At 74.6% G+C, this 57,671-nt stretch carries 44 protein-coding genes and 1 tRNA gene (1 of these 45 running past the window's edge); 23 read left to right on the forward strand and 22 right to left on the reverse strand.

The features are described from left to right. The first annotated feature begins 212 nt into the window (after nucleotides 1-212). Both gltB and pyk read left to right on the forward strand, forming a co-directional pair. Nucleotides 213-4,772 (forward strand): glutamate synthase large subunit, encoded by a 4,560-nt coding sequence (gltB, locus tag WAA21_RS02185; RefSeq protein WP_336921106.1) that lies wholly within the window; start codon nucleotides 213-215, stop codon nucleotides 4,770-4,772. 95 nt (nucleotides 4,773-4,867) lie between these two features. Then, nucleotides 4,868-6,310 carry a pyruvate kinase gene (pyk, locus tag WAA21_RS02190; RefSeq protein ID WP_336921107.1) on the forward strand — a complete coding sequence of 481 codons (1,443 nt, stop codon included), beginning with the start codon at nucleotides 4,868-4,870 and terminating at the stop codon, nucleotides 6,308-6,310. Between the two features lie 16 nt (nucleotides 6,311-6,326). On the opposite strand, the gene WAA21_RS02195 is transcribed toward pyk, so the two are convergent. Then, nucleotides 6,327-6,408, reverse strand: a tRNA-Leu gene (locus WAA21_RS02195). 177 nt (nucleotides 6,409-6,585) lie between these two features. Here WAA21_RS02195 and WAA21_RS02200 point away from each other — a divergent pair. Continuing rightward, the gene (locus WAA21_RS02200) at nucleotides 6,586-7,164 is read left to right on the forward strand and encodes an ANTAR domain-containing response regulator (RefSeq protein WP_336921267.1); all 579 of its coding nucleotides are present in this window, start codon (nucleotides 6,586-6,588) and stop codon (nucleotides 7,162-7,164) included. A gap of 195 nt (nucleotides 7,165-7,359) precedes the next feature. Then, complete coding sequence (locus tag WAA21_RS02205) at nucleotides 7,360-8,712, forward strand: ABC transporter substrate-binding protein (protein ID WP_336921108.1); 1,353 nt, start codon at nucleotides 7,360-7,362, stop codon at nucleotides 8,710-8,712. Between the two features lie 572 nt (nucleotides 8,713-9,284). On the opposite strand, the gene WAA21_RS02210 is transcribed toward WAA21_RS02205, so the two are convergent. The 6 genes from WAA21_RS02210 to WAA21_RS02235 form a co-directional block, all read right to left on the reverse strand. Beyond that, on the reverse strand, nucleotides 9,285-9,998 hold the full coding sequence (locus WAA21_RS02210) for an ABC transporter ATP-binding protein (RefSeq protein ID WP_336921268.1): 714 nt from the start codon (nucleotides 9,996-9,998) through the stop codon (nucleotides 9,285-9,287). Between the two features lie 101 nt (nucleotides 9,999-10,099). Then, nucleotides 10,100-11,107, reverse strand: a complete 1,008-nt coding sequence (locus WAA21_RS02215; RefSeq protein ID WP_336921109.1) for an ABC transporter ATP-binding protein — start codon at nucleotides 11,105-11,107, stop codon at nucleotides 10,100-10,102. Continuing rightward, nucleotides 11,097-12,089, reverse strand: coding sequence for a branched-chain amino acid ABC transporter permease (locus WAA21_RS02220; RefSeq protein ID WP_336921110.1), 993 nt, complete (start codon nucleotides 12,087-12,089; stop codon nucleotides 11,097-11,099). The genes WAA21_RS02215 and WAA21_RS02220 overlap by 11 nt, the downstream gene beginning before the upstream one ends. Before the next feature lie 13 nt (nucleotides 12,090-12,102). Beyond that, nucleotides 12,103-13,458, reverse strand: coding sequence for a branched-chain amino acid ABC transporter permease (locus WAA21_RS02225; RefSeq protein ID WP_336921111.1), 1,356 nt, complete (start codon nucleotides 13,456-13,458; stop codon nucleotides 12,103-12,105). A 164-nt stretch (nucleotides 13,459-13,622) separates the two neighbouring features. Then, nucleotides 13,623-14,399: a DUF554 family protein gene (locus tag WAA21_RS02230; RefSeq protein ID WP_336921112.1), complete on the reverse strand. Its 777-nt coding sequence runs from the start codon at nucleotides 14,397-14,399 to the stop codon at nucleotides 13,623-13,625. Then, nucleotides 14,396-14,848, reverse strand: a complete 453-nt coding sequence (locus tag WAA21_RS02235; RefSeq protein ID WP_336921113.1) for a hotdog fold thioesterase — start codon at nucleotides 14,846-14,848, stop codon at nucleotides 14,396-14,398. The genes WAA21_RS02230 and WAA21_RS02235 overlap by 4 nt, the downstream gene beginning before the upstream one ends. A gap of 23 nt (nucleotides 14,849-14,871) precedes the next feature. On the opposite strand from WAA21_RS02235, the gene polA reads away from it, so the two are divergent. Continuing rightward, complete coding sequence (gene polA / locus WAA21_RS02240; protein WP_336921114.1) at nucleotides 14,872-17,622, forward strand: DNA polymerase I; 2,751 nt, start codon at nucleotides 14,872-14,874, stop codon at nucleotides 17,620-17,622. A 36-nt stretch (nucleotides 17,623-17,658) separates the two neighbouring features. Here polA and WAA21_RS02245 read toward each other — a convergent pair whose 3' ends face one another. From WAA21_RS02245 to WAA21_RS02255, 3 genes are all read right to left on the reverse strand, one after another. Next, a complete protein-coding gene (locus WAA21_RS02245; RefSeq protein ID WP_336921115.1) occupies nucleotides 17,659-18,687 on the reverse strand; it encodes an Atu2307/SP_0267 family LLM class monooxygenase in 1,029 nt (342 codons plus the stop codon). Nucleotides 18,688-18,767: 80 nt separating this feature from the next. Continuing rightward, entirely contained in the window at nucleotides 18,768-18,980 is a 213-nt protein-coding gene (locus WAA21_RS02250) for a hypothetical protein (RefSeq protein ID WP_336921116.1), read from the reverse strand. Between the two features lie 325 nt (nucleotides 18,981-19,305). Continuing rightward, on the reverse strand, nucleotides 19,306-20,148 hold the full coding sequence (locus WAA21_RS02255; protein ID WP_442893213.1) for a class I SAM-dependent methyltransferase: 843 nt from the start codon (nucleotides 20,146-20,148) through the stop codon (nucleotides 19,306-19,308). Between the two features lie 141 nt (nucleotides 20,149-20,289). Here WAA21_RS02255 and rpsA point away from each other — a divergent pair, with 141 nt between their 5' ends. The 7 genes from rpsA (at nucleotide 20,290) to uvrB (ending at nucleotide 28,112) form a co-directional block, all read left to right on the forward strand. Beyond that, nucleotides 20,290-21,777: a 30S ribosomal protein S1 gene (rpsA, locus tag WAA21_RS02260; protein ID WP_336921117.1), complete on the forward strand. Its 1,488-nt coding sequence runs from the start codon at nucleotides 20,290-20,292 to the stop codon at nucleotides 21,775-21,777. 157 nt (nucleotides 21,778-21,934) lie between these two features. Next, on the forward strand, nucleotides 21,935-23,140 hold the full coding sequence (gene coaE, locus WAA21_RS02265; RefSeq protein ID WP_336921118.1) for a dephospho-CoA kinase: 1,206 nt from the start codon (nucleotides 21,935-21,937) through the stop codon (nucleotides 23,138-23,140). Between the two features lie 32 nt (nucleotides 23,141-23,172). Further along, nucleotides 23,173-23,610, forward strand: coding sequence for an alternative ribosome rescue aminoacyl-tRNA hydrolase ArfB (gene arfB / locus WAA21_RS02270; RefSeq protein WP_336921119.1), 438 nt, complete (start codon nucleotides 23,173-23,175; stop codon nucleotides 23,608-23,610). A gap of 55 nt (nucleotides 23,611-23,665) precedes the next feature. Then, nucleotides 23,666-24,037 carry a membrane protein insertion efficiency factor YidD gene (yidD, locus tag WAA21_RS02275; RefSeq protein WP_336921120.1) on the forward strand — a complete coding sequence of 124 codons (372 nt, stop codon included), beginning with the start codon at nucleotides 23,666-23,668 and terminating at the stop codon, nucleotides 24,035-24,037. Nucleotides 24,038-24,139: 102 nt separating this feature from the next. After that, complete coding sequence (gene pgaC, locus WAA21_RS02280) at nucleotides 24,140-25,426, forward strand: poly-beta-1,6-N-acetyl-D-glucosamine synthase (protein WP_336921121.1); 1,287 nt, start codon at nucleotides 24,140-24,142, stop codon at nucleotides 25,424-25,426. Then, nucleotides 25,423-25,956, forward strand: a complete 534-nt coding sequence (gene pgaD, locus WAA21_RS02285) for a poly-beta-1,6-N-acetyl-D-glucosamine biosynthesis protein PgaD (RefSeq protein ID WP_336921122.1) — start codon at nucleotides 25,423-25,425, stop codon at nucleotides 25,954-25,956. Before pgaC ends, pgaD begins: the two co-directional genes overlap by 4 nt. Before the next feature lie 62 nt (nucleotides 25,957-26,018). Continuing rightward, nucleotides 26,019-28,112: an excinuclease ABC subunit UvrB gene (gene uvrB / locus WAA21_RS02290; RefSeq protein ID WP_336921123.1), complete on the forward strand. Its 2,094-nt coding sequence runs from the start codon at nucleotides 26,019-26,021 to the stop codon at nucleotides 28,110-28,112. A gap of 7 nt (nucleotides 28,113-28,119) precedes the next feature. On the opposite strand, the gene WAA21_RS02295 is transcribed toward uvrB, so the two are convergent. The 4 genes from WAA21_RS02295 to WAA21_RS02310 are packed head-to-tail and all read right to left on the reverse strand — an operon-like array spanning nucleotide 28,120 to nucleotide 34,070. Continuing rightward, a complete protein-coding gene (locus WAA21_RS02295) occupies nucleotides 28,120-29,520 on the reverse strand; it encodes a pyridoxal phosphate-dependent decarboxylase family protein (protein ID WP_336921124.1) in 1,401 nt (466 codons plus the stop codon). 6 nt (nucleotides 29,521-29,526) lie between these two features. Further along, entirely contained in the window at nucleotides 29,527-30,243 is a 717-nt protein-coding gene (locus WAA21_RS02300) for an MBL fold metallo-hydrolase (protein ID WP_336921125.1), read from the reverse strand. Nucleotides 30,244-30,260: 17 nt separating this feature from the next. Next, the gene (locus WAA21_RS02305) at nucleotides 30,261-32,204 is read right to left on the reverse strand and encodes a glycoside hydrolase family 15 protein (protein WP_336921126.1); all 1,944 of its coding nucleotides are present in this window, start codon (nucleotides 32,202-32,204) and stop codon (nucleotides 30,261-30,263) included. Nucleotides 32,205-32,264: 60 nt separating this feature from the next. Beyond that, entirely contained in the window at nucleotides 32,265-34,070 is a 1,806-nt protein-coding gene (locus WAA21_RS02310) for an HD-GYP domain-containing protein (RefSeq protein WP_336921127.1), read from the reverse strand. Between the two features lie 175 nt (nucleotides 34,071-34,245). Between WAA21_RS02310 and uvrA the strand changes: the two genes are divergently transcribed. The 11 genes from uvrA (at nucleotide 34,246) to WAA21_RS02365 (ending at nucleotide 47,036) form a co-directional block, all read left to right on the forward strand. Beyond that, the gene (uvrA, locus tag WAA21_RS02315) at nucleotides 34,246-37,155 is read left to right on the forward strand and encodes an excinuclease ABC subunit UvrA (RefSeq protein ID WP_336921128.1); all 2,910 of its coding nucleotides are present in this window, start codon (nucleotides 34,246-34,248) and stop codon (nucleotides 37,153-37,155) included. Nucleotides 37,156-37,231: 76 nt separating this feature from the next. After that, nucleotides 37,232-37,780: a QcrA and Rieske domain-containing protein gene (locus WAA21_RS02320; RefSeq protein ID WP_336921129.1), complete on the forward strand. Its 549-nt coding sequence runs from the start codon at nucleotides 37,232-37,234 to the stop codon at nucleotides 37,778-37,780. A 71-nt stretch (nucleotides 37,781-37,851) separates the two neighbouring features. Then, the gene (gene uvrC, locus WAA21_RS02325; protein WP_336921130.1) at nucleotides 37,852-39,888 is read left to right on the forward strand and encodes an excinuclease ABC subunit UvrC; all 2,037 of its coding nucleotides are present in this window, start codon (nucleotides 37,852-37,854) and stop codon (nucleotides 39,886-39,888) included. Between the two features lie 62 nt (nucleotides 39,889-39,950). Further along, complete coding sequence (gene rapZ / locus WAA21_RS02330) at nucleotides 39,951-40,790, forward strand: RNase adapter RapZ (RefSeq protein WP_442893219.1); 840 nt, start codon at nucleotides 39,951-39,953, stop codon at nucleotides 40,788-40,790. A gap of 47 nt (nucleotides 40,791-40,837) precedes the next feature. Then, on the forward strand, nucleotides 40,838-41,827 hold the full coding sequence (locus tag WAA21_RS02335; protein ID WP_336921132.1) for a gluconeogenesis factor YvcK family protein: 990 nt from the start codon (nucleotides 40,838-40,840) through the stop codon (nucleotides 41,825-41,827). A 99-nt stretch (nucleotides 41,828-41,926) separates the two neighbouring features. After that, a complete protein-coding gene (gene whiA, locus WAA21_RS02340) occupies nucleotides 41,927-42,907 on the forward strand; it encodes a DNA-binding protein WhiA (RefSeq protein ID WP_336921133.1) in 981 nt (326 codons plus the stop codon). A gap of 255 nt (nucleotides 42,908-43,162) precedes the next feature. Further along, the gene (gene gap, locus WAA21_RS02345) at nucleotides 43,163-44,158 is read left to right on the forward strand and encodes a type I glyceraldehyde-3-phosphate dehydrogenase (RefSeq protein WP_336921134.1); all 996 of its coding nucleotides are present in this window, start codon (nucleotides 43,163-43,165) and stop codon (nucleotides 44,156-44,158) included. Between the two features lie 14 nt (nucleotides 44,159-44,172). Next, on the forward strand, nucleotides 44,173-45,396 hold the full coding sequence (locus tag WAA21_RS02350) for a phosphoglycerate kinase (RefSeq protein ID WP_336921135.1): 1,224 nt from the start codon (nucleotides 44,173-44,175) through the stop codon (nucleotides 45,394-45,396). A 4-nt stretch (nucleotides 45,397-45,400) separates the two neighbouring features. Next, nucleotides 45,401-46,204 carry a triose-phosphate isomerase gene (tpiA, locus tag WAA21_RS02355; protein WP_336921136.1) on the forward strand — a complete coding sequence of 268 codons (804 nt, stop codon included), beginning with the start codon at nucleotides 45,401-45,403 and terminating at the stop codon, nucleotides 46,202-46,204. A 135-nt stretch (nucleotides 46,205-46,339) separates the two neighbouring features. After that, the gene (gene secG, locus WAA21_RS02360) at nucleotides 46,340-46,588 is read left to right on the forward strand and encodes a preprotein translocase subunit SecG (RefSeq protein WP_336921137.1); all 249 of its coding nucleotides are present in this window, start codon (nucleotides 46,340-46,342) and stop codon (nucleotides 46,586-46,588) included. Between the two features lie 97 nt (nucleotides 46,589-46,685). Beyond that, nucleotides 46,686-47,036, forward strand: coding sequence for an RNA polymerase-binding protein RbpA (locus tag WAA21_RS02365; protein ID WP_336921138.1), 351 nt, complete (start codon nucleotides 46,686-46,688; stop codon nucleotides 47,034-47,036). Nucleotides 47,037-47,234: 198 nt separating this feature from the next. Here WAA21_RS02365 and pgl read toward each other — a convergent pair whose 3' ends face one another. From pgl to WAA21_RS02405, 8 genes are all read right to left on the reverse strand, one after another. Beyond that, entirely contained in the window at nucleotides 47,235-48,014 is a 780-nt protein-coding gene (gene pgl, locus WAA21_RS02370) for a 6-phosphogluconolactonase (protein ID WP_336921139.1), read from the reverse strand. Continuing rightward, complete coding sequence (gene opcA, locus WAA21_RS02375; protein WP_336921140.1) at nucleotides 48,011-48,952, reverse strand: glucose-6-phosphate dehydrogenase assembly protein OpcA; 942 nt, start codon at nucleotides 48,950-48,952, stop codon at nucleotides 48,011-48,013. Before opcA ends, pgl begins: the two co-directional genes overlap by 4 nt. Further along, nucleotides 48,949-50,466, reverse strand: a complete 1,518-nt coding sequence (gene zwf, locus WAA21_RS02380) for a glucose-6-phosphate dehydrogenase (RefSeq protein ID WP_336921141.1) — start codon at nucleotides 50,464-50,466, stop codon at nucleotides 48,949-48,951. The genes opcA and zwf overlap by 4 nt, the downstream gene beginning before the upstream one ends. Nucleotides 50,467-50,480: 14 nt before the next feature. Continuing rightward, nucleotides 50,481-52,142, reverse strand: a complete 1,662-nt coding sequence (locus WAA21_RS02385; RefSeq protein WP_336921142.1) for a glucose-6-phosphate isomerase — start codon at nucleotides 52,140-52,142, stop codon at nucleotides 50,481-50,483. Continuing rightward, nucleotides 52,139-53,290, reverse strand: coding sequence for a transaldolase (gene tal, locus WAA21_RS02390; protein WP_336921143.1), 1,152 nt, complete (start codon nucleotides 53,288-53,290; stop codon nucleotides 52,139-52,141). Before tal ends, WAA21_RS02385 begins: the two co-directional genes overlap by 4 nt. 78 nt (nucleotides 53,291-53,368) lie before the next feature. Beyond that, nucleotides 53,369-55,525, reverse strand: a complete 2,157-nt coding sequence (gene tkt / locus WAA21_RS02395; protein WP_442893214.1) for a transketolase — start codon at nucleotides 55,523-55,525, stop codon at nucleotides 53,369-53,371. A gap of 253 nt (nucleotides 55,526-55,778) precedes the next feature. Beyond that, entirely contained in the window at nucleotides 55,779-56,705 is a 927-nt protein-coding gene (locus WAA21_RS02400; RefSeq protein ID WP_336921271.1) for a heme o synthase, read from the reverse strand. Nucleotides 56,706-56,773: 68 nt separating this feature from the next. Beyond that, nucleotides 56,774-57,671, reverse strand: partial view of a COX15/CtaA family protein gene (locus WAA21_RS02405; RefSeq protein ID WP_336921144.1) — the 3' portion only. Its footprint extends 47 nt past the window's final position; the window shows 898 of its 945 coding nt (coding positions 48-945); its start codon lies off the right edge, out of view — the gene reads right to left on this strand; its stop codon occupies nucleotides 56,774-56,776.

Here is a 57,671-nt window from a genome sequence, read left to right on the forward strand (position 1 = left end):
GGCCGGGCGCCCTCGTCGAGGAGCGCCCCGGTCGACCAGCGGCCGGTCGACGGGGCGCGCCCCGGGCGGCGCGCCCGGTCCGTGCGGCGGACGGCCGGCCGCGGCCCGCGCCCGGCCGCGTACGCTTGTGCCTCCGCCCGCACGCCCTCGAACCCTGCCCGGCCTCCCGCCGCGGCGCCACTGCACCACTGGACAGACCGGACGGTGAGCACATGACCCTGTCGGCCTACGAGCGCTTCGCTCCCCGCCCCCACGAGGGCCTGTACGACCCCGCGGCCGAGCACGACGCCTGCGGCGTCGCCTTCGTCGCGACGCTGCGCGGCACACCCGGGCACGACATCGTCGACCACGCCCTCACGGCGCTGCGCAACCTCGACCACCGCGGTGCCGTCGGCGCGGAGCCCGACACCGGCGACGGCGCCGGCATCCTCCTGCAGGTGCCGGACGCCTTCCTGCGCGAGGTGGCCGAGGACGTCGGCGTCGTCCTGCCGGCCGCGGGCCGCTACGTCGTCGGCATCGCGTTCCTGCCGCCGCAGGCCGATGAGCGCCGGATCGCGGAGACCGCGGTCGAGACCGTCGCGGAGGAGGAGGGCCTGCGCGTCCTCGGCTGGCGCGACGTCCCCGTGGCGGTCGACCTCGTCGGACCGACGGCGCGCGCGTACATGCCCGTCTTCCGCCAGGTGTTCCTCGTCCCCGCCGAGGGCGGTCCCGCGGACGGCCTGAGCGGCCTGGAGCTCGACCGCTACGCGTTCTGCGTGCGCAAGCGCCTCGAGAACGACCACGGCGTGTACTTCCCGTCGCTGTCCAGCCGCACGCTCGTCTACAAGGGCATGCTGACGACCGGGCAGCTCGAGCCGTTCTTCCCGGACCTGTCCGACCGGCGTCTCGCGACCGAGCTCGCGCTCGTGCACTCGCGCTTCTCGACCAACACGTTCCCGTCGTGGCCGCTCGCGCACCCGTTCCGGATGATCGCCCACAACGGCGAGATCAACACCGTCCGCGGCAACCGCAACTGGATGCGGGCGCGGGAGTCCAGCCTGTCCAGCGAGCTCATCCCCGGCGACCTCGAGCGGCTGTACCCGGTCAACGCGGTCGGCGCGAGCGACTCCGCGAGCTTCGACGAGGTGCTGGAGCTGCTCCACCTCGGCGGGCGCTCACTGCCGCACGCGGTCCTCATGATGATCCCCGAGGCGTGGGAGAACCACGCCGAGATGGACCCCGCCCGGCGCGCGTTCTACGACTACCACTCCGACATCATGGAGCCCTGGGACGGACCCGCCTCCGTCACCTTCACCGACGGCACCCTCATCGGGGCCGTGCTCGACCGCAACGGCCTGCGTCCCGCGCGGTACTGGGTGACGAGCGAGGGCCTCGTCGTCATGGCGAGCGAGACCGGCGTCCTCGACATCGAGCCCGACCACGTGGTCCGCAAGGGCCGGCTCCAGCCGGGCCGCATGCTGCTCGTCGACACCGGCCAGGGCCGGATCATCGACGACGCCGAGATCAAGAGCCAGCTCGCCGCCGAGCAGCCCTACGCGCGCTGGCTGGAGGAGAACCGCGTCCACCTCGCCGACCTGCCCGAGCGGGTGCACGTCGTGCACCCGGCGGCGTCGGTGACGCGGCGGCAGCAGACCTTCGGCTACACCGAGGAGGAGCTGCGGGTCCTGCTCGCGCCGATGGCGGCCAACGCGGCCGAGCCGATCGGGTCCATGGGCACCGACACCCCGCTCGCGGTGCTGTCGCAGCGGCCGCGGCTGCTGTTCGACTACTTCACGCAGCTGTTCGCCCAGGTGACGAACCCGCCGCTGGACGCGATCCGCGAGGAGCTCGTCACGAGCCTGCGCGGGGCGATCGGCCCGGAGCTCAACATCCTCGAGGCGACGCCGCAGCACTGCGCCCACATCGTCCTGCCGTTCCCGGTCATCGACAACGACGAGCTCGCCAAGATCGTCCACATCGAGGACGGCGAGGGCCGCCCCGCGACCGTCGTCGTGGCCGGCCTGTACCGGGTGGCCGGCGGCGGGGCGGCGCTCGCACGGCGCATCGAGGAGATCTGCGCCGAGGTGGACCGCGCGATCGGGGCCGGTGCGCAGTTCGTCGTGCTGTCCGACCGGGACTCCACCGCGACGCTCGCGCCCATCCCGTCGCTGCTGCTCACCGCGGCGGTGCACCACCACCTCATCCGCACCCGCGCCCGCACCCGGGTGGGGCTGCTCGTCGAGGCGGGCGACGTGCGCGAGGTGCACCACTGCGCGCTGCTCGTCGGCTACGGCGCCGCGGCCATCAACCCCTACCTCGCCATGGAGTCCGTCGAGGACCTCGTGCGGCGCGGCACGCTGCCCGTCGACGCCCCCACCGCCACGCGCAACCTCATCAAGGCGCTCGGCAAGGGCGTGCTCAAGGTCATGAGCAAGATGGGCATCTCGACCGTGGCGTCGTACCGCGGCGCGCAGGTGTTCGAGGCGATCGGGCTGGGCCAGGAGCTCGTCGACCGCTACTTCACCGGCACCACGAGCCAGCTCGGCGGCGTCGGAATCGACGTGCTCGCCGAGGAGGTCGCGCGCCGGCACGCCGTCGCGTACCCGCCGGACGGCGGTCCGACGGGCCCGCGCATGCTCGCGCAGGGCGGGGAGTACCAGTGGCGCCGCGACGGCGAGATCCACCTCTTCGACCCCGAGACCGTGTTCCGGCTGCAGCACGCGACCCGCGCCCAGCGCGAGGACGTGTACCGCGAGTACACGCGGGCCGTCGACGACCGCAGCACCCGCCTCGGCACGCTGCGCGGGCTGTTCCGGCTGCGCACCGACGAGGCGGCACCCGTGCCGCTCGACGAGGTCGAGAGCGTCGAGTCGATCATGACGCGGTTCGCGACGGGCGCCATGAGCTTCGGCTCGATCAGCCCCGAGGCCCACGAGACCATCGCGGTCGGCATGAACCGCATCGGCGGGCGGTCCAACACCGGCGAGGGCGGCGAGGCGGTCGACCGTCTCCTCGACCCCGAGCGCCGCAGCTCCGTCAAGCAGGTGGCCTCGGGCCGCTTCGGCGTGACGAGCATGTACCTCACCCACGCCGACGACATCCAGATCAAGATGGCGCAGGGCGCGAAGCCCGGCGAGGGCGGCCAGCTGCCCGGGCACAAGGTGTACCCGCTCATCGCGAGCATCCGGAGCTCCACCCCGGGCGTCGGCCTCATAAGCCCGCCGCCGCACCACGACATCTACTCCATCGAGGACCTTGCGCAGCTGATCCACGACCTCAAGAACGCCAACCCGGGGGCGCGGATCCACGTCAAGCTCGTCTCCGAGATCGGCGTCGGCACGGTCGCGGCGGGTGTGAGCAAGGCCCACGCCGACGTCGTGCTCGTGTCCGGCCACGACGGCGGCACGGGCGCCTCGCCGCTCACGAGCCTCAAGCACGCGGGCGCCCCCTGGGAGCTCGGCCTCGCCGAGACCCAGCAGACGCTGCTGCTCAACAATCTGCGCGACCGCATCACCGTGCAGGTCGACGGCGCGATGAAGACCGGCCGCGACGTCGTCGTGGCGGCGCTGCTGGGCGCGGAGGAGTTCGGCTTCTCCACCGCCCCGCTCATCGTGTCCGGCTGCGTCATGATGCGCGTCTGCCACCTCAACACGTGCCCGGTCGGCGTGGCGACCATGGACCCGCGGCTGCGGGCCAAGTTCGCCGGCAAGCCGGAGTTCGTCGAGACGTTCTTCCGCTTCGTCGCCCAGGAGGTGCGCGAGCACCTCGCGGCCCTCGGGCTGCGCTCGGTCGACGAGGCCGTGGGCCGGGCGGACCTGCTCGACACGCGCCGCGCGGAGGAGCACTGGAAGGCCGACGGCCTCGACCTGTCCGGCGTGCTGCACCAGCCGGAGGGCGTCCCCGCCGGCGCGGCGCGCCACAAGGTCGTCGACCAGGACCACGGCCTGGAGAAGGCCCTCGACCAGACGCTCGTCCAGATGTCCGCGGACGCCCTCGAGCGTGGTGAGCCGGTCCGGATCGACGTGCCGGTGCGCAACATCAACCGCACGGTCGGGACGATGCTCGGCCACGAGGTGACCCTGCGCCACGGCGAGAAGGGCCTGCCCGACGACACCATCGACATCACGCTCACCGGCTCCGCCGGGCAGTCGCTCGGGGCGTTCCTGCCGCGCGGGATCACCCTGCGGCTGTGGGGCGACGCCAACGACTACGTCGGCAAGGGCCTGTCCGGCGGGCGGATCGTGGTCCGGCCGCACCGGGGCACGCGCTTCAACACCCAGCGCAACATCATCGGCGGCAACGTCATCGCCTACGGCGCGACGGCGGGGGAGATCCTCATCCAGGGCGAGGTCGGCGAGCGCTGCTGCGTGCGCAACTCCGGCGCGACAGTCGTCGTGGAGGGCGTGGGCGACCACGGCTGCGAGTACATGACGGGTGGCACGGTCGTCGTGCTCGGGCGCACCGGGCGCAACTTCGCCGCCGGCATGTCCGGTGGGGTCGCGTACGTGCTCGACCTGCGCGAGGGGCGGGTCAACCGCGAGCTCGTCGACGTCGAGCCCGTCGACGACGCCGACGTCGAGCTGCTGCTGCCGCTGCTGCGCCGCCACGTGGAGGAGACGGGCTCGCTCGTCGCGGAGGACCTCGTGCTCGAGCCCGACGTGCTGCGCGCCCGGGTGAGCAAGGTCGTGCCGCGCGAGTACCGCCGCGTCCTCGCCGTCCGCGCCGAGGCCGAGGCCGAGGGCCTCGACGTCGACGGCGAGGAGGTCTGGCAGCGGATCGTCGCGCCGGCCTGAGGCGGCCGGCGGCGTCGTCGCACGCGTGTGCGCGCGGGTCCGCGCCCTGGACCCGCGCGCACGGAGCGCCCGCGGCGACGACTAGCGTGGGCGCCATGCGTCGCGCGAAGATCGTCTGCACCCTCGGCCCGGCGGTCGCCGGCACGGACCGGATCCGCCAGCTCGTCGAGGCGGGCATGGACGTCGCCCGCATGAACTTCAGCCACGGCGACCACTCCGACCACGAGCAGAACTTCGCCGACGTGCGGGCGGCGGCGGAGGCCACGGGCCGCAACGTCGCGATCCTGCTCGACCTGCAGGGTCCGAAGATCCGCCTCGGCCGCTTCGCCGAGGGCGCCACCGAGCTCGTGCCCGGCGCGGAGTTCACGGTCACCACCGAGGACGTCGTCGGCGACGGCGAGCAGGTCTCCACGACGTACGCGGGCCTGCCCGGGGACGTGTCCGCCGGCGACACCATCCTCATCGACGACGGCCGGCTGTCGCTGCGGGTGCTGTCGGTCGACGGTCCGCGCGTGCGGACCGAGGTCGTCGTGGGTGGCCGCGTGTCGAACAACAAGGGCCTCAACCTGCCGGGCGTGGCCGTGAGCGTGCCCGCCCTCACCGACAAGGACGTCGAGGACCTCCGCTTCGGGCTGCGGCTCGGCGTCGACCTCGTCGCGCTGTCGTTCGTCCGCAACGCGGTCGACGCCGACGGGGTCCGCGCGGTCATGGACGAGGAGGGGGTGCGCCGCCCCGTCATCGCCAAGGTCGAGAAGCCGCAGGCCGTCGAGCACCTGCGCGAGGTCGTCGACGCCTTCGACGGCATCATGGTCGCGCGCGGCGACCTCGGCGTGGAGCTGCCGCTGTACGAGGTGCCGCTCGTGCAGAAGCGGGCCGTCGAGCTCGCGCGCCGGCAGGCCAAGCCCGTCATCGTCGCGACGCAGATGCTCGAGTCGATGATCTCCGCGCCGCGCCCCACGCGCGCCGAGGCCAGCGACGTCGCCAACGCCGTCCTCGACGGGGCCGACGCCGTCATGCTGTCCGGTGAGACGAGCGTCGGGCAGTTCCCCTTCGACGCGGTCCGCACGATGGCCGACATCATCAGCAACACCGAGGAGCACGGGCTGGACCGGATCGCCCCGCTCGGCACCCGTCCGCGCACCAAGGGCGGCGCCATCACCCGCGCGGCCGCCGAGGTCGGCTCGACGCTCGGCGTGAAGTACCTGTGCTGCTTCAGCCAGTCCGGCGACTCCGCCAAGCGCATGAGCCGGCTGCGCAGCCCCATCCCGCTGCTCGTCTTCACGCCCTCGGAGGAGGCGCGCCGCGAGCTGGCGCTGTCGTGGGGCGTGCAGGCCTTCCTCGTGCCGACCGTCCTGCACACCGACGACATGGTCCGCCAGGTCGACGACTCGATGCTGAAGCACGGCCTGGGCGCCGAGGGCGACACCGTGGTGGTCGTGGCGGGCTCCCCGCCCGGCATCCCCGGGTCCACCAACGCGCTGCGCGTGCACCGCGTCGGCGACGCGGTGGCCGCGGTCGCCCCGGCCTACGAGACGTAGGCCGCCGGGCCCTGGGTGCCGGGTGGGGGATTCGAACCCCCACGCCCAGAGGGCAGCGCATTTTGAGTGCGCCGTGTCTGCCGTTCCACCAACCCGGCCGGACAGGACCCGTCGTCGACGGCCGCTAGGCTACCGCCGTGGCCAACAGCGACGACGCGACGACGGGTGTCAGCGACCCGTTCCTCCCGCCGGTCGGCACGACCGGTACCCAGGACGCCCCCGACGCCGGTGAGCAGCGTGCGTCCGACCCCCGGTCGGGCTCGCGCCGCCGGGTCGTGGTGGCGGAGGACGAGGCGCTCATCCGGCTCGACCTCGTCGAGATGCTCACCGAGGCCGGCTACGACGTGGTCGGCGAGGCGGGTGACGGCGAGAGCGCGATGCGCCTCGCCGAGGAGCAGCGTCCGGACGTCGTCGTCCTCGACATCAAGATGCCCAAGCTCGACGGCCTGAGCGCCGCGGAGCGCATCGCGTCCGCGCGGATCGCCCCCGTCGTGCTCCTCACGGCCTTCAGCCAGACCGAGCTCGTCGAGCGCGCCCGCGACGCGGGGGCCATGGCGTACGTCGTCAAGCCCTTCACCGCGGCCGACCTCCTGCCCGCCCTGGAGATCGCGGTCAGCCGCCACCAGGAGCTCGTGCAGCTGGAGGACGAGGTCGCCGACCTCGCCGACCGCCTCGAGACCCGCAAGCTCGTGGAGCGGGCCAAGGCGGCCCTGCAGTCGACGTACGGCATGAGCGAGCCCGAGGCCTTCCGCTGGATCCAGAAGACGTCGATGGACCGTCGCCTGTCCATGCGCGAGGTCGCCTCCGGGGTGCTCGCGGCGGCCGCGAACGCGGGCAAGCCGGGCGGGCGCTGAGCGCTCACGCAGCGCGACCGTCGCGGTACCGCCACCGCAGCTTCTTCGGTGTTCGGGGCTCGGCAGGTCACGAACCTGCAACGCCTCGGTAACCGTGGGCCCAGACTACTGACGCCGACCATCCGTTCGACTACGTTTCGTCGTCAACCGCACCGCCCGGTGCGGACGGCCCTTTGTCCCGAAGGAGCACCTCACATGACCCGACGCATGCGTGGATGGCAGACCGTCGCCGTCCTCGGTATCGCCGGTATCACGCTGGCCGCCTGTGGCGGCGGCGACAGCGAGCCCGAAGACACCGCAGCCGCCGGTGGTGACGACACCGCTGCCGCGGAGCCCACCATGGAGGACACCATGGCTGCGGAGCCCTCGACCGAGGCCTCCGGCGAGGCCACCGGTTCCGGCGACGGAACGCTCACCATCGGCACGCTGCTGCCGGAGACCGGCAGCCTCGCGTTCCTCGGGCCGCCCGAGTTCGCGGGCGTCGAGCTCGCCGTCCAGGAGATCAACGAGGCCGGCGGCGTGCTCGGCAACGACGTCGTCAAGATCGACGGCGACTCCGGCGACACGACCACCGACATCGCGACCCAGACCGTCACGCGCCTACTCGGCGAGGGCGTCGACGCGATCATCGGTGCGGCGTCCTCCGGTGTGTCCTTCACCGTCATCGACCAGATCACCGGTGCCGGCGTCGTCCACTTCTCGCCGGCCAACACGAGCCCCGACTTCACGGACTACGACGACAACGGCCTGTACTTCCGTACGGCCCCGTCGGACGTCCTCCAGGGCCGGGTCCTCGGTGACCTGCTCGTCCAGGACGGCTGCCTCGACGTCGCCGCCATCGTGCTCGACGACCCGTACGGCACCGGCCTGGCGGAGAACTTCACCGCCTCGCTCGACGCCGGCGGCGGCACGCTCGTCACCGAGCCGATCCTCTACCCGGAGGGCACGAACAACTTCTCCGCCCAGGTGACCCAGGTCGCCGACGCGGGCGCGGAGTGCGTCGTCCTCATCGGCTTCGCCGAGACCGTCCAGATCGTCAACGAGATGGTCGCGCAGGGCCTGCCCCCGACCGAGGTCCCCACGTACTTCGTCGACGGCAACCTCGCCGACTACAGCTCCGACAGCGACACCAACCTGCCCGCGGGCACGCTCGAGGGCAACAAGGGCACGCTGCCGGGCGCCGAGGCCCCGGAGGAGTTCCAGAACCGCCTGCTCGAGGTCGACAGCTCGCTGACCGACTTCTCGTACGCGGCCGAGTCCTACGACGCGGCCGTCGTGATCGCCCTGGCGGCGGTCGCGGCCGGCAGCGACGCGGGCACCGAGATCGGTGCGGCCATCCCGGACGTCACCCGTGAGGGCACCGAGTGCACCTCGTTCGCGGAGTGCGTCGAGCTGCTCGACGGTGGCGAGGACATCGACTACAACGGTGTCTCCGGCCCGATCGAGATGAGCGACCAGGGTGACCCGACCGAGGCCACCATCGGCATCTTCGAGTACGACGCCGAGAACAAGATCACGCGCGTCGACAGCCTGTCCGGCACCATCTGACAGGTCCGACGACCCGCACGCGCAGCGGCCCCCCACCCCGACCCGGGGTGGGGGGCCGCTGCGTCGTACGGGGGCCACGACGGCCCGGTCCCGTCGCCGGGCGGGGTACGGCGCGGCACAGGACCTCGCTCGAGCCATCCACCCCCCCGCGGGCCCTCCTGGCTGCACCGCAGCCCTCAGGGCGGCGTCGCGGGCCAGGGGCGTCCTCCGGGCTGCGGTGCAGCCCTGGTGGTGGCAGGGGTCGGCCTCGGCCCCGAGCCGCAGCCCTCGGGACGGCCCGGAGTCGGGCCGTCCGGGCCGCGGGGAGGCGTCCTGGCAGCGCGGATGTCCCCGGCGCGCGCGGAGCCCTCCGGGTGCTGCAGCGCAGCCGTGGTGGTCCCGTGGGGGCCGCTGAGGCAGTCGTCGGCGCTGTGGTGCAGCCCTGGCGGCGTCGTCGCGGCCGCACGCAGGGACGTGCCGACCGGGACGCCGTGAGCGTCGGCCGCCGGGTCGGAGCGCAGCGTCCCGGACGACGACGAACCCGCACCCCACGCGGGGGCACGGGTCCGCGTCGGCGCCGGCGGCGGCCGGGCTCAGGTGGCCTGGGCGAGGGTGCCGAGGTAGAGCTCGATGACCTTCGGGTCGTTGGCGAGGCCGCGGCCGGTGCCGGTGTAGGCGTTGCGGCCCTGGTCGAGCACGTAGCCCCGGTCGCAGATCTGCAGGCAGCGGCGCGCGTTCTGCTCGACCATGACGACGGACACGCCCGTCTTGTTGATCTCGCGGGTGCGCAGGAAGACCTCGTCCTGCTTGGCCGGCGACAGCCCCGCGGACGGCTCGTCGAGCAGGAGCACGCTCGGGTCCATCATGAGGGCCCGGCCCATGGCGACCATCTGCCGCTCACCGCCGGACAGCGAGCCCGCCCGCTGCGCGCGCCGCTCACCGAGGGTGGGGAAGAGGTCGACGACCACGTCGAAGCGGTCCTTGAACTTCTTCGGGTCCTGGTAGCAGCCCATCAGCATGTTCTCCTCGATGGTGAGGGAGGGGAACACGTTGTTGGTCTGCGGCACGAAGCCGACGCCCTTGCTCACGAGCTTGTTCGCCTTGAGGCCCGTGATGTCCTCGCCGCGCAGCATGATGCTGCCGGAGCGGACCTTGACGAGGCCGAACATGGCCTTGAGCAGCGTCGACTTGCCCGCGCCGTTCGGGCCGATGATGCCGACGAGCTCGCCGGGCCCGACGTACAGGTCGGTGCCGTTGAGGATGTTGACGCCGGGCAGGTAGCCCGCGACGAGCTCGTCGACGCGGATCTGCGCCTTCTCCGCCCCGGCGAGGTGGTCGTCGCGGCTGGTGACGGTCGAGCCGGACCCGCTCGGGGCCGTCGGGGTCGTCGGGGTGGTCGTGGGCTCGCTCACGCGCGTCCCTCCTCGTGGCGGGGAGCGGTCCCGGCGGACGTCGCCGGCCCCTCCTCGTGCCGGTAGTGCAGGCCACCGGGCTCGGCCATGGCCCGGTCCTCCTCGTCGAGCGGCTCGTCGTGGTGCCCGCCGAGGTAGGCGTCGATGACGGCCGGGTCCGCCATGACGGCGTCCGGCGGCCCCTCCGAGACGATCTTGCCCTGGGCCATGACGATGACCCAGTCGGAGATGTCGCGGACCATGTCCATGTCGTGCTCGACGAACAGCACCGTCATGCCCTGCTCGCGCAGGTCCTTGACGTGCCCGAGCAGCGACTGGGTGAGCGCCGGGTTCACGCCCGCCATCGGCTCGTCGAGCATGACCATCGTCGGGTCGCTCATGAGCGCCCTGGCCATCTCGAGCAGCTTGCGCTGCCCGCCCGACAGCGACCCCGCGAAGTCCTCCTTCTTGGCGTCGAGCTTGAAGCGGGCGAGGAGCTCCTCGGCGCGGGCGCTGATCTCCTTCTCCTGCGCGTGCCACAGGAACGGCAGCAGGGCCGGCAGCAGCCGCTCACCTCGCTGGCCCTGGGCGCCGAGGCGCATGTTCTCCAGCACGGTCAGGCGCGACAGCGCCTTGGTGAGCTGGAAGGTGCGCACCATGCCCCGGCGGGCGAGCTTGTGCGCGGACAGCTTCGAGATCGGGTCGCCCTCGAACGTCCAGCTGCCCTCGCTCGGCGTGTCGAAGCCGGTCAGCAGGTTGAACAGCGTCGTCTTGCCGGCGCCGTTCGGCCCGATGAGCGCCGTGATGGCGTTGCGCTGGATCTCCACGTGCTCGACGTCGACCGCGGTGAGGCCGCCGAAGCGCCGCACGACGCCGTCGGCGACGAGGATGGGGTCAGGCTTGCGGGCGCCGGGCTCGTGCGGGACGTCGGCGAGCGCGGCGGTCGCACGCTCCCGGTACGTGCCGCCGCGCTCGGCGGTGGCCGTCGCGCCGTCGTCGTGGGACTCGTTCAGATCAGCGGGCATCGAGGACCAGCTCCCTCCGGTCGCCCAGGATCCCCTGCGGTCGGAACGCCATGAGGAGCATGAGCGCGAGTCCGACCAGGATGAACCTGAACTGGCCGACCTGGACACCGTCCATGAGCCAGGTCGGGATGTAGCCGGCGCCGACGGCGCCGCGCAGGATCGTGTCTGTCAGGGACAGGGTGACCCACAGGATGACGGCCCCGAGCACCGGGCCCCACAAGCGGGCGGCGCCGCCGAGCAGGAGCGCGGTGTAGGCGAGGAAGGTCAGCTGCGTCGCGTAGTTGTCCGGCTGCACCGAGCCGCGCGACAGGCTGAGCACGAAGCCGGCGAGGGCGCCGATGACGCCGCCCAGGACCAGCGCCTGCATCTTGTAGGCGAAGATGTTCTTGCCGAGGCTGCGCACGGCGTCCTCGTCCTCGCGGATGCCCTTGAGCACGCGACCCCACGGGGAGCGCACGAGCAGCCACACGACGAGCAGCGACAGCGCGATGAGGAGCACGGCGAAGACGCGGATCCAGAGGCCGCGCTCGCTGTACGTCCACGGGCCGAACCCGTAGCTGCCCGACGGGAACGGGTTGGCGGCGTAGAAGTCGCGCGCCATGCCGTTGATGCCGTTCGAGCCGCCCGTCCACTCGTCGGCGGCGCTGGAGCGGGCCACGAACCGCCAGATCTCGGCGGTCGCGATGGTGGCGATCGCGAGGTAGTCCGCCCGCAGCCGCAGCGTGGGGATGCCGAGGAGCAGGGCGAGGACCGTCGCGGCGGCGAGGCCGACGAGGAACCCGACCCACAGCGGCTGGTCGAGGTAGGCGACCGTGATGCCGACGCCGTAGGCGCCCATCGCCACGAAGGCCGCCTGGCCGAAGTTCAGCAGGCCCGTGTAGCCGAAGTGCACGTTGAGGCCGATGGCGGCGAGGCAGAACACGAGCGTGTCGATGCCGAGGACGTTGGCCGCGGCGTTGTTGAGGATGCTCCCGAAGTCCATGGTGGTCGTCTCCTCAGCCCACGCGCTCGCGACGCCCGAGCAGGCCCTGCGGCCGCACGAGCAGGATGATGATGAGCACCGCCAGGGCGCCGACGTTCTTCAGCTCCGGCGGGATCACGAGCGTGCTCACCTCGATGAGCAGGCCGACGAAGACCGCCCCGAGCATGGCGCCGAACGCCGTCCCGAGGCCGCCGAGGACGACCGCGGCGAAGATGAGCAGGAGCAGCTGGAAGCCCAGGAGGAAGTTCATCCCCTGGGTGAGGCCGAAGAACATGCCCGACAGCGCCGCGAGCGCGGTGCCGACGACCCACACGACCCGGATGACGCCGTCGACGTCGATGCCGCTCGCCGCCGCGAGGGCCGGGTTGTCGCTCACCGCGCGGGTCGCCTTGCCGATGCGGGTGTAGAGCAGGCCGAGGGCGAAGGCGATGAGCACGACGACCGAGATGCCCATGACGATGAGGTGCGACGGCGGGATCCGGACGGAGCCGAACGCCAGCGGCGCCTGCGCCGCGAAGTCCTGGTAGAAGACCGTCTGCCCGCCGTACAGGTAGAGGAAGCCGTACCGGAGGAAGAAGCTCAGGCCGATCGAGAAGATCATCATGGCGATGAGCCCGATCTGCTTGCGTCTGAGCTGGCGCCAGACCGCCGTCTCCTGCACCCAGCCGAACGCGGCCGCGGCCAGGAGCGCCAGCGGGGCCGCGACGAGCAGGGGCAGGCCGGCGACCACGTGGAACGAGTACGTGATGAGCGCGCCGAAGGTCACCAGCTCGCCGTGGGCGAAGTTGGTGAGGCCCGTCGTGCCGAACACCAGCGACAGGCCGATGGCGGCGAGGGCGAGGATGAGCCCGAACCGCAGGCCCGACACCACGAGCTGCGGCAGGCGGTTCCACGGGATCTCGGCGAAGAAGCCGCCGACGTCGGCGGCGCCCTCGGTGCCGTCGCCGATGCCCGCCTGCAGGCGGAACGCGACCGTGCGCGGCGTACCGGGGTCGACGCGGGTGGTGAAGGGGTTCTCCTCCACGCCCAGGTCCGCGTCCTCCGGCAGCACGGACAGGTCGAGCTCGATCTCGTACTCGCCGGGCTGCGGCACGTCGAAGCTCACGGTGCCCTCGGCGTCGGTCTCGCCCTCGCCGACGACGTCGCCCTCGAAGCGGACGGTCACCGGGACGCCGGGGACGTCCTCCCGCGTCTCGTCGTCGCGCACGCGGACGTTGATCGTCTCGCCGCCCTCCTCCTCACCCCCCGACGCGAGGACGGCCGCGGGTGGCGGTGCGGCCTCGGGGGCGGCTGCCGCGTGAGCGGCTGCCGCCGGCCCGGCGGCTGTCAGTGCCAGGGCGAGCCCGGCGAGCGCGAGGAGTCGACGCACCCGTGTTCCTCCGTCGTGGCAGGGGGGTTGAGGCAGGGGACACCCGCGGCTGGGCCGCAGGCGGTGACGCCGGACTCTAGCCACACTCGGTACCGGTTGGGACCCCGCCGGGCGGAAAGTTCACCGGAAAGTGACACGAGGACCGGAACGTCCTGCGGTCGGAGTCACCCTGTCGCCGAACGGACGAGCGCCACCAGGACCGGCGCCACGACGAGGGCGGGGAGCAGGTCGCCGACCGGCACCTCCTTCACGCGCAGCAGCCGCAGACCGACCCCCAGCAGCAGCAGGCCGCCCGTGGCCGACAGCGCCGCGACCTGCGCGGCGTCGAGCAGGTCGCCGAGCAGCGCCCCCACCACGGTGAGCGTGCCCTGCACGACCGCGACGGACAGCGCGCTCAGCAGCACGCCGGAACCGAGCGCCGACGCGAACGCCGCGGCGGCGACACCGTCGAGCAGAGACTTCACGGCCAGCTCGTCGATGCCGCGGCCGAGCCCGTCGTTGACGGCGCCGAGCACCGTCAGCGGCCCCACGCAGAACACGAGCGAGGCGGTCACGAAGCCCTCGACGAAGCGGTGCTCCCCGGCCTCGCCGTCGCCCGGGGTCCGTCGGGTCCCGCCGACGCGCAGCAGCAGGGCCCGCAGGCGGTGACCGAGGCGCTCGAGGCGCTCCTCGATCCGCAGCAGCGCCCCCAGCACCCCGCCGAGCAGGGCCGAGCCGAGCACCACGAGGGCGGCGCCCGCCCCGACCGCCTCCGCGAGCGCGGGGTCCTGCACGTCGAGCACCGAGAGCACGGCGATGGACAACGTGCCGAGGCCGAGCGCGGCCATCGCGACGTCGCGGACCCGGTCCGGCAGGCGCGCGCCGAGCAGCAGCCCGACCGTCCCGCCGACGAGGACCGTGACGACGTTGAGGACGGTGCCGGCGCCGACGAAGAGGGTCACGCCCGCGTCGGGGCGGTCGAGGCGCCCGGCACGGCGTCGCGCAGCAGGCACGTGATGCGCGCGGTGCAGACCCGTCGGCCGTCGGCGTCGGTGACGACGACCTCGTAGCAGGCGAGCGTGCGGCCGAGCTGCAGCGCGGTCGCCGTGCCCGTCACCACGCCCTCGCGCACGGCTCGGTGGTGCGTGGCGTTGATGTCGACCCCGACCGCCACGCGGCCCTCGCCGGCGGCGAGCATGGCGCCGACGGAGCCGAGGGTCTCGGCGAGCGCGACGCTCGCCCCGCCGTGCAGCAGGCCGTACGGCTGGGTGTTGCCGGCGACCGGCATCGTGGCGACGAGCCGGTCGGCGGAGACCTCGAGCAGGTCGATGCCGAGCCGCTCGATGAGCGTGCCCGGGGTGCCCGCGCGGACCTGCTCCAGGCGCTCGGCGTCCTCGTCGGTCGGTGTCACACCGGGAGCCTAGGGTGGCTCGGGTGGGACGCCTGCTGCTGGTCGACGGTCACTCGCTCGCGTACCGCGCGTTCTACGCGCTGCCGGCGGAGAACTTCTCCACGAGCACGGGCCAGACCACCAACGCCGTCTACGGCTTCACCTCCATGCTCATCAACGTCCTGCGGGACGAGGAGCCCACCCACCTCGCCGTCGCCTTCGACCTCTCCCGGCAGACCTTCCGCACCGCGGAGTACGCCGAGTACAAGGCCAACCGCTCGGCCACCCCGTCGGAGTTCTCGGGGCAGGTCCCGCTCATCCGCGAGGTCCTCGACGCCATGGGCATCCGGCAGGTGACGGCCGAGGGCTTCGAGGCCGACGACGTGATCTGCACGCTCACGCGGCAAGGCCGCGAGGCCGGGCACGACGTGCTCGTCGTCACCGGCGACCGCGACAGCTTCCAGCTCGTCGACGACCACGTCACCGTGCTCTACCCGGTCCGCGGCGTGTCGGAGCTGTCGCGCATGGACCCGGCGGCGGTCGAGGCGCGCTACGGCGTGCCGCCGTCGCTGTACCCGGACCTCGCCGCCCTGGTCGGGGAGGACAGCGACAACCTGCCCGGCGTCCCGGGCGTCGGCCCCAAGACGGCCGCGAAGTGGCTGCTCGCGCACGGCGGCCTGGGGGGCGTCATCGGCGCGGTCGACACCATCAAGGGCAAGGCGGGGGAGAACCTGCGCGCGCACCTGTCCGACGTCGAGCGCAACCGGCGCCTCAACCGCCTCGTCGGCGACCTCGCGCTCGACGTCGACGTCGCGGAGCTCGAGAAGCGCCCGTGGGACCGCGACGCCATCCACACGGTCTTCGACGGCCTGGAGTTCCGGGTCCTGCGCGACCGCATCTTCGCGACGCTCGACAACGACGAGCCGACCGCCACCGAGGGCTACGCGCTCACGGTCACGCGCCTGGACGAGGACGCCGCCCGCGGCTGGTGGGGCGGGCGTGCCGCGGGGGAGCGGCTCGGCGCCGAGCTCGTCGTGGCCGACGACGGCGCCGTGGAGGCCGTCGCGCTCGCGACGGCCGACGACGACGGGCAGGTGGGGGAGGTCGTCACCGTGCCGGCGCCCGTGCTCCTCGACCTCGCGCGCGCCGGCGGCGGTCCGGCGCTCGTGCTGCACGACGCCAAGCCGCAGCTGCACCTGCTGTCGCGTCCCGCGGGCACCGCCGGCACGGCCGGCACCGCCGGGCTGCCCGACGGCCTCGTGGTGAGCGACACCGCGCTCGCCGCCTACCTGTGCCGGCCCGACCAGCGTTCCTACGACCTCGCCGACCTCGCGGTCCGGCACCTGCACCGCAGCCTGGTCGACGGCGCGGAGGTGGCCGAGGACGAGCAGTCCGTCGAGGACCAGCTCTCGCTGGGCCTGGACGGCGCCGCGGGCGGTGACGAGGACGACCTGCTCGAGGCGGCCCGCGCGACGCGGGAGCAGCGCGCCGGGATCCGGGCCGCCGCGGTCGCCGAGCTCGACGTGGTCCTCGCCCGCGAGCTCGACGAGCGCGAGGGCACGGCGCTGCTCACCGACGTCGAGCTGCCGCTGCTGCGCGTGCTCGCCCGCATGGAGGACGCCGGCATCGCGGTCGACGTCGAGCGGCTCGAGGGCCTGCGCGAGCACTACGACGTCCGCGTGTCGGAAGCGGCGCGCCTGGCGTACGCGGAGGTGGGGGAGGAGATCAACCTCGGCTCGCCCAAGCAGCTGCAGCGCGTCCTGTTCGAGCAGCTCGACATGCCGAAGACGAAGCGGACCAAGACGGGGTACACCACCGACGCCGAGGCGCTGCAGGACCTGTACGAGCGCACCGAGCACCCGTTCCTGCTCCACCTGCTCGAGCACCGCGACGCCATACGGCTCCGCCAGACCGTCGAGGGTCTGCTCGCGACGGTCGGGCCGGACCGGCGCATCCGCACGACGTTCCAGCAGACCATCGCCGCGACCGGGCGGCTGTCGTCGACCGACCCCAACCTGCAGAACATCCCCATCCGGACCGAGGAGGGCCGTCGCATCCGCGACGCCTTCGTGGTCGGGGAGGACGGCCGGGGGGCGATGGGCTGCCTCATGAGCGCCGACTACTCCCAGGTCGAGATGCGGATCATGGCGCACCTGTCCGGCGACGCCGGCCTCATCGAGGCCTTCCGCTCCGGGGAGGACCTCCACCGCTTCGTCGGCTCGCGCGTCTTCGAGGTGGAGCCCGCCGACGTCACGCCCGAGATGCGGGCCAAGGTCAAGGCGATGAGCTACGGGCTCGCGTACGGGCTCAGCGCCTTCGGGCTGTCGCGGCAGCTGCGGACGCCGGTCGAGGAGTCCCGCGCGCTCATGGACGAGTACTTCGAGCGCTTCGGCGGCGTGCGGGACTACCTGCGCGGGGTCGTCGACCAGGCCCGGCGCGACGGCTGGACGGCGACGATCCTCGGTCGGCGCCGGTACCTGCCGGACCTCACGAGCGACAACCGGCAGCGCCGCGAGGCCGCGGAGCGGATGGCGCTCAACGCGCCGATCCAGGGCTCGGCCGCCGACCTCGTCAAGGTCGCGATGCTCGGGGTGCAGGCCGGCCTCGACGCCGCGGGCGCCCGCTCGCGCATGCTCCTGCAGGTCCACGACGAGCTCGTGCTCGAGGTGGCCGCCGACGAGCTCGACGACGTCCGCGAGCTCGTCGTGCAGCAGATGGCGGGCGCGGCGGACCTCGCCGTCCCGCTCGACGTGTCGGTGGGCGTCGGCGGCTCCTGGTTCGACGCCGCGCACTAGGGCGGCCCCGAGCCGCTCCCGCGAGCCCGGCGTGCGTCAGGACGCGGCGAGGCGGGGGACGACCTCCGTGCCGAGCAGCTCGATGCCCCGCAGCAGGTCCGCGTGCGACATGCGCGGGTTCGTCATCTGGATGGACACGCGGTCCACGCCCCCCAGCTGGTCCGACACCCGCGCCAGCTTGGCCGCCACGGTGTCGGGGTCGCCCATGACGAAGGCGCCGTCGGGCCCGCTCGTGGCGTCGAACTGCGCCCGGGTCGGCGGCCGGAAGCCGCGCTCGCGGGACACGGTCGTGAACATCTCGTGCCAGCCGGGGTAGACGATGTCGGTGGCGGTGCGCACGTCCTCGGCCACGTAGCCGAACATGTGCAGGCCGACGGCCAGCCGCTCCGGCGGGTGCCCGGCCTCGGCGCCGGCCTGGCGGTACAGCCGGACCAGCGGGGCGAACTGGCGGGGCTCGCCGCCGATGATCGCCACCATGAGCGGCAGGCCGAGCACGCCCGCGCGCAGGAACGACTCCGGGGTGCCGCCCACGCCCACCCAGACCGGCAGGGGGTCCTGCGCGGGCCGGGGGTAGACGCCCTGCCCGGTGAGCGCGGGCCGGTGCCGTCCCGACCACGTGACGTGCGTGCTGTCGCGCAGGCGCAGCAGGAGGTCGAGCTTCTCGGTGAAGAGGTCGTCGTAGTCGCGCAGGTCGAGCCCGAACAGCGGGAAGGCCTCGGTGAAGGAGCCTCGTCCCACGACGAGGTCGACCCGCCCGCCGGACAGCAGGTCGAGGGTGGCAAACTGCTGGAACACCCGCACCGGGTCGTTGGCGCTGAGGACCGCGACGGCGCTGCCGAGCCGGATGCGCTCCGTGCGCGCGGCGGCGGCCCCGAGGATCACCGGGGGAGCCGAGTCGTAGTACTCCTCGCGGTGGTGCTCCCCGATGCCGAAGGAGTGCAGGCCGACGCGGTCGGCGAGCTCGATCTCCTCGAGCAGGTGCGCGAGCCGCTCGACGGGGCCGACGACGTGGCCGGTGCCGGGGTCGGTGACGCGGGACACGAAGCTGTCGACGCCGAGGTGCACGGGGGCTCCCGGGGGTGAGGGCGGTCGGGGCGCGGTGCGGCCCCGCACGAGCGTAGGAGGGCGTGGCCCACCCGGGACGGTCAGTGGCGGGTGGGCCGGTAGACGAGTTCGAGCACGTCGCCGTCGAGCACGTGGCTCTCGAGCAGCTCGAGGTCGAAGTCCTCGGCGCCCCGGAGGACCTGGCTCGTCCCGGTACGCCCGGACACGACGGGGAAGACGGTCAGCTGCATCCGGTCCACGAGACCGGCCGCCATGAGCGTGCTGGACACGACCGTCTCGGGCGCCCGCAGCATCCGCCGGTTCCACTCGTCCTGCGTGAGGGGGTCCTCACCCGCGACGAGGGCGCCGGCGACCTCGCGGAACCTCGTGGCCCGAACACCAGCCGGGGGAGCGGCTCGAGCTGCCGGGCGCGGCGCTCCAGCAGCTCCGGTCCCTGTCGGCCCCAGTACCCGCCCCAGTCGGCGCCCTCGACGAAGGAGCCGAACCCGTCGACGGTCGTGAAGACGTCCCAGGTGTACGTGGCGGTCATCGTGCCCCTCCGGTGGATCCGGCCGTCGGTCGTGAGGACAGACCACGGCGCGGCGTCGGACTCATCGCCGTCCCGCCGGGCGGCGGGCCTCAGGGCAGGGCGCAGACCAGCAGGAGCGTGCCCGGCACGTACTGCCCACGCAGCGGCGACCAGCCGCCCCACGTGTCCTCCAGCCCGTCGGGCCACTCGGGCTCGACGGCGTCCTCGAGCACGAGCCCGGCCGCACGGACCAGGCGCACCCAGTCGCCGACGGTCCGGTGGTACTCCGCGTAGACGACCCGGCCGCCGTCGCGCTCGACGTAGGCCCGACGGTCGAAGTACGACAGCGACACCCGCAGGCCGTCCCAGCCGGGGTCGTCCGGCAGCGCCCACCGGAACGGGTGGGTGACGCTCGCGACGAACCGGCCCGCCGGGCGCAGCACCCGGGCCACCTCACGGAGCACGGCGCCGGCGTCGGCGACGAAGGGCAGGGCGCCGTACGCGGAGAACGCGAGGTCGACCGAGGCGTCGGCCAGCGGCAGGCGGCACGCGTCCGCCTGCACGGCGGGGGTGCCCGGCCCGCGCAGCCGGAGCATGCCCGTCGACAGGTCGAGCGCGACGGGCCGCCCGCCCTGCTCCGCCACCCAGCGGCTGCCCTGCGCGGCGCCCGCACCCACCTCGAGCACCCGCGCGCCGGCGAGCGACCCGGCCGGCCCGAGCAGCCGGGCGTCGGCCTCGTCGAGCCCCTCCGGGCACCACACGAGCCGCGCGGGCAGGTCGGCGGGCGCGCGGCCCGCGGCCGCACGGCGCCCCTCGCCCCGGAGCCCGGCGAGGAAGGCGGCGTGCTCGGCCTGGTAGCCGGCGGCCTCGGCGTCCCACCAGGACCGGTTCGCCCGCACGGCCTCGTCGGCCGGCACCCCGTCGGTCATGCCCGCCGTCGTCCCGTCCACCACGGCGCGAGCCTGGCACAAGGCCGGAATGACCGTCCCACCTGCCGCGTTGACCCTGTGTCATCGCCGTCGATACCCTTTCGACGCGCACGCCCGTGTGCGACCTGACCACAGGTCATCGACCAATCCGGAGCCCACTACTTCATGACCACCCACACGACCGAGCCTGCGAGCACCCGTTCCTCCGTCGCGACCGTCGCGGTCAACGACATCGGCAGCATGGAGGACTTCCTCGCAGCGGTCGACGAGACCATCAAGTACTTCGGGGACGGCGACCTCGTCTCCGGCACCATCGTCAAGGTGGACCGCGACGAGGTCCTCCTCGACATCGGCTACAAGACCGAGGGTGTCATCCCCTCCCGCGAGCTGTCGATCAAGCACGACGTCGACCCCAACGAGGTCGTCACCGTCGGCGACGAGGTCGAGGCCCTGGTCCTCCAGAAGGAGGACAAGGAGGGCCGGCTCATCCTGTCCAAGAAGCGCGCCCAGTACGAGCGCGCCTGGGGCAAGATCGAGCAGGTCAAGGAGGAGGACGGCGTCGTCTCCGGCACCGTCATCGAGGTCGTCAAGGGTGGGCTCATCCTCGACATCGGCCTGCGCGGCTTCCTGCCGGCCTCCCTCGTGGAGATGCGCCGCGTGCGCGACCTCCAGCCGTACGTGGGCAAGGAGCTCGAGGCCAAGATCATCGAGCTGGACAAGAACCGCAACAACGTGGTCCTGTCCCGCCGCGCGTGGCTCGAGCAGACGCAGTCCGAGGTCCGCACCTCGTTCCTCAAGCAGCTCGCCCGGGGCCAGATCCGCACCGGTGTCGTGTCGTCGACGGTCAACTTCGGTGCCTTCGTCGACCTCGGTGGCGTCGACGGCCTCGTGCACGTCTCCGAGCTGTCGTGGAAGCACATCGACCACCCGACCGAGGTCGTCGAGATCGGCCAGGAGGTCACGGTCGAGGTCCTCGACATCGACATGGAGCGCGAGCGGGTCTCGCTGTCGCTGAAGGCGACGCAGGAGGACCCGTGGCAGCACTTCGCGCGCACCCACGGCCTCGGCCAGGTCGTGCCCGGCAAGGTCACGAAGCTCGTCCCCTTCGGTGCCTTCGTGCGCGTCGAGGACGGCATCGAGGGCCTCGTCCACATCTCCGAGCTGGCCGAGCGCCACGTCGAGATCCCGGAGCAGGTCGTGCAGGTCGGTGACGAGATCTTCGTCAAGGTCATCGACGTCGACCTCGAGCGCCGCCGCATCTCGCTGTCGCTCAAGCAGGCCAACGACTCCTCCGTCGCGGACACGGTCGAGGAGTTCGACCCGACGCTGTACGGCATGGCCGCGGAGTACGACGAGCAGGGCAACTACAAGTACCCCGAGGGCTTCGACCCCGAGACCGGCGAGTGGCTGCCCGGCTACGAGACGCAGCAGGCCGCGTGGGAGAAGCAGTACGCCGAGGCGCAGAAGCGCTGGGAGGCCCACAAGGAGCAGGTCGAGTCCGCGCAGAAGGCGGAGCTCGAGGCCGGCACGGCCACGGCCGCCAGCAGCTCCTCGTACTCCTCCGACGAGGACACGTCCTCCACCAGCGGTGGCGGCACCCTCGCCTCCGACGAGGCCCTCGCCGCGCTGCGGGAGAAGCTCACCGGCCGCTGAGCCGGACGCAGCACAGGAGGCCCGGTCCCCTTCGGGGGGCCGGGCCTCCGGCGTCCCCGGGGGCGTGCGTCCGTGCCCCCGCGGGTGCGGCAGGCTGCGGGGGGTCGACCGGGAAGCCTGCCGGGGGCGAGGCTCCGCCCGGTGGCAGGATCGCGGCGTGCTGCGCGTGGGACTGACCGGGGGGATCGGCGCGGGCAAGTCGACGGTCGCCCGCCGCCTCGCCGGGCACGGCGCCGTGGTCGTCGACGCCGACCGGCTCGCCCGCGAGGTGGTCGCGCCCGGCACGGACGGGCTCGCGGCGGTCGCCGACGCCTTCGGCCCCGGCGTGCTCGCGCCCGACGGGTCGTTGGACCGGGCCGCGCTCGGGGCGCTCGTCTTCGCCGACCCCGCCGCCCGGCACCGGCTCGAGGGCATCACCCACCCGCGCATCCGTGCGCTCACCGAGCAGGCGTTCGCGCAGGCGGGCACCGACGCCGTCGTCGTGCACGACGTGCCGCTGCTCGTCGAGCTCGGCTACGAGGACCGGTACCACCTCACCGCCGTCGTCCACGCCGACGCCGACGAGCGCGTCCGCCGGCTCGTCGCCGAGCGCGGCAGCACCGAGCCCGACGCCCGCCGCCGTGTGGCGGCGCAGGCCGACGACGACGCCCGGCGCGCCGCCGCGGACGTCTGGCTCGACAACACGGGCGCGCCCGAGCGGCTGCTCGGCGACGTCGACCGGCTCTGGCGTGAGCGGCTCGTGCCCTTCGAGGCGGCGGTGCGCGGGCGACGCGAGCCGCCCCGTGACCCGGCGACCGACCTCCGCGACGCCGACCCCTCCTGGGACGCGACGGGTCGCCGGCTCGCCGCCCGGGTCGTCCGGGCGGCGGGGGAGCGGGGCCTGCGGGTCGACCACGTCGGCTCGACGGCCGTGCCGGGCCTCGCGGCCAAGCCCGTCGTCGACCTGCAGCTCGTGGTCGCCGACCTCGCCGTCGCCGACGGCCTCGCCGACGCCCTCGCCGACGCCGGGTTCCCCCGGCGCGAGGGCGGGTGGGTCGACTCCGCGGCCGCGGGTGCCGCACCCGGCACGCCCGACGGCACGTGGCCGAAGCGCCTGCACGCCTCGGCCGACCCCGCTCAGCCCGTCAACCTCCACGTGCGGGTGGTCGGCACCCCGCCGGTCGCCTTCGCGCTGCTGTTCCGCGACTGGCTGCGCGCCGACGAGCAGGCGCGCGCCGACTACGAGGCGCTCAAGCGCCGCCTCGCCGCCCACCACCCGGTGCGCGCGGACTACGCCGCGGCGAAGGAGCCGTGGTTCGCCGACGTCGCGGGGCCGGCGGCGCGCGCCTGGGCCGAGGCCGCCGGCTGGGCGCCTCCGGGCTGAGCACCGGGGCGCCCTCGCGGGACACTGCCACCATGCCGACCGACGACGCCTCGGGGGACCTCCGCGTCACCGCCCGTGTCGTCGTGCCCGCCCGGCTGCTGGCGTGGCGCTTCAGCCGGTCCGCGGGCCCCGGCGGGCAGGGCGTCAACACGACCGACAGCCGGGTCGAGCTGTCGGTGCGGCCGCTCGACGTACCCGGGCTCGACGAGGCCCAGCGGGCCCGGCTGCTCGAGCGGCTCGCCGGTCGGCTGGTCGACGGCGTCCTCACCGTCACCGCCTCGGAGCACCGTCAGCAGCTGCGCAACCGCGAGGCGGCGCGCGCCCGGCTCGCCGGGACCCTCGCCGAGGCGCTCGCGCCGCCGCCGCGCGCCCGACGCCCGACCCGCCCGAGCCGCCGGTCGGTGGAGCGGCGCATCGAGGCGAAGAAGCGGCGCGGCCGGCTCAAGCGGGAGCGCGGCGGCGCGGAGTGACGCGCAGGAGACGGCTCCCGCGATTGCGCGGTCCCGGTGCGGGCACCTGCGCGGCATGAGCGCCTCCGACCCCGCCCTCGACCGGCCCGCGTCCGGCCGGCCTGCCCCCGACCGCCCCGACGCCGACGCCGGCAGCGTGTCACGGGCCGCGCGCCTCGCCGACCGGGCTGTCGCCTGGTACCAGGTCCGGGTGTCGCCGAGGACCCGCACCTCGTGCGCGCACCGGGTGGCCCACGGCGGGGAGTCGTGCTCGCAGGCCGTCCGGCGCACCCTGCGCTCGAGCGGTCTGCTCGGCTCCGCGGTACCGACCCTCGCCCGGTTCGCGGCCTGCTACCGCGCGGTCCGGCTGCTCACCCCGCACCAGCGGGTGCGGGGGGTCTGCTGCTGCGGCGGCATCCCCATCCCCTTCGGCTTCGGCCGGCGCTGACCGCGAGGAGCCCGCGCCGCGGGGGCGCGGTCGGGTCGGCGTCCCCCGGCCCGCCCGAACGGCCGATCAGGGGCGCGGCCCGCCCGGCCGATGACCTGGTACGTGGACACGCTCGGGCTCCTCGTCATGGCGTACCCGGTCGTGATGGCGCTCGTGTGGCTGACCGGGGGCGTGTACTTCTGGTACCGCCGCGAGCGCGGCCAGGCCGGCGTCGACGAGCCGCCGCTGCCGGCCGACGCGCCCCTGGTGAGCGTCCTCGTGCCGTGCCACGACGAGGGGGCCAACGTCCGGGAGACCCTGACCGCCGCGCTCGAGCAGTCGTGGCCGTCGCTGGAGGTCGTCGCGGTCGACGACGGCAGCACCGACGACACGTGGGAGCAGATGCTCGCCCTCGCCGCCGAGCAGCCGCGGCTGCGCGTCATCCGGCTCCGCACGAACGAGGGCAAGGCCGTCGCGCTGCGCACCGCCGCCCTGGCCGCCCGCTCCGACATCCTCGTGTGCGTCGACGGGGACTCCCTGCTCGACGAGCACGCCGTCGCGTGGCTCGCCTCGCACCTGCTCACCACCGCGCGTGTCGGCGCGGTCGCCGGCAACCCCCGCATCCGCAACCGCAGCACCCTGCTGGGGAGGCTGCAGGTGGGGGAGTTCAGCGCGATCGTCGGCCTCACGCGCCGCGCGCAGCGGACCTACGGCCGCGTCTTCACCGTGTCCGGGGCGGTGTGCGCGTTCCGGCGCGCCGCGCTGCACCGGGTGGGCTGGTGGTCCGACACCGCGGTGACGGAGGACATCGACATCTCGTGGCGGCTGCAGCGCGACCACTGGGACGTGCGCTACGAGCCGCGGGCCCTGTGCGGGATCCTCACGCCGGAGTCGGTGGGCGGGCTGTGGCGGCAGCGCCGCCGGTGGGCGCGCGGCGGGCTGCAGACGCTCGTCCGGCACGCCCCGTCGCTGCTGTCGTGGCGCCGCCGGCGCATGTGGCCGGTCCTGCTGGAGTCCGTCGTGAGCATCGCGTGGGCGCTCGCGGCCTGTGCCGTCGTCGCCGCGACCACCGTCGGTGTCCTCGCGGAAGGCGTCGCGGCAGGCACCCCGCTCACCGACCTCGGCGTCGACCTCGGCAACGCCGTCGTCCGGTGGACCGGTGTCGTCGTCGCCGTCGTCTGCCTCCTGCAGTTCGCCGTGAGCCGCCGCATCGAGGCGCCGTACGAGCCGGCGGGTGACCGCACCCTCGTCTGGCTCGTCTGGTACCCGCTCGCGTACTGGCTCATCAGCATGCTCGCGGCCGTCGCCGCCGTCCTCACCCTCGGCTGGCGCACCCCGCGAGGGCGGGCCACGTGGAGCAGCCCCGACCGCGGCCTCGTGACGGCCGTACCGGCGGGGGAGCCGTCATGAGGGTCCTCGAGCACGTCGTCGACCGCTCCGCCGAGCGGTCGCGTCGCCGCCGTGTCGTCGAGGGCGGGACCACCGTCGCGGCGTGGGGCCTGCTCACGCTGCTGGTGGCGTCGGTCCTCGACGTCCCGGCGCTGCTCGGCGTCGCGAGCCTGCCGACGGGCCGGGCGCAGCTGCTCCTCGTCCTCGCGCTCGGCGGGACCGGGGTGGCGCTGTGCGTCGGCCTGCTCGTGTGGGCCGCCTGGCAGCTGCACCGCTTCCGCGACGTCGAGCGACGGCGCCGCCCGGCCGACGTGACGGTGGAGGAGCACGCCGCCGTGGCGGCGGTCGACCTGCCGACGGGCGTCGACGTGCGGCTCGCCCGGGTCGCCGAGGTCGAGCTCGACCGGGTCGCGCGCGTCCACCGCGTCGTCGTCCACGAGCTGCTGCCCGCCGACGTGCGGCCGGGACCCGCGCCGCTGCCCGCGCCGCGCGTGCCGACGCAGCGGCGAGCGGCGGCGGACGCGGACGCCGGGGCGCCGCAGCCCTCCTGAGCCGGTCGGCGGGGCCCGCCGCCGCGGTCCCGGGTGTCGGAGGGGCCGCTTACCGTAGTCCTGTGCGTCCCGTCACCGACATCACGCGCTCCGTCGCCCCCTTCGAGGTCGTCAGCGAGTTCCAGCCCGCGGGCGACCAGCCCGCCGCGATCGCCGAGATCGCCCGCCGGGTCAACGGCGGCGCCCGGGACACGGTGCTGCTCGGGGCGACCGGCACGGGCAAGTCGGCCACCACGGCCTGGGTGGTCGAGCAGGTGCAGCGCCCCACGCTCGTCCTCGTGCAGAACAAGACCCTCGCGGCGCAGCTCGCGAACGAGTTCCGCGAGCTGCTGCCGCACAACGCCGTCGAGTACTTCGTCAGCTACTACGACTACTACCAGCCCGAGGCCTACGTCCCGCAGTCCGACACCTACATCGAGAAGGACTCCTCGATTAACGAGGAGGTCGAGCGGCTGCGCCACTCGGCGACGAACTCGCTGCTGACCCGGCGCGACGTCATCGTCGTCTCGACCGTGTCGTGCATCTACGGCCTCGGCACGCCGCAGGAGTACGTCGACCGGATGGCCCGGCTCAAGGTCGGCCAGACGGTGGACCGCGACGAGCTGCTGCGTCGCTTCGTGCAGATGCAGTACACCCGCAACGACCTGTCCTTCACGCGCGGCACGTTCCGCGTGCGGGGGGACACCGTGGAGATCATCCCGCAGTACGAGGAGCTCGCGGTCCGCATCGAGCTGTTCGGCGACGAGATCGAGCGCATCTACACGCTGCACCCGCTGACCGGCGAGATCGTCCGCGAGGAGGACGAGTACTACATCTTCCCCGCGTCGCACTACGTCGCCGGTCCCGAGCGGCTGGAGCGGGCCGTCGGCACGATCGAGGCCGAGCTCGTCGACCGCCTCGCCGAGCTCGAGCGGCAGGGCAAGCTGCTGGAGGCGCAGCGGCTGCGCATGCGCACCACGTACGACATCGAGATGCTGCGCCAGGTCGGCACGTGCGCGGGCGTCGAGAACTACTCGCGTCACTTCGACGGCCGCGCCCCCGGGTCGCCGTCGAACACCCTGCTCGACTACTTCCCCGAGGACTTCCTCCTCGTGATCGACGAGTCGCACGTCACCGTGCCGCAGATCGGCGGCATGTACGAGGGCGACATGTCGCGCAAGCGCACGCTCGTCGACCACGGCTTCCGGCTGCCGAGCGCCATGGACAACCGGCCGCTGCGCTGGGAGGAGTTCGTCGAGCGCATCGGTCAGACGGTGTACCTGTCCGCCACGCCCGGACCGTACGAGCTCGGCCGCGTCCGCGGGGACGTCGTCCAGCAGATCATCCGCCCGACCGGCCTCGTCGACCCCAAGGTCGTCGTCAAGCCCACCCGCGGCCAGATCGACGACCTGCTCGCGGAGATCCGGGACCGGGTCGCGAAGGACGAGCGCGTCCTCGTCACGACGCTGACCAAGAAGATGGCGGAGGACCTCACCGACTACCTGCTCGAGCAGGGCGAGCGGGTGCGCTACCTGCACTCGGAGGTCGACACGCTGCGACGGGTCGAGCTGCTGCGCGAGCTGCGGCAGGGCGACTACGACGTCCTCGTCGGCATCAACCTGCTCCGGGAGGGCCTCGACCTGCCGGAGGTGTCGCTCGTCGCGATCCTCGACGCCGACAAGGAGGGCTTCCTCCGGTCCTCCACCTCGCTCATCCAGACCATCGGCCGGGCGGCGCGCAACGTGTCCGGCGAGGTCCACATGTACGCCGACACCATCACCCCGTCCATGGCGCAGGCGATCGACGAGACCAACCGCCGCCGCGAGATCCAGGTCGCCCACAACCGGGAGCACGGCATCGACCCCACACCGCTGCGCAAGCGCATCGCGGACATCACCGACCTCATCGCGCGCGAGGACGAGGACACGCGGGCGCTGCTCGGCGGCTCGGGCCGGCGGCAGTCGACCGGCAAGGCGCGCGGCGGCGCCGTCGCTCCGGTCCCGGTGAGCCGGCACGAGGGCATGCCGCAGGCCGAGCTCGCCGACCTCATCCAGCAGCTGACGGACCAGATGCACGCGTCGGCCGCCGAGCTGCAGTTCGAGGTCGCCGCGCGGCTGCGCGACGAGATCAGCGACCTCAAGAAGGAGCTGAGGGGCATGCAGGCCGCCGGGGTCTGATGGCCCGTCAGCCCCCGGCCCGGGCGGCTCCGACGGCCTCGACGGCCTCGCGGACGACCTGCACCGCGAGGTCGACGTCGTCCTCGTCCGTCGCCCAGCCGGCGAGGGAGACGCGCAGCACCGCCCGGTCGCGCCAGCGCGAGCCGGACAGCCACACCCGGCCGTCGGCGAGGACGTGGTCGACGACGGCCCGGGTCGTCGCGTCGTCGCCCACGGCGACCGTCACCTGTGTGGAGACGACGTCGTTGAGCACCTCGACGCCGGGGACCGAGCCGAGGCCCGCCGCCGTGCGCAGGGCGTTCGCGTGGAGCCGGTCGACGAGGTCGGCGACCCCGCCCCGCCCGAGGCTCCGCAGCGCCGCCCACGTGCCGAAGGCCCGACCGCGCCGCGACCACTCGGGCGTCCGCTCGAACGGCTCGAGGGCGTCGCCCGGGGTCGGCACCATGTAGGCGGCCTGCATCCCCATCGCGGCGCGCAGCGCGCCGGGGTCGGCGACCACCGCGAGACCGCAGTCGTACGGCACGTTGAGGGTCTTGTGGGCGTCCGTGGACCACGAGTCGGCCTCCTCGACCCCCGCCACGAGGTGGCGCAGGCGGGGCGAGGCGGCCGACCACAGCCCGATGGCGCCGTCGACGTGCACCCAGCCGCCACGGGCGTGCACGAGGGGCACGAGCTCGGCGAACGGGTCGTAGCCTCCGCTGTGGATGTGGCCCGCCTGCAGCGCGACGACGAGCGGCGCGCCGTCGGGGACCGCCGCGAGGGCGTCGGTCAGGGCGTCGGGCCGGACCCGCCCCTGGTCGTCGACCGCCACCGGCACCGGCGCTCCGAGGCCGAGGAAGCGCAGCGCCCGGTCGACCGTCTCGTGCCGCTCCGCGCCCACGAGCACGTGGACGCGGGGCGCGCCGGTCAGCCCGTCGCGCGCCACGTCGTGTCCCGCGCGCCGCAGGACGGCGTCCCGCGCGGCGGCCAGGCACGTGAAGTTCGCGGACTGCCCGCCGGGCACGAGACCGACGGTTGCGGTCGGTGGCAGGCCGAGCAGGTCGAGCACCCACCGCTCCACGGCGTCCTCGACCGCCGCGTGCGCGGGCGAGGCGGCGCGCAGACCGGCGTTCTGGTCCCAGGCGACACCGAGCACGTCCGCCGCCACGGCCGCGGGCAGGGCGGCGCCGATGACGAAGCCGAAGAACCGGCCGCTGCCGGTCGCGGTCAGACCCGCATCCGCGGCGGTCGCGAGGAGCTCGACGACCTCGTGCGGGTCCTGCGGCTGCTCCGGCAGCGCCCCGCCCAGGGCCCCGGCGTCCCACCCGGCGGCGGGCACGACCCGGCGGCTCGGCAGCCCGGCGAGGTAGCGGCCACCGTGCCGGGCGGCGCGGGCGAGCAGCCCGTCCCAGTCCTCGTAGGTCCGCACCGCCGCCTACCAGCCACGCTCGCGCCAGCGCGGCAGCTCCGGGCGCTCCGCGCCCAGCGTGGTGCCGTCGCCGTGCCCCGGGAGGACGAGGGTCTCGTCGGGCAGGACGTCGAAGAGTCGCGTCGTCACGTCGGCCAGGAGGGAGTCGAAGCGCTCGCGATACCCCCACGTGTTGCCGACGCCGCCCGGGAAGAGCGAGTCCCCGGTGACGGCGACGGGTGGGTGCTCGTCCGTCCCGGGCAGGACGAGGGCGACGGAGCCCGGCGTGTGCCCGCGCAGGTGGACGACGTCGAGCCGCATCCCGGGCACCTCGACGACGTCCCCGTGGTCGAGCGCGCCGACGGGGGCGGGCACCCCGGTCGGCAGGTCACCCGCGTCCTCGCGCCCGACCCGCACCCGGTCCGGGCCGAGCGCGGCGACGGCGTCCGGGAGCGCCCGGTGGTGGTCCCAGTGACCGTGCGTCGTCACGACCACCCGGACGTCGGCGCCGACCCCCGCGACGAGGGCCGACTCCTCCGCGAGCGCCACCACGGTGCCCACGTCGTCCGCGGCGTCGACGAGGACCTGCCCGCCGCCGGAGCGCGGGGTCAGCACGTAGCAGGCGTTGTCCTGCTCGCTCACCGAGGCCTTCGAGACCACGACCGGCCCGAGGTCGAGGTGCACCGCCGGGCCGTCGCGGTCGGTGTGCAGGGCCGGGACGCCGTCGTCACCGACACGCAGCACGCGAGGCGCCCAGCCGCTCACCACGCCTCCCGCGCGCCGTCGTCGCTGTCGAGGGCCTCGGCCGCCCGCACGAGGGCGAGGTGGCTGAAGGCCTGGGGGTAGTTGCCGGTGAAGAGGCCGGAGGCGGGGTCGTACTCCTCGGCGAGCAGGCCGAGGCCGGGTGTCGCGAGGTGGACGAGACGGTCCATGAGCACCGTCGCCTCTTTCTCCCGTCCGGTGCGGGCCCAGTGCTCGACGAGCCAGAACGAGCACGCGAGGAACGGGTGCTCGTCGCCCGCGAGGCCGTCGACGCCGGTCTCGGCCCGGTAGCGCAGCACGAGGCCGTCACGCAGCAGGTCCTGCTCGACCGCCTGGACGGTCGCGAGCATGACGGGGTCGTCCCAGTCGAGGAACCCGACCTGGGCGGCCTGCAGGAGGGCCGCGTCGACCGTGCGGCCTCCCAGGTACTGCACGAGGTTGCCGCGCTCGGGGTCCACGCCCTCGCGCAGCACGAGGGCGCGGATCTCGTTCGCGGTGCGCTGCCACAGGTCGGCGTGCCCGGGCCGGCCGAAGTCCTCGACCGCCCGCACGCCGCGGTCGAAGGCCGCCCACGCCATGATCCGCGAGTGGGTGAAGCGGCGGAGGTCGCCGCGGATCTCCCAGATGCCGTTGTCGTGGCTGTCCCAGATGCCGGCGAGGTGGTCGAGCAGCGCCGCCTGCATCGACCAGCTGAAGACGTCCGTCGGCAGCCCCGCGCAGCGGGCCGCGTGCAGGGCGACCATCACCTCGCCGATGACGTCGACCTGCAGCTGGGTGGCGGCCGCGTTCCCGATGCGCACCGGCTGCGAGCCCGCGTACCCGGTGAGGTGGTCGACCGTGTACTCCTCGAGGCGCCGCTCGCCGCCGATGCCGTACATGATCTGCACGTCCTCGGGTGCACCCGCGACGGCGCGCAGCAGCCACTGCCGCCACGAGTCGGCGATGTCGAGGTAGCCGTGGGCGAGCAGGGCCTCCAGCGTGAGGGCGGCGTCCCGCAGCCACACGTAGCGGTAGTCCCAGTTCCGCACGCCGCCGAGGTCCTCCGGCAGGGAAGTGGTCGGCGCCGCCACGATGCCGCCGGTGTCCTCGTGCGTGAGGGCGCGCAGGGTGAGCAGCGAGCGCTTGACCGGGGCGGTGTACCGGCCGTCGTGCCGGCAGCGCGAGGCCCAGTCCCGCCACCACGCGTCGGTGCGGTCGATCGCCGCGGTCACGTAGATGGGCTCCGGGGGCGGGCGGTGCGAGGGGTACCACGTGAGGACGAGGTCCCGGCGGCGTCCGGCCTCGACGTCAAACTGGCCCGCGTGGCGGTGGTCGACCGGGACCGGCAGCGGGTCGCAGCGCAGCAGGAGGGCGTCGGGTCCGGCGACGGCGAGCAGCGCCTGCGCCCCGCCGTCGTCGGAGGCCGAGGTGGCCGCGTTCGGCCCGGAGTCGACCCCGCGCTTGCGGTCCGGGCCCGGCGCCGGCAGCGCGAAGGCGGCGTCGACGGCCGACCCGTCGTCGCGGATGCGGCGCACCCACGGGACGTCGGAGCCGTAGCCGAAGCGGATGACGAGCTCCTGGCGCATCCGGACGGTGCCCTCGACGCCCTCGACCCGCCGCACGAGGTCCGCCCGTCGGCCGCCGACGGGCATCGTCTCGAGCACGCGGGCCACGCCGGTGCCCGTCCGCCAGACGGTCTCCAGGGTGAGCGTGTCCTCGCGGTAGCCGCGCTCGACGAGCTCGGCGTCCTCGTCGGCGGGCGCGAGCAGCCAGCGGCCGTCGTCCGGGCCGCCGAGCAGCGCCGCGAAGCACGCGGGGGAGTCGAACCGCGGGAAGCACAGCCAGTCGACGCTGCCGCGCGCCGAGACCAGCGCCGCGGAGTGGAGGTCGCCGAGGAGGGCGTAGCTGCCGATGGGCTCCGTGCCGGGGTGTGTCGGGCCGGTGGGGGGAGGGGGACCCGCCATGGCCCGACGGTACCCGGCACACGCGGCGGGTGCGGGCGGTGCCCGCCCGGCGCGCCGCCGTCAGGGACGGGCGGGCGGCGCGGCGCTGCCGGACGTGCCGGACGGCGGCCTGCTGGGCGTCGCGGTGCTCGGTGCGACGGACGCAGGGGTGGGGGTCGCCGACGGCCGGGCGCTCGTCGGTGCACCGGTCGGCTGGTCCGTCGGCCGGGCGGTCGGCTGGGCGGTCGGCTGGGCGGTCGGCTGGGCGGTCGGCCGGGACGACGGCGGGGAGGTGGGCCGTCCCGTCGTCGGGGCGGTCGTCGGCCGGCCGGCCGGGGTGGTGGCCTCGCGTCCGGTGGGCGCCCCCGTCCGGTCGGGTCCGGGCGCGGTGGGACCGGCGTCGGGCCGGGCACCGCCGCCGTCGGGCACAGCCGGGGACGCAGTGGTGGGCCGGCCCGGAGACTGCGTCCGGGTGGGGGCCGGCGCCGGCGGGGTGGCGGCGCCGGTGGGGGGCAGGGGGGGTGCGGCGCGCCCCGGCGTGGTGGCATGGGCGGTGGCCGGCTCCGTGGCCGACGGCCCTCCGGGTGCGACGGTCGACGACGTGCCGGTCCCGTCGACGGACGGGCCGCGCGGCGTCGGGACGGCCGTGACCGCACCGGCCGTGCCGTCCGGTGGGGCGACGGTGGTGCGCCCGTCGTCGCTGGTCGCCGCGACGTCGTCCCCTGCGCCCGGGAGGGGGCCGAGCCCGGCGGCGACGGCGGCCGTCCCGACGCCCAGGGCGCTGCCGACGCCCACCACCGCGGCGGTGCCGGCGGCGGCGACCGTCGTCCCGGCGGAGGCGGTGACGGCTGCACCGAGCTGGATCGCCGACTGCTGGGCGGTGCCGATGACGGGCACCTGCACGAGGAGGCCGAGCGGACCGGTGGCCCACCACAGGCGCGGCAGCGGGATCGCGAGGAACTGGCGGACGACGACCGGGTCGAACTGCGACCCGGCGCAGCGGGTGAGCTCGACGAGGGCGTCCTTGGTCTGGCTCGCCTTCTTGTACGAGCGCGCGGCCGTCATGGTCTCGAAGGCGTCGACGACGGCGACGACGCGCCCGGCGCGGCTGATCTGCTCGCCCGCGAGGCCCAGGGGGTAGCCGCCGCCGTCCCAGCGCTCGTGGTGGTGGAGGATGCCGCCCGCCCACTCACCGAGCCAGTCCGCGAACGGGCCGACGAGCCGAGCCCCGTGCGTGGGGTGCTCGCGCACGAGCTGCCACTCCCGCTCGTCGAGCCGCGACGGCTTCGACAGCACGGACGCCGCGACCTCGAGCTTGCCGATGTCGTGCAGCAGGGCGGCCCAGCGCAGCCGGTCCCGGTCCGCGACAGGCAGGCGGGCCTGGTCGGCGTAGAGCTCGGTGAGCATGCGGACGCGCTCGCTGTGCCCGCGCGTGCGCTTGTCGTGCCGCCCGAGGGCGGTGACGAGCGCGAGCATGACCTCGGCCACCTCGCCCGCCCCGCGTGCGCCGAGCAGGGCCGCGCGCACCGCCTCCTGGTCGCGGCCCAGGCGGGCCACGGCGAGGCGCGACGGTGCCCGTCCCGGGAACAGCATCGTCATGCGGAGCAGGGTCTCCAGCGGCAGGAAGCGGCGGACCGCCCGCTCGACGAGCAGCGAGGTGACGAGGCAGGCCGCGCCGATGGTGAGGACGAAGCGCCACAGCGGCACCTCGCCGATCGCCCGCGACACGACCACCCCGACGGCGACGGACGCGAGCACCGGTGCGGCGTAGATGCCCACGCGCAGGGTCACGGCCAGGCCGCGGCGCGAGCGCCACCGCGCCGGGTCGTCGCCGTCGTCGCCGTCGTCGCCGTGAGTGCTCGCTCGCCCCGTGACGCCCTCGGCCACCGTGCCGTCCTCTCGCCGGTCGGGCGGCCGCGGTGGCCGCCCGTCCCCCTTTCGGCAGATCGCCCGACGATCCTGAGCCCCGCCGCCCGGCCGCCGGCCCGGTCGGCGCCGCGCTGCCGCCCGAGGGAGCCCCGGCCCGGTCGGCGGTGTCGGCGCGTCGACCTACCATCGACGCGTGGCAGACCGTCTCGTCGTCCGTGGTGCCCGCGAGCACAACCTCAAGGACATCGGCGTCGACATCCCCCGGGACTCGCTCGTGGTCTTCACGGGCCTGTCCGGGTCCGGCAAGTCGTCGCTGGCCTTCGACACGATCTTCGCGGAGGGCCAGCGGCGCTACGTGGAGTCGCTCAGCGCCTACGCCCGTCAGTTCCTCGGTCAGATGGACAAGCCGGACGTCGACTTCATCGAGGGGCTGTCGCCCGCGGTGTCGATCGACCAGAAGTCGACGAACCGGAACCCCCGCTCGACCGTCGGCACCATCACCGAGATCCACGACTACCTGCGCCTGCTGTTCGCGCGCGCCGGGCGGCCGCACTGCCCGGTCTGCGGCGAGCCGATCGGGCGGCAGACGCCCCAGCAGATCGTCGACCGCCTGCTCGAGATGCCCGACGGCACCCGCTTCCAGGTGCTCGCGCCGGTGGTCCGCGGGCGCAAGGGCGAGAACCTCGAGCTGTTCCGCGAGCTGCAGTCCAAGGGCTACTCCCGCGCCCGGGTCGACGGGGAGGTGGTGACGCTCGCGGAGCCGCCCGCGCTGGACAAGCGGCGCAAGCACGACGTCGACGTCGTCGTCGACCGCCTCGTCGCCCGCTCCGAGGGCGACGACGAGCGGCAGCGCTCGACGAAGCGACGCCTCACCGACTCCGTCGAGACGGCCCTCGGGCTCGCCGACGGCATCCTCGTCGTCGAGCTCGTCGACGTCCCCGCCGGCGAGACCCACCCCGAGCTCGGCCCCCGCGAGCGCCGCTACAGCGAGCGGCTCGCGTGCCCCAACGACCACCCGGTGGCGCTGGAGGAGATCGAGCCGCGCACGTTCTCCTTCAACGGCCCGTACGGCGCGTGCCCGGAGTGCAGCGGGCTGGGCACGCGGCTGGAGGTCGACCCCGAGCTCGTCATCCCCGACGACGACCTGTCGCTGGCCGACGGCGCGGTGGCGCCGTGGTCGCAGGGCACGCAGAGCGTCGACTACTTCGACAAGCTGCTGACGAGCCTCGCCGAGGCCCTCGGCTTCTCGATGACGACGCCGTGGCGGGCGCTGCCCGAGCGCGCCCGGACCGCCGTGCTCCACGGCCTCGACGGCCAGCTCGACGTCCGCTACCGCACCCGTCACGGCCGTCAGCGCGCGTACCGGGCCGGGTTCGAGGGCGTCGTCCCCTTCATCCGGCGCCGGCACGCCGAGACGGACTCGGAGTGGGCGCGCGACCGCTACGGCGCCTACATGCGCGAGGTGCCGTGCCCGGTCTGCAAGGGCGCGCGGCTGCGCCCGGAGGTGCTCGCGGTCACGGTGTCGGGCCGCAACATCGCGGAGGTGTCGTCGCTGACGATCGGCGAGGCCGCGGACTTCCTGTCGGCGCTGGAGCTGAGCGAGCGCGAGCACACGATCGCCGACCGGGTCCTCCGGGAGATCCACGCGCGTCTGGGCTTCCTGCTCGACGTCGGGCTCGACTACCTCAGCCTCGACCGGGCCGCCGGCACGCTGTCCGGCGGCGAGGCGCAGCGAATCCGGCTCGCCACGCAGATCGGCGCGGGCCTCGTCGGTGTCCTCTACGTGCTCGACGAGCCGAGCATCGGCCTGCACCAGCGCGACAACCAGCGCCTCATCGGGACGCTCACGCGGCTGCGGGACCTCGGCAACACCCTCATCGTCGTCGAGCACGACGAGGACACCATCAAGGCCTCGGACTGGGTCGTCGACATCGGGCCGGGTGCGGGCGAGCACGGCGGGCAGGTCGTGCACTCCGGGCCGCTGCCGGAGCTGCTGCAGAACACGGCCTCGCTCACCGGCGCGTACCTCGCCGGCCGGCGCGAGATCCCGACGCCGTCCCGGCGCCGTCCGGTCGACCGCGCCCGCATGCTGGGCGTGCGCGGCGCGCGCGAGCACAACCTCACCGGCATCGACGTCGACTTCCCGCTCGGGGTGCTGTGCGCGGTGACGGGGGTGTCCGGCTCCGGGAAGTCGACGCTGGTCAACGACATCCTCTACACGGTGCTGGCGAACAAGCTGAACGGCGCCCGCCAGGTGCCGGGGCGGCACCGCACGGTGACGGGCCTGGAGCACCTCGACAAGGTCGTCCACGTCGACCAGGGCCCGATCGGCCGCACCCCGCGGTCGAACCCGGCGACCTACACCGGCGTCTGGGACCACGTGCGCAAGCTCTTCGCCCAGTCGCCCGAGGCCAAGATCCGCGGCTACCAGCCCGGGCGGTTCTCGTTCAACGTCAAGGGCGGGCGGTGCGAGCACTGCCAGGGCGACGGCACGCTGAAGATCGAGATGAACTTCCTGCCGGACGTCTACGTGCCGTGCGAGGTGTGCGGCGGCGCCCGGTACAACCGGGAGACGCTCGAGGTCCACTTCAAGGGCAAGACGGTCGCCGACGTCCTCGACTCCCCGATCGAGGAGGCCGCGGAGTTCTTCGCCGCGGTGCCCGCCATCGCCCGGCACCTCAACACGCTCGTCGACGTCGGCCTGGGCTACGTGCGGCTCGGCCAGCCGGCGCCCACGCTGTCCGGCGGCGAGGCGCAGCGCGTCAAGCTCGCCACCGAGCTGCAGCGCCGCTCCGCGGGACGCACCGTCTACGTGCTCGACGAGCCGACGACCGGCCTGCACTTCGAGGACATCCGCAAGCTCCTCGGGGTCCTGCAGGGCCTCGTCGACAAGGGCAACACCGTCATCGTCATCGAGCACAACCTCGACGTCATCAAGAGCTCCGACTGGGTGGTCGACATGGGCCCCGAGGGCGGTTCGGGCGGCGGCCGGGTCATCGCGCAGGGCACACCGGAGCAGGTCGCGCGCGTGGCGGCCAGCCACACCGGACGCTTCCTCGCCCCGCTGCTGGGCGTCGAGCCCGCGAGGCGCAAGGCCGGTTGAGGCGTCCGCCGGGCCGGTCGGCGGCGTAGGAGGAGGTGGGGCGTCCGCCGCGGACGCCCAGGACGGGAGGACGGACATGGAGCTGCCCTGCACCTCGCGCCGGGTCCTGCTGCGGGGTCTCGCCGCGGTCGGAGTCACGACGATCGCCTCGGGCGTGCTCGTCGCGTGCGGTGGTGAGGACCCCGGCACCACCGCCGCGGACGGCTCGGGCACGGACGGCTCTGGCGCGGACGGCTCGGGCGCGGACGGCTCGGGCGCGGGCGCGTCTGGCGCGGGCGCGGACGGCGCGAGCGCCTCGGGCGCCGACGGACCGTCCGAGGGCGGCGGGGCCGGGGTGAGCGTCCCGCTCGCGGACGTGCCCGTCGGCGAGGCCGTCGTCGTCGACTCCTCGGCGGGACGCTTCGTGGTGGCGCAGCCGACGGCCGGCGAGGTGGTGGCCTTCTCGGCCGCCTGCACCCACCAGGGCACCCCCGTCGTGGCCGACGGCGGCCTCGACCTGCGCTGCCCCAACCACGGCAGCCGCTTCGACGCCGCGGACGGCGCCGTGCTGCAGGGGCCCGCGAGTGAGCCGCTCGCGGAGGTGCCCGCCACGGTCGAGGGCGACCTGGTCGTCCTGTCCGTCTGAGCCACCGTCCCGCCCGTCCCGCACGACCCCGAACGCCGTCGCCGTCGGCGCCCGCACCTACCCTGGGCGGCGTGGCAGACCCGTCGACGTACCGGCCGAGGACGGGGGAGATCCCCGACCAGCCGGGGGTCTACCGGTTCTCGGACTCCCACGGCCGCGTCGTGTACGTCGGCAAGGCGAAGAGCCTGCGCCAGCGGCTCACGAGCTACTTCGCCGACCCCGCCGGGCTCCACCCCCGCACGCAGCAGATGGTGTTCACGGCGGCGAAGGTCGAGTGGACCGTCGTGCGCACCGAGGTCGAGGCGCTCCAGCTCGAGTACACGTGGATCAAGGAGTTCGACCCGCGGTTCAACGTCAAGTACCGCGACGACAAGTCCTACCCGTGGCTCGCCGTCACGGTGGGGGAGACGTACCCCCGGGTGCAGGTGCTGCGCGGCGCCAAGCGCAAGGGCACCCGCTACTTCGGCCCCTACTCCCACGCGTGGGCGATCCGGGAGACCGTCGACCAGCTGTTGCGGGTGTTCCCCGTGCGCACGTGCAGCGGCGGCGTGTTCAAGCGGGCCGGCCAGGTCGGGCGGCCGTGCCTGCTGGGCTACATCGAGAAGTGCTCGGCCCCGTGCGTCGGCCGCGTGAGCGCGGAGGAGCACCGGGCCCTCGTCGACGACTTCGTCGACTTCATGGCCGGCGACACGCAGAAGTTCGTGCGCCGCCTCGAGCGGCAGATGCGCGAGGCCGCCACGGCCATGGACTACGAGCGCGCCGCGCGGCTGCGCGACGACATCGGGGCGCTCGAGCGCTCGCTCGAGCGCAACGCCGTCGTGCTGCCCGACGCGACCGACGCCGACGTCTTCGCCCTGGCCGAGGACGAGCTCGAGGCCGCCGTCCAGGTGTTCCACGTCCGCGGCGGGCGCATCCGCGGCCAGCGCGGCTGGGTGGTGGAGAAGGTCGAGGACGTCACCACCGAGGGGCTCGTCGAGCGGCTGCTGCAGCAGGTGTACGGCGCCGACGACCCCTCCGGCGAGCGCGGCGGCAGCGTCCCGCGGGAGGTGCTCGTGCCGGTGGAGCCCGCCGACCGCGACGAGGTCGTCGCGTGGCTGTCGGGGCTGCGGGGCTCGCGGGTCGACGTACGCGTACCGCAGCGCGGCGACAAGCGGACCCTGCTGGAGACCGTCGCCACCAACGCGAGGCAGGCCCTCGCGCTGCACAAGACCCGCCGCGCGGGGGACCTCACCACCCGCAGCCTCGCGCTGCAGGAGCTGCAGGAGGCGCTCGCGCTGCCCGAGGCGCCGCTGCGGATCGAGTGCTACGACGTCTCCCACCTGCAGGGCCGCGACCGGGTCGCGTCCATGGTCGTGTTCGAGGACGGCCTGCCGCGCAAGTCCGAGTACCGCACGTTCAACGTCCGCGGGCACCTCGGCGACGACGACACGGCCGCCATGCGCGAGGTGCTGGGGCGGCGGTTCCGCCGCTACCTCGAGGACCGGGAGCAGGCGGGCGACCTAGAGATGGGTCCGGACGGCCCCGACGACGACCCGGACGGCGAGGCCGTGGGCCCGGGTGCCATCGACCCGACCACGGGCCGACCGCGCCGCTTCGCGTACCCGCCCCAGCTCGTGGTCGTCGACGGCGGCGCCCCGCAGGTCGCCGCGGCGGTGCAGGCGCTCACGGAGCTCGACATCAGCGACGTGGCGGTCGTCGGGCTCGCCAAGCGCCTGGAGGAGGTGTGGGTCCCCGACGACGACCACCCCGTCGTCCTGCCCCGGTCCTCGCAGGGGCTGTACCTCCTGCAGCGGCTGCGGGACGAGGCCCACCGCTTCGCCATCGGCAAGCACCGGGCGCGGCGCAGCAAGGGCATGACCGTCAGCGAGCTCGACGCCGTCCCCGGCCTCGGGCCGGCGCGACGGCGCGCGCTGCTCGACGCCTTCGGCTCGGTGCGGGCGCTGCGTGAGGCCGACGCCGACGCCGTCGCGCAGGTCCGCGGCATCGGGCCCGCCCTCGCGCGGACCGTCGTCGGCGCGCTGCGCGGGCCGGACGGCGCCGACGCGGGGGCCGACGCGCCGCCGCGGCCCGTCACGGTCGACACGAGCACCGGCGAGGTGGTGGGCTGAGGCACGTGAGCGACGTGCCGGACCTCGACCCCGCCGACTCCGAGGTCCTCATCGTCACCGGCATGTCCGGTGCCGGTCACTCGACGGTGTCGAACGTGCTGGAGGACGAGGGCTGGTTCGTCGTCGACAACCTCCCGCCCCAGATGCTCGGCCCGCTCGCGGAGCTCACCATCCGCGCGGGCGGCGCCGTGCCGCGGCTCGCGGTCGCGATCGACGCCCGCGGCCGCAGCGTCACCCCCGACCTCAGCCGGGCGCTCGACGACGTGCGCGCGAAGGGGCTGTCGCCGGTCGTGCTGTTCCTCGACGCCTCCGACCCCGTGCTCGTGCGCCGCTTCGAGGGGGTGCGCCGGCCCCACCCGCTGCAGACCAGCGGCGGCACCGTGCTCGACGCGCTGCGCGAGGAGCGCGAGCTGCTCGAGCCGGTCCGCGAGATGGCCGACATCTTCATCGACACGACCGACACGAACGTCCACCAGCTCGCCGCCAAGGTCCGCGCCGCCATGCGCCCCGCGGGCGCCACCGGCGCCGACCTGCACCTCACCGTCCTGTCCTTCGGCTTCAAGCACGGTGTGCCCGTCGACGCGGAGAACCTTGCCGACGTGCGCTTCCTGCCCAACCCGCACTGGGTGCCGGAGCTGCGACCCCGGACCGGGCTGGACGCCGAGGTCGCGGCGCACGTCTTCGCCGACCCCGCCGCCGAGCAGTTCGTCGACGCCTACTCCCGCTGCCTGCGGATCATGACGCGGGGCTACCGCGACGAGGGCAAGCGCTTCGCCGTCGTCGCGGTGGGCTGCACCGGCGGCAAGCACCGCAGCGTCGCCATAGCCGAGCAGCTCGCGGGGCGGCTGTCCGGGGACGGCGTCGTCACCCACGCCGTCCACCGCGACCTGGGGCGGGAGTGAGCGTCCCGCCACCGCCGGCCGGACGGGGCGCGCCCCGCCGGGGTGACGTGCCGGCGCCCGCGCGCCGCGGCCGGCGCCGCAGCCGGCCGCTGCGCGTCACCGCGCTCGGCGGCGGGCACGGGCTCGCCGCGTCGCTCGCGGCGCTGCGCCACGTCACCGAGGACCTCACCGCGGTCGTGACGGTCGCCGACGACGGCGGCTCCTCCGGCCGGCTGCGGCAGGAGTTCGGCGTGCTGCCGCCCGGCGACCTCCGCATGGCGCTCGCGGCGCTGTGCCACGACTCGCAGTGGGGACACCTGTGGCGAGACGTGCTGCAGCACCGCTTCCCCGGCGACGGCCCGCTGGCCGGGCACTCGGTCGGCAACCTCCTCATCGTCGCGCTGTGGCAGCTGCTCGACGACCCCGTCGACGGGCTCAGGGTCATCGGCGAGCTGCTCGGCTCACAGGGCCGCGTGCTGCCGATGTCGCTCGAGCCGCTCACCATCGAGGCCGACGTCCACGGCACGGACGGCGACGGGCCCGCCCTCGTGCGCGGCCAGGTGCAGGTGGCGAGCACGACCGGGCGCGTCGGCTGGGTGCGGCTCGTGCCCGAGGACCCGCCCGCCAACCCCGAGGCCGTGCAGGCGGTGCTCGAGGCGGACTGGGTGGTCCTCGGTCCGGGGTCGTGGTTCACCTCGGTGTGCACGCACCTGCTCGTGCCCGAGCTCGCCCACGCGCTGGAGACGACGACCGCGCGGCGGTGCGTGACGCTCAACCTCGCCCCCGGGGCGAGCGAGACCGCCGGCTACGCGCCGGAGCAGATGCTCGAGGTGCTGTCGGCGTACGCGCCGGGCCTGACGCTCGACGCGGTCGTCGCCGACCCGTCCGCGGTCGACGACGTCGACGCGCTCGGCCGTGCGGCCGCCGGCTTCGGGGCGGACCTCGTCATGCGGCAGGTCTCGTACGCCGACGGGACCGCCCGGCACCACCCGCTGCGCCTCGCCGCCGCCTACGCCGACGTCTTCGCCGGCGTGACCGCCGACCTGCGCCGGGCCTGAGCGACGGCTGGGCGCCGACCAGGCGGTGACCGAGCGCTGCGTGACCGCACGGTGACCGGGGCGTGACCCCGCCCGGTCGACGGGTGGCAGGATGACGGGATGGCGCTCACGGCATCGGTCAAGGACGAGCTGAGCCGCTTGCCCGTCACACGGGCCTGCTGCCGCAAGGCCGAGGTCACGGCGATGCTGCGCTTCTCCAACGCCCTCCACATCGTCGCAGGGCGGGTCGTGATCGAGGCCGAGCTCGACACCGCACAGGCCGCCCGGCGGCTGCGCCGCGAGATCGGCGAGGTGTACGGCCACCCGAGCGAGCTGCTCGTGCTGCAGCCCGGTGGGCTGCGCCGCGCCACCCGGTACGTGGTCCGCGTGAGCCGCGAGGGCGAGGCGCTGGCCCGCCAGACCGGCCTGCTCGACGCGCGCAGCCGGCCGGTGCGCGGCATGCCGCCGCAGGTCGTCGGCGGGGCCGTCTGCGACGCGGAGGCGGCGTGGCGGGGCGCCTTCCTCGCCCACGGCTCGCTCACCGAGCCGGGCCGGTCCAGCTCGCTGGAGGTCACGGCGCCCGGTCCGGAGGCGGCTCTCGCCCTCGTCGGCGCCGGCCGCCGGATCGGCATCCAGGCCAAGGCGCGCGAGGTGCGCGGCGTCGACCGGGTCGTCGTGCGCGACGCGGAGGCGATCAGCGCGCTGCTCACGCGGCTCGGGGCCCACGACGCCGTCATGGTGTGGGAGGAGCGCCGCATGCGCCGCGAGGTGCGCGCGACCGCCAACCGGCTCGCGAACTTCGACGACGCGAACCTCCGCCGTTCCGCGCGCGCGGCCGTGGCCGCCGGGGCCCGGGTGGAGCGTGCGATGGAGATCCTCGGCGACGACATCCCCGACCACCTCAAGGAGGCGGGCCGGCTCCGCCTGGAGCACAAGCAGGCGAGCCTGGAGGAGCTCGGCCAGCTCGCCGACCCGCCCATGACCAAGGACGCCGTCGCGGGGCGGATCCGCCGGCTGCTCGCGCTCGCCGACAAGCGCGCGAGCGACCTCGGCGTCCCCGGCACGGACGCCAACCTCACCCCCGACATGCTCGAGGTCTGACCGCGCCCACCGCCTGTCACCGGGCACGTGGGGTCGCCCCGGAGCACCCCCGGGCGCCCGCGTAGCGCGCCCGCGCGCGGCCCCGCGCCGTCGTCCCAGCACCGGGACCGCGATTACCCGGCCGCGAGCCTCGCTTGTAGGGTCGGGCCAGGTGTGACGAGGGCGACACCCCTGCTCCACAGAGAGTCCGAGGTGCGCCCCGCGGCTTCCCCCCGCGGGCCACCGACAGCGAACCACCGACACAGGAGGAACGACGTGACCGTACGGGTCGGCATCAACGGGTTCGGGCGCATCGGCCGCAACTTCTTCAGGGCGGCGCTCGCCGCGGGAGCGGACATCGAGGTGGTCGGCGTCAACGACCTCACCGACAACGCGACGCTGGCGCACCTGCTCAAGTACGACACCATCCTCGGCCGCCTCGGCGCGGACGTCTCGCACTCCGAGGACTCGATCACCGTCGGCGGGCACAGCTTCAAGGCGCTGTCCGAGCGCGACCCCTCGGCCCTGCCGTGGGGCGACCTCGGCGCCGACGTCGTCGTGGAGTCCACCGGCATCTTCGTCGACGCGACCAAGGCCAAGGCGCACATGGACGCCGGCGCGAAGAAGGTCATCATCTCCGCGCCCGCGAAGAACGAGGACGTCACGGTCGTCATGGGCGTCAACGACGGCGACTACGACCCCGCGAACCACCACATCATCTCCAACGCCTCGTGCACGACGAACTGCCTCGCGCCCATGGCGAAGGCCGTCGACGACGCGTTCGGCATCGTCAAGGGCCTCATGACGACGATCCACGCGTACACGCAGGACCAGAACCTGCAGGACGCGCCGCACAAGGACCTGCGCCGCGCCCGCGCCGCCGCCGTCAACATCGTCCCCACCTCGACCGGGGCCGCCAAGGCGATCTCGCTCGTGCTGCCCAACCTCAGGGGCAAGCTCGACGGCTACGCGGTGCGCGTGCCGATCCCGACCGGCTCCGCCACCGACCTCACGGTCGAGGTGGGCCGCGAGGTGACGGTCGAGGAGGTCAACGCCGCGGTCAAGGCCGCGGCCGACGGCACGATCCTCCGCTACACCGAGGACCCGCTGGTCTCCTCCGACATCGTGACGGACCCCGCGTCGTGCATCTTTGACGCCGGCCTCACGAAGGTCATCGGCAACCAGGTCAAGGTCGTCGGCTGGTACGACAACGAATGGGGCTACTCCAACCGCCTCGTCGACCTCGTCCAGCTCGTCGGCCGCGACCTCTGAGGGGCGGGTTCCGCGTGCAGGACGTCGCCGCCCTCGGCCAGGCGCTCGGCGGGTTCCACGCCCGCCGGGTCCTGGTCCGCAGCGACCTCAACGTCCCCCTCGACTCCTCCGGCGACACGCCCGTCATCACCGACGACGGGCGGGTCCGGGCCTCCGTGCCCACGATCCGCGAGCTCGCCGAGGCGGGCGCGGTCGTGGTCGTGTGCGCCCACCTCGGGCGCCCCAAGGGCACCCCGGAGCAGAGGTACTCCCTCGCCCCGGTGGCCGACCGGCTCGCCGAGCTGCTCGAGAGGCCCGTCCGCTTCGTGCCCGAGACGGTCGGGCCGGTCGCCGAGGAGGCGGTCGCCGCGGCCCAGCCCGGGGACGTCCTCCTGCTGGAGAACCTCCGCTTCAACGCGGGGGAGACCAGCAAGGACGACGGCGAGCGCGGCGCCTTCGCCGACGAGCTCGCCCGCCTCGCCGACGCCTTCGTCTCCGACGGCTTCGGCGTCGTGCACCGCAAGCAGGCGAGCGTCTACGACGTCGCGCGGCGGCTGCCGCACGCCGTCGGCGGGCTCGTGCTCACCGAGGTCGAGGTGCTGCGGCGCCTCACCGAGGACGTCGAGCGCCCGTACGCGGTCGTGCTCGGCGGCGCCAAGGTGTCCGACAAGCTGAAGGTCATCGACGAGCTCCTCGGCAAGGCCGACCGCATCCTCGTGGGCGGCGGCATGGTCTTCACCTTCCTCAAGGCCCAGGGCCACGAGGTCGGGAAGAGCCTGCTCGAGGAGGACCAGGTCGAGACCGTCCGCGGCTACCTGCGGCAGGCGGAGGAGCGCGGCGTCACCGTCGTGCTGCCGAGCGACGTCGTCGCGGCCACGGCCTTCGCGGCCGACGCCGAGCACGACGTCTACCCGGTGGACGCCATCCCGGCCGACCGGCTCGGGCTCGACATCGGCCCCGACTCCGCCGCGACGTTCTCGGCCGCGCTCGCCGACTGCCGGACGGTCTTCTGGAACGGCCCGATGGGCGTGTTCGAGATGGAGCCGTACGCCGCGGGCACCAAGGCCATCGCCACCGCCCTGGCGGCGCTCGACGGCCTCGGTGCCCTCGGGGTCGTCGGCGGCGGCGACACCGCCGCCGCGGTCCGGGCGCTCGGCTTCTCCGACGACGACTTCGGCCACGTCTCCACCGGGGGCGGTGCGAGCCTCGAGTACCTCGAGGGCAAGGCCCTCCCCGGCCTGCAGGTCCTGGAGGACTGACCCCATGGCACCAGCCAGCCCGACCCGCACCCCGCTCATGGCGGGAAACTGGAAGATGAACCTCGACCACCTCGAGGCGACGCACCTCGCGCAGAAGCTCGCGTGGCTGCTGCGCGACGCGGGGCACGACCACGACGCCGTTGAGGTCGCGGTCCTGCCGCCGTTCACGGCGCTGCGCAGCGTGCAGACCCTCGTGGAGGCCGACGACCTGCCGCTGCGCCTCGGCGCGCAGGACGTCTCCGCCCACGACTCCGGTGCCCGCACCGGCGAGGTCGCCGGCGGCATGCTCGCGCGGCTCGGCTGCACGTACGTGTGCGTCGGCCACAGCGAGCGGCGCGAGTACCACGGCGAGGACGACGCCACCGTGGCCGCCAAGGCGCAGGCGGCGCACCGTCACGGGCTCGTCCCGGTCGTGTGCGTCGGTGAGCCGCTGGAGGTGCGGGAGGCCGAGGAGCACGTGTCGTACACCCTCGCCCAGCTCGACGGTTCCCTCGCCGGCCTCTCGGCGGAGCAGGTGGCGACGACGGTCGTCGCCTACGAGCCCGTCTGGGCCATCGGCACGGGCCGCACGTGCGACGCCGACGACGCGCAGGAGGTGTGCGGGGCGATCCGCGCACGCCTCGCGGAGGTGCACGGCGACGGCGTCGCCGAGCGCGTGCGCGTGCTCTACGGCGGCTCGGTGAAGCCGTCGAACGTCGCGGGGATCATGCAGCGCCCCGACATCGACGGCGCGCTCGTGGGCGGCGCCTCGCTCAAGGCGGAGGACTTCGCCGGTATCGCGAGGTACCGGGAGCACCCCACCGCGTGACGTATCCTCGCGTGCGGGGACCGGCACGCCGCCGGCCCCCGCGCGCGGGTGCGTGAGCGCCCGACCCCAGTCCGACAGCCCACCAGGTGGCGGCCCGCAGGCCGGCTGCCACGTACGACGGAGACCGACCCAGCCGTGACCACCGTCCTCACGACCGTGCTCCAGGTCCTCCTGGCCCTCACGAGCATCGTCCTCATCCTCCTGGTCCTGCTGCACAAGGGCCGGGGCGGCGGACTGTCGGACATGTTCGGCGGCGGCGCCTCGTCGAACATGGGCGGGCAGAGCATCGCCGAGAAGAACCTCGACCGGCTCACGATCTCGACGGGCCTGGTGTGGGTCGTCGTCATCGTGCTGCTCAACCTCCTCACGCGCTTCGACATCTAGGGCACCGCCCGGCACCGGCGGGCACGGGCCCGCGCGGTCGGGCGGCACGGGCCGTCCCACCGCACGACACAGCACGACCGAGCACCAGGGAGAGCACATGGCAGGCGGCAGCGCGATCCGCGGCAGCAGGGTCGGAGCCGGCCCGATGGGAGAGGCCGAGCGAGGCGAGGCGGCTCCCCGGGTCAACGTCACGTACTACTGCGCGAACGGGCACACCGTGCGGCCGTCCTTCGCCGAGGAGTCCGGCGAGGACGTGCCGGAGCAGTGGGACTGCCCGCGCTGCGGCTTCCCCGCCGGCCGTGACGCCGAGAACCCGCCGGCCCCGCCCAAGGTCGAGCCGTACAAGACCCACCTCGCGTACGTGAAGGAGCGGCGCAGCGACGCCGACGGCGCCGCGATCCTCGACGAGGCCCTCGCCAAGCTGCGCCAGCGCCGCATCATCGTCTGAGGCCCGCCGCCCCTTCCGACGCCCGCCGTCGCCGCGTCCCCGTCGGGGGACGCCGCGCGCTCGCCGGTACCACCGTGGCCGCCGCACCGTCCCACGACCCGGGTCCCGACCGCGGTCGTGGGACGCCGCGCACGCGGCTGGGCGGCTGGATCGCCGCACCGTCCCGCGACCGGGGCGTGGGTGCGGCGGCAGCGGGACCTACGGGCTGGCGGGACGGACCAGCGCGGGCGGCACCTGCGCGGCCGCGGCGCGGTCGAGCAGCCACAGCGTCCGCCGCGTGCCCTCGACCCCGGCGGCGGGCACCTGCCGCTCGCCGGCGCCGCGCAGCGCCATCGCCGCGGCGGGCGCCTTGTCCTCGCCACCGACCACGAACCACACCTCGTTCGCGGCGCGCAGCGCGCCGAAGGTGAGGCTCACGCGCTCCGGCGGCGGCTTCGGCGAGCCGCGCACGCCCGTCACGGTCCCGTCCGCCTGCAGGCCGGGGTGCTCGGGGAACAGCGAGGCGACGTGGCCGTCGGGGCCCATGCCGAGCAGCACGACGTCGAAGCGGGGGACCGCGACGCCGTCGCCGGGACGGCGGTGGCGGGCCAGCTCGGCGGCGTACTCCTCGGCGGCGCGCTCCGGGGTGCGCGTGCCGTCCGCGTCGTCCGGGACAGGGTGGACGAGCGCCGGGTCGACGTCGACGTGGTCGAGCAGGGCGTCGCGCGCCTGGGTCTCGTTGCGGTCCGGGTGACCGCTCGGCAGGTGCCGCTCGTCGCCCCACCACAGGTGCAGCCGCGACCAGTCGACGGCGGCGCGGGCCGGCGAGTCGCGCAGCAGCTCGAGCAGCCGGATGCCGAGCGAGCCGCCCGTGAGCACGACGTGCGGCACGGCGCCGGTCGACTGCACGTCGGTGACGGTCGTGACGAGACGGGCCGCCGCGGCGGCCGCGAGGGTCTCGGGGTCGCGGTGGACGACGACGAGCCGGGGGGCGCTCACGCGGCGCCCGCCCGACCGGCCGGCTCGGGGGAGCCGGTGAGCGACGTCACGACCTCGCCGTAGACGACGTCCGGGTCGAGACGCCGCAGCTCCTCCGCGAGGCACTCCGACAGGCTCCGGCGGGCCAGGCCCAGCCGGTGGTCGGGCTCGCCGGGCTGGCTGAGCACCGCCGTCGTGCCCTCGGGGCGCTCCAGCCGGATGGTGCCCGCCGACCGTTCGAGCTCGACCGCGCGCATGCCGTCGCCGGGCCCGCCCTCCGAGACGCGCTCGACGGGGCACTCCAGGCGCAGCCGCAGCCACGCCGCCACGAGGTCGCTCGACGGGCTGTCCGGGGCGCCCCGCACGACCGCGCGGTCCACGGGCTCGTCCGGCGGCAGGTCGAGGGCGGCGGCGAGGATGGCCCGCCACCGCGTCGTGCGGGTCCACGCCATGTCGGTGTCGCCCTCGTGGTGGTGCCGCGCGCGGGTGAGCAGCGCCTCGTGCGGGTCCTCGCACGCCGCGGAGTCGGTGATCCGGCGCTGCGCGAGCCGGCCGACGGGGTGCTCCGACAGGTCCTCCGGCGGCGTGCCCGGCCACCACGCGACGATCGGTGCGTCGGGCAGCAGCAGCGGGACCACGACGGAGGAGGCCTGGTCGGCGAGCTCGCCGCGCAGCCCGAGCACGACGACCTCACCGGCGCCGGCGTCGCCGCCGACGCGGATCTGCGCGTCCAGTCCGGTCTCCTCGCCGTCGTCGCCGCGCACGACGACGAGCACGCGGCTCGGGTGCTCCCGGCTCGCGTCCGTGGCCGCGCGGATCGCCTCCTCCGCGCGGTCGGCGTCGACGAGGACGAGCAGCGTGAGGACGCGGCCCAGCGCGACCGCGCCGGCGTCGGCGCGCAGGTCGACGAGGCGGCGGTTGATGGCCGAGGTGCTGGTCGCGGGTAGGTCGACGATCACGGCAGCCTCCACGTGCGCCCATCGCGGGCCATCATCTCGTCCGCCCCGGCGGGTCCCCAGCCGCCGGAGTCGTACTGCTCGGGCTGCCCGAGGGACTCCCAGTACTCCTCGATCGGGTCGAGGATGCGCCACGACAGCTCGACCTCGGCGTGCCGCGGGAACAGCGGCGGGTCACCGAGCATGACGTCGAGGATGAGGCGCTCGTAGGCCTCGGGGGAGGACTCGGTGAAGGCGTGCCCGTAGCCGAAGTCCATCGTGACGTCGCGGACCTCCATCGCGGTGCCCGGCACCTTGGAGCCGAACCGGAGGGTGACGCCCTCGTCGGGCTGCACCCGGATGACGATGGCGTTCTGGCCGAGGCCGCGGGCGGCGGTCGCCTCGAACGGCAGGTGCGGCGCCGCCTTGAAGACCACCGCGATCTCGGTGACGCGCCGGCCCAGCCGCTTGCCCGCCCGCAGGTAGAACGGCACGCCCGCCCAGCGCCGGGTGTCGACGTCGAGGCGGATGGCGGCGTAGGTCTCCGTCGTGGAGTCCGGCGAGATGCCGTCCTCCTCCAGGTAGCCGCGCACGCGGCTGCCGCCCTGCCAGCCGGCGGCGTACTGCCCGCGGGCGGTCGCGCTCGACAGGTCCGCAGGGAGCCGGACCGCCGAGAGCACCTTCTCCTTCTCGGTGCGCAGGTCCGAGGCGTCGAAGGAGACGGGCTCCTCCATCGCGGTGAGGGCGAACAGCTGCAGGAGGTGGTTCTGGATGACGTCGCGCGCCGCGCCGATGCCGTCGTAGTAGCCGGCGCGGCTGCCGATGCCGATGTCCTCGGCCATCGTGATCTGCACGTGGTCGACGTAGTTGGCGTTCCAGATCGGCTCGAAGAGCTGGTTGGCGAAGCGCAGCGCGAGGAGGTTCTGGACCGTCTCCTTGCCGAGGTAGTGGTCGATGCGGAAGACGGCGTCCGGCGGGAACACCTGCTCGACGACGTCGTTCAGCTCGCGGGCCGTGCGCAGGTCGCGGCCGAACGGCTTCTCCACGACGACCCGTCGCCAGGCGTCCTCCTCGCTGTCCGACAGGCCGCTGCGCGCGAGCTGCTTGACCACCACGGGGAAGGAGTCCGGCGGCACCGACAGGTAGAAGGCGTGGTTGCCGCGGGTGCCGCGGTCCTCGTCGAGCTCGCGGACGGTGCGGGCGAGCTCGTCGAAGGCGTCGTCGTCGTCGAAGGTGCCCTGCACGAAGCGCAGGCCCTCGGCGAGCTGCTGCCACACCTCCTCGACGAAGGGCGTGCGCGCGTTCTCCTTGACCGCGTCGTGGACGACCTTCGCGAAGTCCTGCCGGTCCCAGTCGCGCCGGGCGAAGCCGACGAGCGCGAAGCCGGGCGGCAGCAGGCCGCGCTGCATGAGGTCGTACACCGCGGGCATGAGCTTGCGCTTCGCGAGGTCGCCGGTGACGCCGAACATGATGAGGCCGCCCGGCCCGGCGATGCGGGACAGCCGACGGTCGCGCGGGTCGCGGAGCGGGTTCGTCATCTCGTGCCCACCCGTCACTGCCCGCGCAGCGCGGCCTCGACCGCGCCGAGCCCCGCCTCGTCGCCCACCCGCAGGGTGAGCACCGGGCGGTCGTGGTCGGCGAGCACCGCCGCGTCGCCGTCGGCCTGCGCGGCCTTCAGCCGACCGAGGGTGAAGTCGCGGCCGGGCACCGGCAGGTCCTCGGCGAGGTCGCCGACCACCTGCACGAAGACCCCGACGGGCGGACCGCCCTTGTGCAGCTGCCCGGTGGAGTGCAGGAAGCGCGGCCCCCACCCGAAGGTGACCGGCCGGCCCGTACGGGCCGCGAGCGCGTCCCGGACCCCGGCGAGCGGGGCGTGGGCGAGCCGGTCGAGGTAGACCATGACCGCGACGTAGCCGCGCGGGCCGAGGTGGTCGAGCGCCGCCTCGACGGCGTCCTCGAGCGAGCCGGTCGCGGCGTCGGGGACCGTGCCCGGGTCGGCGACCACGTCGACGCCGGAGACGGTCGCGCGCGCCTCCCGCGGCTCGGGGGTCTGCTCGAGCAGGCCGCGCGCGGCCTGCTTGGCGCTCTCGACGTCGGGCTGGTCGAAGGGGTTGATGCCGAGCAGGAACCCGGCGGCGGCCGTCGCGTGCTCCCAGACGAGCATCTGCGCGCCGAGCGGGCCGACGACCGTGACGGCGTCCGAGCCGGCGCCGGCGTCGGCGGCAGGGCTGCCGGGCGCGGCGCAGCGGACCACGACGGCGTCGGGCAGGCCGGCGGTGACCTCCGGCGAGGCGGGCCCGACGACGACGGGCAGCAGCCCGACGCCCTGCTTGCCGGTCGACTCCGCGACGAGCTGCTCCGTCCAGTCGCCGAGGCCGGGCAGGCCCGAGCCCGGGTCGTCGACGAGCACGAGCGTGGCGCGCGTGCCCTCGCCGTCCGCGGCCGGCTCGGCGGCGACGACCGCCGCCAGGCGCAGCGCGGGGTTGTCGGCGTCGTCGCGGGCGCACGCGTCGGCCACCGAGGCGGCCTCGTCGAGGAGCCGGTCGACGTCGGCGCCCGCGAGCCCCGACGGCACGAGGCCGAAGGCGGTGAGCGCGCTGTAGCGCCCGCCCACCTCGGGGTCGGCGAGGAAGACCGCGCGGTAGCCGGCGTCGCGGGCCGTCTGCTCCAGCGGCGAGCCGGGGTCGGTGACGACGACGACGCGACGGGCCGGGTCGATGCCGGCCGCCTCGAACGCCTCGACGAACACCCGGCGCTGGCTGTCGGTCTCGACCGTGCCGCCGGACTTGCTCGACACGACGAGCACCGTCCGCTCGAGCTCGACCAGCGCGTCGCGCACCTGGCCGGGGTCGGTGGCGTCGAGGGTGACGAGCGGGACGTCGTGCGCGGCGCAGATCACCTCGGGGGCCAGCGAGGAGCCGCCCATGCCCGCGAGCACGACGCGGTCCACGCCCTCGGCGTGCAGCTCCGCGCGGAGCGCGGCCACCTGCGCGGGCAGGTCGCGCGACGTCTCGTGCAGCCGCGTCCAGCCGAGCCGCTTCGCGGCCTCCTCGCGGGCGTCGGGACCCCACACGTCCGCGTCGCCCGCGCTCGTGCGGGAGGCGACCCGCGCCTCGAGCAGCCGCGCGAGCGCAGCGTCCCGGCCGCGCGACAGCGCGTCGGGGACGCCCACCGCGACCGCCCCGCCGACGGGCCCGCCAGGTGCCTGGCTCACGCGTGCTCCTCCTGGTGGCCGGAGCCACGGACCTCGTCCATCGCCTGCTCGACGGTCTCCAGCAGCTCCGTCCACGACGCCTCGAACTTCGCGACCCCGTCCTTCTCCAGCGCGGTCACGACGTCGAGGTAGCCGATGCCGAGCCGCTCCACGCCGTCGAGGACGCGGGCGGCCTCGTCGTAGGTGTCACGGACGGTGTCGCCCGCCACCTCGGCGTGGTCCTCCGTCGCGGCGAACGTCGAGCCGGGCATCGTGTTGACGGTCTGCGGGGCCACGAGGTCCACGACGTACTTCGTGTCGGGGTACGACGGGTCCTTGACGCCGGTCGAGGCCCACAGCGGGCGCTGCGGGGAGGCGCCCGCGGCCTCGAGGTCGCGCCAGCGCGTGCTCGCCAGGGCCTCCTCGAACGCCTGGTACGCGAGGCGGGCGTTGGCGACGGCGGCCTGGCCGCGCAGCGCCTTCGCCGCCTCGTCGTCGTGCTCGTCGAGGCGCTTGTCGACCGCGGCGTCCACGCGGCTGACGAAGAAGGACGCGACGGAGTGGATGCCGCTGACGTCGACGCCCGCCTCCTGCGCGCGCTCCAGGCCGTCGAGCCACGCGTTGAGCACGGCGCGGTAGCGGTCGAGGCTGAAGATGAGGGTGACGTTGACGCTGATCCCCGCGGCGAGGACGGCGGTGACGGCCGGCAGGCCCTCGACCGTCGCCGGGATCTTGATCATGAGGTTGGGCCGGTCGACCGTCGCGGCGAGGGCCTTCGCCTGCTCGATGGTGGCGGCCGTGTCGTGCGCGAGGCGCGGGTCGACCTCGAGGCTGACCCGGCCGTCGCGCCCGTCCGTGGCCGTGTACACGTCGGCGAGGACGTCGCACGCCTCGCGCACGTCGGTGGTCGTGAGGGCGGTGACGGCCTCCTCGACCGACGCGCCCTGCCCGACGAGCTCGCGCACCTGCTCCTCGTAGGCGGTGCCCTTGGCCAGCGCCGAGGCGAAGATGGTCGGGTTGCTCGTGACGCCGACGACGCCGCGCCCGACGAGACCCGCGAGGTCGCCGCTGCGGACGAGGTCACGGGACAGGTCGTCGAGCCAGACCGACACGCCGTGGCGGCTGAGTGCGGCCACGGGCTCGGCGACGGTGGGGGGAGTGCTGCTCACGGTGGTCCTCCTCGGTTCGGGCTGGCGGTGCGTCGACGTGCGACCCCGGGGCGGCGCGGGCGCCGCCCCGGGGTGTGCTCAGCTGCCGCGCACCTCCGCGCGGGCGGCGGCGATGCTGTCGTGGGCGGCCTCGGCGACCGCCTCGGGGGTGAAGCCGAACTCGCGGAACAGCGTCTCGGCGTCGGCCGAGGCGCCGAAGTGCTCGAGCGACACGCAGCGGCCCGCGTCGCCGACGAGGCCCTGCCAGGGCATGGAGATGCCGGCCTCGACCGAGACGCGCGCCCGGACGGCGGGTGGCAGGACCGACTCCCGGTACGACGCGTCCTCCTGGGCGAACCACTCCATGCTCGGCACGCTCACCACGCGGGCGCGCACGTCCTGCCCGGCGAGCAGCTCCTGCGCGTCGAGCGCGACCTGCACCTCCGAGCCCGTGGCCAGCAGCAGCACGTCGGGCAGCGCGCCGTCGGCGAGGCCGGCCGCCTCGCGCAGCACGTAGGCGCCGCGGGCGGTGCCGTCGGCGCTGCCGGTCCCGTCGGTCCGGTCCAGCACGGGCAGGCCCTGCCGGGACAGCGCGAGCCCGACGGGCTTGGCCCGCTCGAGCACCGACCGCCACGCGACGGCGGTCTCGTTCGCGTCGGCCGGCCGGACCACGCTGAGCCCCGGGACCGCCCGCAGCGCGGCGAGGTGCTCCACGGGCTGGTGCGTGGGGCCGTCCTCGCCGAGGCCGATGGAGTCGTGCGTCCAGACGAACGTCACGGGCAGGCCCATGAGCGCGGCGAGCCGGACGGCGGGGCGCATGTAGTCGCTGAAGACGAGGAAGGTGCCGCCGTACGGCCGCGTGCCGCCGTGCAGCGCGATGCCGTTGAGGATCGCGCCCATCGCGTGCTCGCGGATGCCGAAGTGGAGCGTGCGGCCGTACTCGTCGCCGGGGAACTTCTTCGTGCCGCGGTGGGACGGCACGAAGCTCGGCTCGCCCTCCATGGTCGTGTTGTTGCTGCCGGCGAGGTCGGCCGATCCGCCCCACAGCTCGGGCAGGACGTCGGCGAGGGCCGTGAGCACGTCGCCGGAGGCGGCGCGGGTCGCGACCTTCTTCCCGGGCTCGAACGAGGGGACCGAGTCGGCCCAGCCCTCGGGCAGCTGCCGGCCCGACATGCGGTCCAGCAGCGCCGCGCGCTCGGGGTTCGCCTGCCGCCACGCCGTGAACCGCTCGCTCCACGCGGCGTGGAGGTCGGCGCCGCGCTGCTTGACCGCGCGGGCGTGGGCGAGGACGTCGTCGGCGACGGCGAAGGTCGCGTCGGGGTCCATGCCGAGCAGCTCCTTGACCGCACGGACCTCGTCGTCGCCGAGCGCGGACCCGTGCGACTTGCCGGTGTCCTGCAGGTTGGGCGCGGGCCAGGCGATGACGGTGCGGAGCACGACGAGCGACGGGCGCGGGTCGGCCTTGGCGGCCTGCAGCGCGCGGTACAGCTCGGGCACGTCCTCGGTGTAGCCGGCCTCGGACTCCCGGCTGCCCCGCCAGTCGACCGTCTGCACGTGCCAGCCGTAGGCCTCGTAGCGCGCCGCGGTGTCCTCGGACATCGCGATGTCGGTGTCGTCCTCGATGGAGATCTCGTTCTGGTCGTAGATGACGACGAGGTTGCTGAGCTCCTGGTGCCCGGCGAAGCTCGACGCCTCCGACGTGACGCCCTCCTGGATGTCGCCGTCGGAGGCGATGACGAAGATCGAGTGGTCGAACGGCGACTGCCCCCGGGGTGCGTCGGGGTCCAGCAGGCCGCGCTCACGGCGGGCCGCGACCGCCATGCCGACCGCGGTGGCGAGGCCCTGGCCGAGCGGGCCGGTGGTCGTCTCGACCCCGGCGGTGTGGCGGTACTCGGGGTGACCGGGGGTCTTCGAGCCCCACGTCCGCAGCGCGCGGAGGTCGTCGAGCTCCAGGCCGTAGCCGGACAGGTACAGCTGGACGTACTGCGTGAGGCTGGAGTGCCCGGCGCTCAGCACGAAGCGGTCGCGGCCGGTCCACGCCGGGTCGGCGGGGTCGTGCTCCATGACGCGCTGGTACAGGAGGTAGGCGAGCGGGGCCAGGCTCATCGCGGTGCCCGGGTGGCCGTTGCCCACCTTCTGCACCGCGTCGGCGGCGAGGACGCGGGCGGTGTCGACCGCCCGGTCGTCGAGCTCGTCCCACTGCAGCCGGTCGGTGTCGGAAGTGGCGGACACGGGGGTGCTGCTGCTGTCGCTCACGGCGTGCTCCGTCCGGGTCGCATGACCCCTCGTTGTCTCCGACGACGGTCGCGCCGCCGGGCTCTCGGTGCTGGCGTGCGGGGGCCGCGCGGTCCGTGGGCATCGGGGCCGCGTCGGCCGGCGTGGCAACCCTAGTGACCGGGCACCGGGGTGGCCCACGGGGTCCGTACCCCGGTACCGGCCGAGGCAACCTCCTGCGGCGGATCGGGCCGCCGGCAGCGGGCGGTCCCGCCGGCGGCTCGGGCCGGCGGGCTCAGAAGAGGAAGGGGTCGACCGCGACGGCGAGGAAGACGACCGACAGGTACGTGATGGACAGGTGGAACACCTGCATGGGGCGCACCGCCTGCCCCACGGCCGTGCTCCGGCGCAGCTGGGCGGCGAGGCGCAGCACCGAGGCGCCGAACACGGCCCCGGCCGCGACGGCGGTGACGGTGTAGACGGCGCCCATGCCCGCGACGGGGACGAGCAGCAGGCTGCACGCGACCATCGCGACGGTGTGGGCGACGGTCTGCCACGCGAGCGAGCGCGGGGAGCCGACCACGGGCAGCATCGGGACGTCCGCGCGCGCGTAGTCCTCGCGGTAGCGGATGGACAGCGGCCAGTAGTGCGGCGGCGTCCAGAAGAAGATGATCCCGGCGAGCACGAGCGGCGCCCACGCGAGCGAGCCCGTGACGGCCGCCCAGCCGATGAGCACGGGCATGAAGCCCGCGGCCCCGCCCCACACGATGTTCTGCGACGTGCGCCGCTTGAGCAGCAGCGTGTAGACGACGGCGTAGAACAGCACGGCCGCGACGGCCAGCCCGGCCGCGAGAGGGGTCGCCCCTAGCCACAGCACGGCGACGCTGAGCGCGCCGAGGACGACGCCGAAGACGGACGCGGCGCGCGGTGAGATCTCGCCCGTCACGATCGGGCGGCCGCGGGTGCGGACCATGACGGCGTCGATGTCGCGGTCGGCGACCTGGTTGAGGGTGTTCGCGCTGCCCGCGGCGAGGCTGCCGCCGACGAGGGTCGCGAGCAGCACCCGCCAGTCCGGCAGGCCACCCGCCGCGAGGACCATCGTCGGGACGGTCGTGACGAGCAGCAGCTCGATGATCCTCGGCTTGGTGAGGGCGAGGTAGGCCGCGGCCCGGCTGCGGCGCGGTGCGTCGGCGGCGGGCGGGCCGGCCGGCTCCGCGTTCATGGCCTCGTCGACGGGCCGGCTCGCGGGCCGGGTGGTGGGGTCGGGCAGGGCGGCGTCCGTGCGGGCCGTCACGAGCCGACCAGCTCACGGGCGTCGTCGCGCGCGGCGGGCACGGGCGCCGGGCCGGCCGCCGTCCTGGACCGCAGCCCCACGACGAGGACGGCGAGCGCGACCACGAGCAGGCAGGCCCCGAGCATGTGCAGGCTCACGAGGGCCCGCGGCAGGCCGAGCGCGTACTGCAGCCAGCCGAGCCCGCCCTGCGCGAGCGTGACCCCGAGGAGCACCCAGGCGCGGGTGAGGAGCGCGCGGCGGGCGCCGACGGCGTGCAGGCCGGCGAGCAGACCCACGAGCAGCCCCACGAACAGCACGACGGACTCCGCGTGAAGGACCGACACCGTCCGGAAGTCGAGGTCGAAGCGGATGGGCACCTCGGCGTCGCCGGAGTGCGGGCCCGTCCCGGTCACGACGGTGCCGAGCACGACCGTCGCGGCGCCGGCCGCGACGAGCAGGGCGGTGAGCACGTGCAGCGCGCGCGGCACGAGCGGGCGGCGCGGGCCGTCCGGCTCGTGCAGGCGCAGCAGCAGCACGGTGCTCACTGCCACGAGCACGCCCGAGACGAGGAAGTGCGCCGCGACGGTGGCCGGGTGCAGACCGGTGAGGACCGTGATGCCGCCGAGCACCGCCTGGAACGCCGTCCCGGCGAGCACGGCGGCGCCGTAGCCCCACAGCCTGCGGCGGAACACGAGGAGCAGCACGAGGACGGCGAGGGCCGCCACGCCGAGGACGCCGGTGAGCAGCCGGTTGCCGAACTCGATGTACGGGCGCAGGCCCAGCGCCTGCTCCTCCAGCGGGACGATCGAGCCCGGCACGCACTCCGGCCACGTCGGGCAGCCGAGGCCCGAGCCGGTGAGGCGCACGAGGCCGCCCGTCACGACGATGCCGACCTGGCACACGAGGTTGACGACC

The organism is Aquipuribacter sp. SD81, assembly GCF_037153975.1.
In the GTDB taxonomy this organism is placed as follows: Bacteria; Actinomycetota; Actinomycetes; order Actinomycetales; family JBBAYJ01; genus Aquipuribacter.

Coding starts and splice junctions, on each gene's coding strand:
- gltB (WP_336921106.1), top strand. CDS start 213: ATGACCCTGTCGGCCTACGAGCGCTTCGCTCCCCGCCCCCACGAGGGC.
- pyk (WP_336921107.1), top strand. CDS start 4,868: ATGCGTCGCGCGAAGATCGTCTGCACCCTCGGCCCGGCGGTCGCCGGC.
- WAA21_RS02205 (WP_336921108.1), top strand. CDS start 7,360: ATGACCCGACGCATGCGTGGATGGCAGACCGTCGCCGTCCTCGGTATC.
- WAA21_RS02215 (WP_336921109.1), bottom strand. CDS start 11,107: ATGCCCGCTGATCTGAACGAGTCCCACGACGACGGCGCGACGGCCACC.
- WAA21_RS02220 (WP_336921110.1), bottom strand. CDS start 12,089: ATGGACTTCGGGAGCATCCTCAACAACGCCGCGGCCAACGTCCTCGGC.
- WAA21_RS02250 (WP_336921116.1), bottom strand. CDS start 18,980: ATGCTGCGGGCGCCCGAGACGGTCGTGTCCAGCACGCTCATGGCGGCC.
- rpsA (WP_336921117.1), top strand. CDS start 20,290: ATGACCACCCACACGACCGAGCCTGCGAGCACCCGTTCCTCCGTCGCG.
- arfB (WP_336921119.1), top strand. CDS start 23,173: ATGCCGACCGACGACGCCTCGGGGGACCTCCGCGTCACCGCCCGTGTC.
- yidD (WP_336921120.1), top strand. CDS start 23,666: ATGAGCGCCTCCGACCCCGCCCTCGACCGGCCCGCGTCCGGCCGGCCT.
- pgaD (WP_336921122.1), top strand. CDS start 25,423: ATGAGGGTCCTCGAGCACGTCGTCGACCGCTCCGCCGAGCGGTCGCGT.
- WAA21_RS02305 (WP_336921126.1), bottom strand. CDS start 32,204: ATGGCGGGTCCCCCTCCCCCCACCGGCCCGACACACCCCGGCACGGAG.
- WAA21_RS02320 (WP_336921129.1), top strand. CDS start 37,232: ATGGAGCTGCCCTGCACCTCGCGCCGGGTCCTGCTGCGGGGTCTCGCC.
- rapZ (WP_442893219.1), top strand. CDS start 39,951: ATGTCCGGTGCCGGTCACTCGACGGTGTCGAACGTGCTGGAGGACGAG.
- whiA (WP_336921133.1), top strand. CDS start 41,927: ATGGCGCTCACGGCATCGGTCAAGGACGAGCTGAGCCGCTTGCCCGTC.
- tpiA (WP_336921136.1), top strand. CDS start 45,401: ATGGCACCAGCCAGCCCGACCCGCACCCCGCTCATGGCGGGAAACTGG.
- WAA21_RS02365 (WP_336921138.1), top strand. CDS start 46,686: ATGGCAGGCGGCAGCGCGATCCGCGGCAGCAGGGTCGGAGCCGGCCCG.
- zwf (WP_336921141.1), bottom strand. CDS start 50,466: ATGACGAACCCGCTCCGCGACCCGCGCGACCGTCGGCTGTCCCGCATC.
- WAA21_RS02400 (WP_336921271.1), bottom strand. CDS start 56,705: ATGAACGCGGAGCCGGCCGGCCCGCCCGCCGCCGACGCACCGCGCCGC.